This is a genomic window from Microbacterium tumbae, from assembly GCF_054780175.1.
This window is the reverse complement of sequence record NZ_BAAGWV010000005.1, coordinates 113353-168360: the sequence shown is the minus strand read 5'-3', so window position 1 is coordinate 168360 and position 55008 is coordinate 113353. Positions and strand designations below refer to the sequence as shown.

Genomic DNA, 55008 nt, shown 5'->3' with positions numbered 1-55008 from the left:
CCATTCGCTCCACGAGCCGGTGTACACGTAGGCGCGGATGCCGGACTGCTCCAGCGCGAGCGCGGTGTGCATCGCCGCGACGCCGGAGCCGCAGTACACCGCGACGGGCGTCTGCGCGTCGACGCCCGCCGTGGCGAAGATCCGCCGCAGGGCGTCGGGATGCCGCAGCCTCCCGTCGCCGGCGACCGTGGCCATCGCCGGCAGGTTCACCGCGCCGGGGATGTGGCCGCCGATCGGGTCCAGCGAGGTCTGGACGCCGCTGTACTGCTCCGGCGTCCTGACGTCGAGCAGCACGCCGGTCTCCAGGAAGCGCTCGACCTCGTCGATCGTCAGGCGCTCGCCGCGGGGCTCCCCGAGCACGACGTCGCCGGGCTCGGGGAGGACGTCCCCGGACTCCAGCGGCAGCCCCTCCGCCACCCACGAGCGGATGCCGCCATCCAGCACCCTCGCGTCGATGCCCGACCCCCGCAGCAGCCACCACAGCCGTGCGGCAGCGACACTGCGGTTGTCGTCGTACGCGACGATGACGTCTCCGTCGTGCACGCCCCAACCGCGCGCCGCGCGCTGCAGGTCCTCCGGGCGGGGAAGCGGATGCCTGCCCTCCTCCGGCTGACCGCGTCTGGCGAGCTCGCGGTCGAGATCGACGTAGACCGCGCCGGGCAGATGCGCGCGCACATACTCCGGCCGCCCCTCCGGACGGTCGAGGCGCCAGCGCACGTCGAGCACCCGAACCGCGGGTCCTTCCCCGTGTTCGGCGCGATGCTGCAGATGCATCAGCTGCGCCGGGCTGACGAGATCGCTCATGGCCCCAGCATCCGGGCCGCGCCGATCGGCGTCACCCGTGCGCGAAACGCCCGTTCACCTGGCGACACACGGCGTCATACGCGCCTCACCGCGTCAGTCGAGCTTGCGGATGGCATCCTCGGCCGCGACCCAGGCGAGCATGGCGCACTTCACCCGCGCCACGTACCGCGAGACCCCGCCGAGGGCGGCGGCGTCCCCCAGCAGCTCGGGGTCGGGCTCGATGGTGCCGCGCGAGCGCATGGCCTCGCGGAACGCGTCGATGCGATGCACGACGTCGGCCTGCGGCATCCCCTCGACAAGTTCGGCGAAGAGCGAGGCGGACGCCTGCGAGATCGCGCATCCGTGCCCTTCCCACGCGACGGCCTCGATCGTGCCGTCGACGGCCCTGTGCACCTGGAGGGTGATCTCGTCGCCGCACGTCGGGTTCACCTGATGCGACTGCGAGGGCACCTCATCGCGCAGCCCATAGCCGTGCGGGGTGCGGGAGTGGTCGAGGATCAGCTCCTGATACAGGTTCTGCAGGTCGGACGAGCTCATGAGAGTCTCCTGAAGAAGTCGATGGCCGCGGAGACGCCGTCGATCACGGCGTCCACCTCCTCGGCGGTGTTGTAGAGATAGGTGCTCGCGCGCGTCGAGGACGTGACGCCGAGACGGCGGTGCAGCGGCTGGGCGCAGTGGTGGCCGACGCGCACGGCGATGCCGCGGTCGTCGAGGAACTGCCCGAGGTCGTGGGAGTGGATGCCTGCGACGTCGATGCTCGCCAGTCCGACGCGCGGCAGGTCGATGCCGCCCCCGAGCACACGGACGCCGTCGATCGCGCCGAGCCCTTCGACCAGGCGCTGCCCGAGCTCGGCCTCGTGCGCGGCGATCCGGTCCATCCCGACGGCGTCGAGGTAGCGGACGGCGGCGGCGAGGGCGATCGCCTGGGACACCCGCTGGGTGCCGGCCTCGAAGCGCTGCGGCGGCGGGAGGTACTCCGCCTCGCTCGTGGTCACGGTGGTGATCATCGACCCGCCGGTGAGGAACGGCGGCATGGCCTCGAGGAGCGCACGGCGTCCGTAGAGGGCGCCGACGCCCGTGGGTCCGAGCATCTTGTGCCCGGAGAACACGGCGAAGTCCACGTCGAGGGCGCGCACGTCCAGGGGCAGGTGCGGTGCGGACTGGCAGGCGTCGAGGAGGAAGAGCGCACCGACTTCGTGAGCGGCGGCGATCAGCCGCTCGACCGGGCCTATGACGCCCAGGACGTTGGAGACGTGGGTGGCCGCGACGAGGCGCGTGCGAGCGGTGACGTACGCCGGGAGCTCATCCAGGCGAAGAGCGCCGTCGTCGTCGAGGGGGATCACCCGCAGCGTCGCGCCGGTGCGCGCGGCGAGCTCCTGCCAGGGGATGAGGTTCGCGTGATGCTCCATCTCGGTGGTGACGATCTCGTCGCCCGGCCCGATCCGCAGCCGTGCCGCCTCCGCTCCCCCGCGTCCGGCCGAGGCGTTCGAGATCGCGTACGCGACGAGGTTGACCGCCTCGGTGGCGTTGGAGGTCCAGACGATCTCGCCCTCATCCGCTCCGACGAAGCCGGCGACCGTGGACCGGGCGTCCTCGAACGCCTCCGTGGCCTCGGCCGCGAGCGTGTGGGCGCCGCGGTGCACGGCCGCGTTGAGGTTCAGGAGATAGTCGCGCTCCGCGTCCAGGACCGCGAGCGGGCGCTGCGAGGTCGCACCGGAGTCGAGGTAGACGAGCGGGTGGCCGTTCACCTCGGTGCCGAGGATCGGGAAATCGGCGCGGAGAGCGAGGATCTCGGCGTCCGTGAGCGGTGCCGCGGCGGTCGTGGGGGAACTCATCCTTCTAGCTTCTCACCTGGAGAGCGGAGCGGGGCTGCCGCGCGCGGTCCACCGCGGGCGCGGACCGCTACCCCTGCTGCCGTTCGTTCTTGATGAGCGCACCCGCGGTGAGGAAGAGCAGGGCGCCGACGACGCCGGAGACGCCCCAGACGAGCTCATCCACGGGAAGCGGGTACACCGGGTTCCAGAACACCGCGACGGCGATGAACACGACGGTCCACCACCACTGCCTCGCCTGGATGCCGAACCAGGCCACGATCAGCGCGAGGATCGCGACGATGTAGCGGATGACCGTCGCGGCGGGGTCGGCGATGAACAGCGGCGAGAGGAACAGGGCGATCGCGGCGAGGATGCCGGGGGCCAGAGCGTTTCGCTGAAGCTGCGGGTCGGTCTGGCGCGAGGCGTTCATGCCTCCAGTGTTCCATGACCGGGCGGCGGCCACCGCGTCCTGGCCCCGCCCTCCCCGTTCGTCGAGCGACGCCTCCTCCTCTTCGTCGAACGCTGTATCCTTCCCCGCTCATCGAGCGACTCCCCTCCCGTTCATCGAGCGACGCGCCCCTTCCCCTTCGCCGAACGCTCTTCCCTCCCCGTTCGTCGAGCGACTTCCCTCCCCGCTCATCGAGCGACACGCCCCTTCCCCTTCGCCGAACGCTCTTCCCGCCCCGCTCATCGAGCGACGCCCTCCCGCCCCATTCGTCGAGCGACGCTCCCCTTCCCCGTTCGTTGAGCGAGCGGAGCGAGTCGAAACGCACTATCGTCTTTTTCTTCCCTCTTCAATGTCGGTAGCCCTCTATTAAATAGAACCTATGAACGAACTCCTGCCGTGGCTCCGCGAGATCGAGACCTCTCTCGATTCCACGGCGCGCGACGCCTTCGCCCGCGAGACGATCCCGCAGCTGGCGGATGCCGACGTCGCCGAGCTCCTGGCGATCGCCGGTCGGATCGAACGGCGCCTGGAGGGCCTCCAGGTCGAGGCCGCGGACGCGGTCGTCACCCGCTCCGACCGGTACCGGGACGAGCGGATGACGACGGCCTACGGATGCTCGGCACCGATCGACCTGCTCCGCATGCTGCTGGGCACGGATGCGCGATCCGCAGCGCGGCTCGTGAAGGCATCCGCGCTCGTGCACCGCGTGCAGGACATCACGAGCGGCGGCTATCTGCCGGCGCGGTTCCCCGCCCTGCGATCCGCCGTCGCCGACGGTGCGCTCGGAGTCGCCGGTCTGCTCGCCGCGACCGACCCGCTCACGCGGTCCGCCCGCCGGATCCTCGATGACGATCTCCTCCGCGCGGATGCCGAGCTCGCCGCCCTCTCCCGCGGCGTCGAGCCGACCCGCCCCTCCGACGAGCCCCCACGGCCGGGCGCGCTGCCGGAGGACCTGGCCCTGTACGCGAAGGTCATGGTGGCGTACCTCGATCCCGACGGGCCGACGCCTCCCGACGAGGACCAGGCGCTTCGGGGCCGATACCTCCGCGTCGGCGCGCTCAAGGACGGCGTCCACACCGTGCGCGGTGCGCTGCTCCCCGAGGTCGCCGCACAGCTCGCGCTCCTGCAGGACAGCATCCTCAGCCCTAAGACGGACGACCCGCAGGCCGCGCCTGCGACCGGCGTCCGGTTCGAGCCGACCGCCGAGGTCGGTGACGATCTTCCCGAAGACCCCGCGTTCGTGGATACGCGCACGCGCGCGCAGAAGCAGCACGACGCCCTCGCAGCCATCCTCGCGGTCGCCGCGGGCAGCGACCGGTTCCCGCATCTCGGCGGCGCGGCGCCCACGCTGGTCGTCTCCGCGACGGCAGAGGATCTCGCCCGGGGAACGGGATGGGCGACCCTCCCCCGCACCGGAGAGCTCGTCCCGCTGGCCGTTGCGCACCAGACCGCGTGCGCAGGGGGTGTGCAGCGCGTGCTCTTCGACGACCATGGCCGCATCGCCGCGATCGGCACCAGCGCCCGCATCTTCAACGCCCTGCAGCGCAGAGCCATCATGATCCGAGACGGGGGATGCATCATCCCCGGCTGCACGACCCCTGCCACCTGGTGCGAGATCCATCACGTCCGGGAGCATGCAGACGGCGGCCCCACGCACACCGACAACGGCGTCCTCCTGTGCTGGTGGCATCACCGCACGCTGCACCTGAGCGAATGGACCATCCGCATCGACCGTGGCGTTCCGGAGATCCGCGGGCCGGCCTGGTGGGATCCCCACCAGCACTGGCACCGGCCCCGGAGTCCTCACCTGAGGATGAGATCCCGGGCGCCCGCCTGAGAATGGCGCCTCCCCGCACTTCCAGGATATCTCAGGGATGGGGGCTTGCGGCAAGAGCCCCCACCCGGCGCATACTGGTCGATCGTGCCACCCGGAGACACCGGGTCGCGCACGAGATCGGAGCCGCCGTGCACACCTCCGCCCCTACCGCGTTCGACCTCCCCGCCCGCCTCTCGTCCAAGTCCGACCCCGCCCTCATCCACGAGGACGACGAGCATTTCGCCCGCATCGCGAGCGCGCTGGAGGATGCCGTCGCCTCGGCATCCGCACGCCTCGGATCGCTGCTGCGCTCGTCCGCCGGCGTCGGCGGGGCAGCCGTCGAGCGCGACCTCGAGATCCACCGACTGGACGCCCGCCTCGCCGCTCTGCGGCGCTACGGCATCGATCTGTGCCTCGGGAGGATGGTCCCCGCTGACGAAGACCCGGTCTACATCGGACGCCTCGGCCTCTCGGATGCCGAGGGGGAGCCTCTGCTGATCGACTGGCGGACACCGGCCGCCGAGCCCTTCTTCGCCGCCAGCCACGGCGACCCGATGGGCCTGGCCAGCCGACGCCGCTACCGCTGGAGGAACAGGAGGATCAGCGACTACTGGGACGAGGTCTTCACGATCGACGGCCTCTCCCGCCGAGCAGCGCTGGACGACCAGTCCGCGTTCATCGCCAGTCTCGGCGCCAGCCGATCGCCGCGCATGCGGGACGTCCTGGCGACGATCCAGTCCGACCAGGACGCCATCATCCGCGCCGGCGCCGAGGGCGCTCTCGTCGTCGACGGAGGACCGGGCACGGGCAAGACCGTGGTCGCCCTGCATCGCGCCGCCTACCTCCTCTACGCCGAGCCGCGCATCGCGCGCGGTCGCGGGGGCGTGCTGGTCGTCGGCCCGCACGAGCCCTACCTCGCATACGTCGACGACGTCCTTCCGAGCCTCGGCGAAGACGGCGTCCGGACCTGCACGCTGCACGACCTGGTCCCCGAGCGGGCCGAGGCGATGGAGCCGGACGCGCGTACGGCCGCCCTGAAAGCCGACGCCCGGCTGCTCGACGCGATCGAGCGCGCGGTCCGTCTCTACGAGCAGCCTCCTGCGCACGACCTGCTGATCGAGACGGACGGGGCCGACGTCCCGCTGCATCCCGAAGACTGGGCGGACGCCTTCGACGCGGTCGAGCCGGGGACCGCCCACGACGACGCCCGCCCGGACGTCTGGCGCGCTCTCGTCGAGATCCTGTCCCACCGGTCGCGCCTCCCGCAACGGCTGCTGGGACCCGCGCTCGCGCAGGACGAGCGCCTCACTGCGGTGTTCGACCGTGCTTGGCCGCTGCTCGACCCTGCGGCACTCGTCGCGACGCTGTGGACCGACGCCTCCTTCCTCCGCCGCTGCGCCCCTTGGCTGGACGACGAGGATGTTCGGCACCTGCAGCGAGACGACGGCACGGCGTGGACGGCATCCGACGTCCCCTATCTGGACGCGGCGCGAAGGCGCACCGGCGACCCTCGCGCCGAACGGATCCGTCGCGAGCGCACCGCGCAGCTCGCGGCGGAGCGCGAGTACCGCTCGGACGTCGCCGATTACCTGATCGCGAGCTCGGACGACGACCTGGGACTCATGTCGATGCTGCGCGGCGACGACCTGCGCAACTCGCTGGACGACGTCGACGCGCTCCCCGGTCTCGCCGCCGACCCGCTGGCCGGCCCGTTCGCGCACATCATCGTCGACGAGGCGCAGGAGCTGACGGATGCCGAGTGGCGGATGCTGCTGGCCCGATGCCCGTCACGGAGCTTCACGATCGTCGGCGACCGCGCGCAGGCGAGGCGCGGCTTCACCGAGAGCTGGGACGAGCGCCTGGCGCATGCCGGGCTCGGCGACGTGCGGCTGGCGACGCTCACCGTGAACTACCGCACCCCCGAGGAGGTGATGGCGGCGGCGGAGCCGGTCATCCGCGCGGCGATCCCGGACGCGAACGTTCCGACATCGATCCGCTCGAGCGGCGTTCCCGTCCGCAACGGCAGAGCGGACGAGCTCGACGGCGTCCTCGCCGCCTGGCTGTCCGAGAACGAGGACGGCACGGCCGCGGTCATCGGGATCGCTCCGCCGCGCACGCCGGAGCGGGTCCTGTCGCTGACGCCCGAGACGGCGAAGGGACTGGAGTTCGATCTCGTCGTCCTGCTCGATCCCGAGGCCTGGGGCGATGGCGCCGAGGGGGCCGTGGACCGTTACGTCGCCATGACGCGATCCACGCGAGAGCTGGCCGTCCTGGATCGCGGCGACGACGACCGCTCCGAGCCCTGAGCGCGAGCAGCGCTCCGGGCGTCAGACCGCGGCGAGCGCGCGGTGGACCGATGCGACGGCGCTCGAACCCTCGCCGACCGCGGCGGCGACCCGCTTCATCGAGCCGCGCCGCACGTCTCCGGCCGCGAACACCCGCGGCACGGACGTCTCGAACGGCAACGGCTCCCTGCCCATCGTCTGCCAGCGCTCCAGCGACTGCTGCGTGACATCGGTGCCGGTGCGGATGAACCCGGCCTCGTCGCGGTCGAGGTCGGCCAGCCATCCGGTCGCAGGTTCGGCGCCGATGAAGCAGAACAGCCCTCGGGCGTCGACGCGGCCCGCTGTGTCGATGACGACCGATTCAAGCGTCGCTCCGCCGCCGAGAGCCGTCACGTTCGCGCCGAGGTGCACGTGGATGCGCGGGTCCTCGATGAGGCGGTCGACGAGATAGGAGGACATCCGCGCGCGCAGATCGTCGCCGCGCACGACGAGATGCACGTCGCAGCCGTTCGCGGACAGGTAGAGCGCGGCCTGGCCGGCCGAGTTCGCCCCGCCGACCACGACGACGGGCGCATCGACGACCTGCCTGAGCTCCAGCGCCGTCGCCGCGTAGTGGATGCCGTTGCGCTCGAAGTCGTCCCAGCGGTCGAGCCGCAGACTCCGGTAGGTCGCCCCGGACGTGACCATCGCGGAGCGCGCCAGGATCGCGCGGCCGTCCGACAGCGTGACGGCGAGGGCGTCGCCCCTGGACTGCAGGCTCACCGCCTCGCACGGCGCGCACACGCGCACGCCGAACTTGATCGCCTGCAGCGTCGCCTGCCCGGTGAGGCCTCCGCCGCTCACCCCGAAGGGGAATCCGAGGTAGTTCTCGATGCGCGAGGTCGATGCCGCCTGCCCACCGGGGGCGACGGCATCCACGAGGACCGTGCTGAGGCCTTCGGACGCCGCGTAGATCGCCGAGGCGAGACCCGCCGGTCCCCCGCCGACGACGACGAGATCGACGACGTCCTCGTCGCCCGGCTCGTAGCTGAGGCCGAGCTGCTCGGCCAGGATGCCGGGGGTCGCGCGCGTGATCGGCTGTCCCTGCAGGAAGACGATCGGCAGGTCCTCCTTGGCATACTGCGCGTGCCGCGGGTCCGCCGGGTGCTCCGGATCGATCTCGACGGCCAGATGGACGAGATCGAGCCTTTCGGCGAAGCGCCTGAGCGACAGATAGGAGTTGGTTCCCGCCTCGCCGACGATCTTCAGGGTCATCGCCGCGGAGCCGCGGCGCAGCGACTCCCGCCGTGCCCAGAACGCGTGCAGGATCAGGTCGCCCAGCTCGTCGTCCTCGGCGAGCAGGCGGCGGAGATCGGGGCGGGACACCTCTCGGATCCGCCCCGGGCCCGTCGCACGGGCGGACAGGAACGCGCGCTGACCGTTCAGCAGCCCCAGCTCCCCGGCGAAGGAGCGCGGCCCCATCACGGCGAGCACCTCCTCGTCGAGCCAGGCGAGCGAGTCGCGCACCAGCTCCACCTCGCCGGACTCCACGAGGATCATCGGGTAGTCGCGCTGGCCGGTCCGGAAGACGAGGTCTCCCGCGGCGACGTCGCGAGGGACGCCTCGGGACAGCAGCCGCTCCCATTGCGCATCCGTCAGCCGCGGAGCCAGCTCCGGATCGGTGACGTGCCTGTCCGTCTGCTCGGCCATCTCCTGCCTCCGTTCCCTCACCCGCCGCGTTCCCCGGGGATTCACGCGTAGGCTACCGCACGGGAGGCAGCGCCATGACCGACATCGGAATCGACCCGACCGTCCCGCCGTCCGGTACCGGATGCATCGACTGCGACGAGGTCGGCGGATGGTGGGTGCATCTGCGCCGCTGCGCGACGTGCGGCCACATCGGATGCTGCGACTCCTCACCGGCGCAGCACGCCACCGCGCACTTCCGCGCGACGGGCCACCGCGTCATCCGCAGCTTCGAGCCGGGCGAGGACTGGTTCTGGGACTTCGTCGCGGAGACGGGCGTCGAGGGACCGGAGCTGGCGCCCCCGCAGAGCCGTCCGGAGGACCAGCCCTCCCCCGGTCCCGCCGACCGCGTGCCCGCCGACTGGCGACGACAGCTCGCCGCCCTCGGGCGGCGCTGAGCGGCAGGGGCCCTGCCGAAGACGGCTGTTCTCGGCGGGGTGCCGCGTGGTCGGTCCGACGGGCCGCCGGCGAGGAAGAGGCGGCACGCACGAGACGAAGGGCCGGCGACCAGGCGGTCGCCGGCCCTTCGTCCGGAGCTCGACAGGTGTCAGAGCGTGGCGGCGAAGGGATCGAATCCCTCGGGCAGCAGCGGCACGGGTGCGACGGTGCTCTCGACGACGACGGTCTTCCCCGTGGCGGCCGATTCCTGCGCGGAGAGCAGGATGTCGAGCACGTGGAATCCGAGCTCGCCGGATGCCACGTGCGGGCGCCCCGCGGCGATCGCGCGCACCATGTCCAGGGCGCCGAGGCCGCGGCCGACCTCGACGTCCTCGTGCGTGATCTCGATCCATTCCTGCACGGGCTTCGCGCTGTCGGTGATGACGCCGAGCGGCTTGACGTAGGCGATGCGCCCGGCGAACTGGTTCGGGTCGGGGATGACGATGGTGCCCTCGGTGCCGTGGATCTCGACGACGCCGTGACGCTCGAGCGCCGAGTCGAAGCTCAGCAGGCTCTGCGCCTGCGCGCCCTGCTCGAAGGCGGTCACGATCTGGATCGTCGACGGCACCTCGACCGGGAACATCGTGCCTGCCGCCGGACCCGTACGGATCTCGCGCTCTTCGCGGGCCTTCGATCCGACGGCGGAGACCCGGTCGACAGGACCGAGCAGGCTCACGAGCGCCGAGAAGTAGTACGGTCCCATGTCGAGCAGCGGGCCGGCCCCCTGAGCGAAGAGGAACGCCGGATTCGGATGCCACAGATCCGGCCCCTGCGTCTGGAACGCGGTCTGCGCGAACAGCGGGCGGCCGATGATGCCGTCCTCGATCGCGCGCCGTGCCGCCTGGAAGCCGGGGCCGAGCAGGGTGTCCGGCGCCGAGCCGATCCGGAGTCCGGCCGCCTCCGCCTCCCGCAGCAGCGCTGCGGCGCCGTCGCGGTCGAGGCCCAGCGGCTTCTCGGTCCACACGTGCTTCCCCGCGGCGATCGCCGCACGCGAGACCTCGATGTGCACCGCGGGGATGGTCAGGTTCACCACGACGTCGACGCCGGGGTGGGCGAGCACGTCCTCCGCCGAGCCGAAGGCGGGAACACCGTACTTCTCGGCCTGCGCCTGCGCGCGATCGAGGAGCAGATCGCCGACGACGAGGACCTCGACGTCGGGGAACGCCGCCAGATTGGTGAGGTAGGTGTCGCTGATGACGCCGACACCGATGATGCCGATTCCGACAGCGCTCATCGGGCGAAGCCGCCGTCGACGAGGAACGCGTAGCTGGCCGCGACGTCGGCGAACACGTCACCGGGCGCGTTGTCGTACTCGATGACGGCGTACTCCAGGGCCGAGGCCGCGCGCAGCGCCTCGGCGAGAGGGACGTCGCCGGTTCCGGCGTGGCGCTGGTCGAGGCTGCCCGATCCGAAGGACTCCGCGCCCGGTGCGAAGGGGTTCTTCTCGGGGGCGACGCCGTCCTTGACGTGCACGGCCACGAGGCGGTCGCCGAGGCGGGAGGCCAGGGCCGTGACGTCCTGTCCGCCCACCAGCGCCCAGTAGAGGTCGAGCTCGATGGCGACGCGCTCGTCCGTGAGGGCGATGAAGCGCTCGTACGCGGTCTGGCCGTCGAAGTCGGCGACGAACTCCTGCGCGTGGTTGTGATAGCCGACCTGGAGCCCGAATCCTGCGGCTTTCTCCACGAGCGCGTTCAGGCGGTCGGCGATGTCCGTGACGCCCTCGAGCGTGAGCCAGCGCTCCGGTGCGACGAACGGGTCGATGACGGTCTTGAGGCCGACCTCGGCGGCCGCCTCGAAGACGACCTCGGGAGCGGGAGTGGGGATCGAGCCGTCCGGCGTCCAGAGCTCGTCCGAGAGCAGCGGCGCATGCCCGGTGGGCGAGGCGAGCCCCGAGGCGTCCAGCGCGGCGCGGATCTCGGCGGGGCGGCGGACGAAGTCGAACGCCTCCACGTTGCGCAGCCCGATCGCGGCGAGCTTGTCGAGCGAGCCCGCCATGTCGGCGGTGAACTCCGCGGCGAGGGTGTACAGCTGGACCGAGGCTTCTGGCAGGGCCACGATGACCTTCCTTCTCTTGCAGGAACACGGGGCATCCGATGCTGCCCGCAGTCAGAGTAGCAGAAAACCTCCGAGTGGAAGTTCCCTGGATTCCGCGCATGCAGGCGCGCATCCGCCCCCGCGCCGGAGACCCGGCCGATCAGGGTCGAGGTCAGTTCCACAGCAAGAGCTTGGCGGGGTTGAGCACCATCTTCACGTCCACCACCCGGCCGGCGGCGACCTCGAGCGTGACGACGCCGACGATGCGCCCCTCCAGCCACATGGCGAATCCCAGGCCGTCGCTCGTGTCCTGCTCCAGGACCTCCACCTCGGGATGCTTCCGCAGCACGCCGAGGACGAATCTCGACACATGGTCCGAGCCGAGCACCGGCTTGCGCGCGGCGCTGACGACGCCGCCGCCGTCGGAGCGCAGGACGACGTCCGGGTCGAGCACGCGGACCAGACGGGCGAGGTCGCCGGATCGAGCGGCTGCGGCGAACGCCTGGACCACCCGGTCGTGCTCCTGGCGGGAGACCTCCCTGGACGGCGAACCGCGCACCTTGCGCCGCGCCGTGGAGGCGAGCTGCCGGCACGCCGTCGGCGCACGGCCGACCGCCTCGGCGATCTCCGGGAACGGCACGGCGAAGACGTCGTGCAGCACGAAGACGACGCGCTCTGCGGGAGTCAGCGACTCCAGGACCATGAGCAGGGCGCTGCTGACGGTGTCGTCCAGGGCGACCCGATCCAGCGGGTCCGCGCCTCCGGCATCGGCGAACGCCGCAACGGGGAGCGGCTCCGGCAGCCACGGCCCGACGTAGCGCTCCCGACGGACCCGCGCGGAGGTGAGGACATCCAGGCAGACCCGGCTCGCGACCGTCGTCAGCCACCCGCGAACCGATCGCACGGCGTCGCGGTCGGCGGGCGCGAGACGGTACCAGCGCGCATAGGTCTCCTGCACGGCGTCCTCCGCCTCGGCGATGGTCCCGAGCATGCGGAAGGCGAGGGAAAGGAGGTGGCGTCTCTCGTTGACGACCTCGTCGTCCACGGCATCCGCGGTCATGCCCGCCTCCTCATCGCAGTCCGCCTTTCCGACGCTACGACGCCGGATGCTCGAGCCATCTTTCGAACGTCTCCGAACCGAGCTTCGCATCCGAGCCGGCCAGAAGCGATCCGTCGGCGCTCGTGCGCCCCATCGGGCCGGGCAGGCGGACCTCCAGCACGGGCGTGCGCCTGCCGATCCTGCGCAGATACCGACGCACCATGTCGGCCATCCGCTCCGGCATCGGCCCGCCGAGGTCCCGCGCGAGCCCGCGCGGTGCGCCTTCGGCGATGGCGACGAGCTCGACGGCGACCTCGGAGGCCGACACGGGCTGCGAGAGCATCTTCGGGACGACGATGACCCCCAGCACGGCACCGCGATCGACCATCTGCGCGGCGAACTCATGGAACTGCGTCGCACGCAGGATCGACCACCCGTCCGGCTCGGCCATGAGGATCCGCTCCTGCGCCGCCTTGCCCGCGTAGTAGCCGGAATCCGCGTCCGCCGCCCCGACGATGGAGAGGGCGACATGGTGACGGACGCCCGCCTCCTTCTCCGCGGCGAGGAGGTCTCGAGTCGCCGTCTCGAAGAAGTCGACGGAGGCCTTCGCCGAGAGGGTGCCGATCGAGGACACGTCGATGACGGCGTCCACTCCCTCGAGAGCCGCCGTCAGCCCCTTGCCGCCGATCAGGTCCACACCGGTCGAGCGAGCCAGCACGACGACCTCGTGCCCGGCCGATTGCGCCGCGCCGACGACATGCCTTCCGACGGCGCCCGTCCCTCCGGCGACGGCGATGCGGCTCATGCCTCTGCCCCCTTCGCAGCCGGCCGGCGACGCGGCGGCAACAGCAGGAGGATACCGAGGATGAGACTCAGCAGCAGCGTGATGTTGTTCCCGGCGATGTCGAGCGTCTCGCCCGCCGGGTGCGTGAGGTGGAACACGAAGTGCAGCGTGCCGAAGACCGCCCATCCCAGGCCCGCGAGTCGGCCCGCCTGGGCCGTCCGGCTCGCGATCGCCCAGATCGTGATCGCCGTCAGGCCGAGGTGCAGGCTGCCGACGTCACGGATCAGGTGCTCGTCGTAGACGCCGCTGATGTCGATCCAGTGCAGCCCGAATCCGGGGAAGGACGAGAAGAAGGATTCCGGGAACACGCCGGCCCACACGCCGACGTAGAGGCCGAGGGCCGCCGTGATGACGAGCAGGACCCGCCGAGAGATGGTGTTCATACCCCTCAGGACGACGGAGCCGCGACGGTTGTGAGGTCGATGCCGCGGGGCAGAACGATTCCGGCGATGACGGCATCGTATGAGAGTGCGTCCGGTATGGGCCTGGCGACCTGGTGGAAGATCAGACGGATGCATGATCCCGTACGCGGCGCCCTGCGCGTGGGGACCTGCCCGCAACCGGACACCGCCCCGGACTCCTTCTCTTACGCCGCACTCGTGGAGGGAGTGGTCGAAGCTCCCGGCCTGCCTCCGCAGACCGTGCGATTCAACACGACGGTGCCCGCCAGAAGGTGTCCGCGCAGCGGCCAGAGGGTGCTTGTCATGGTGGACCGCGCCAACGCCGCCGCCGCCGTCCTGTGGCAGGACGTCCCGCAAAGGCCGCGCGTGAAGCCCGGACTGGGCTGAGCGGGTGAGGTTCCGCGGCTCTGGGCGGCCACCGCACGCGGAACGCCGTCCCCCGTCGGCTACGAACCAGCCGCCGGCGTCGACACGTCTCCGACGATGAGGCGCCGGCTGACCTGCTCGATGCGCTCGAGCTCGGCGGCGGTGTAGCCGGCCTTGCCGAGGGCGTCGATGCCGCGCGTGATGCAGAGCAGCAGGAGTGCCAGCTCATCCGGGTCGAGCGCATGGTCGATCTGGTCGACGGCCTGGCCCTGCCGGATGCCGTCACCCAGCAGGCTCTCCATGTGCCGGAGGGTCTCAGAGGCCTCCTCCAGGACGGCGGGTGCCTCGGGGACGCGCTCGGTCGTGACCTTGGCGATCATGCATCCGATGTGCTCTTCGTCGGCGACGGTGTCCTCGACCACTTGATGCACGTAGGCGAAGGCCGCCTCGATGCCCGCGTCGGCGTCGTCGAGGATGGCGTCGGAGGTGCTGATCGAAGCTCGGCAGTAGTCGTCGAAGGCGCGTCGATACAGAGTCTCCTTGTCGCCGAAGGCGTTGTAGATGCTCCCCTTGCCCAGTCCCGTGGCCTCGCTGAGGTCGCTGATGGAGGTCGCCGCGTAGCCGCGTCGGCGGAAGACATCCCGCGCCGTCTGAACGGTAGAGTGCTCGTCGAACTTACGGGGGCGTGCCATGGGCTCATCCTAGGACTCTCGTTGACCGCTCGGTACAGAACGCGCGTCACGAGACGCGCAGGACGATCTTCCCCGTGCTGCGGCGCTCCTCGAGGAGGGCCTGCGCCTCGGCCGCATCGTCGAGGGTCCGGTCGGCGTCTACGTCCACGGTGAGCCTTCCCTCGAGCAGCGCCTCGTGCACCGCGGCCGAACGAGCGCGGATCTCCTCGCGGGTGCGCGTGTAGTCACCGAAGGAGGGGCGGACGAGGGTCACGGATCGGCCGCCGAACTCGGCCGGGTCGAAGGGCGGGACGACGCCGCTCGCCTCGCCGTAGAGCACGAGCGTCCCGCGGACGCCGAGGGCTCGCACGCTCTCCTCGTACGTGGCGACCCCCACGCCGTCGAAGACGGCGTCGAGTCCTGCGCCTCCCGTGAGCGCGTGCGCGCGGGCGACCAGATCGCCGTAGGCGACCGCCTCGTCCGCGCCCAGACGACGGGCGGCATCCGCCTTGGCCGGCGAGGATGCGGTCGCGATCACGCGGGCACCGCGATCCTTGGCGAACTGGGTCAGGAGCTGTCCCACTCCCCCCGCTGCGGCGTGCACCGCGATCGTGTCCCCGGCTCGCACGGCGTAGGCGTCCGTGGACAGGTATTGGGCGGTGATCCCCTGCACCTGCACCGCCGCCGCCACCGCCGAGGACAGGCCGTCGGGGATCGGCACCGCGTGCGTGGCCGGCACGGCGACATACTCCGCGTACGAGCCGAGCACGTTCGACCAGACCACGCGCTGTCCCGGCTCGAGATCGGCGACCTCAGACCCGACCTCGATGATCGTGCCGGCGCCCTCGAAGCCTCCGGTGAACGGCGTGGGGATGCCGAAGAGCCCCTCGCGGACCTGGACGTCGAGGTAGTTGACGCCGGCGTACTCGGTCTTGACGAGCACGCCGTCGGGCGCGGCTGCCGGCCGGGCGAGCTCGGCCGGGCGGAGGACCGCGACGGGCCCGTGGGAGGTGATCTGGATGGCGTGCATGTCCTGCTCCATTCCTATGAGTGGGATTCGTGAGGTGCGATCGCGTCAGGGCGCGATCGCGTGAGCGGATACCGCTGCCGCATCGCGCTCTCCGCGGAGACGCGCGCGATGCAGCAGCGTGATCGCCAGGCCCGTGACGGCGACGAGGATCGCGACGGCGACCAGCACGATGTGGTATCCGACCGCGTAGTCGGCACCGTGGCCGGGAGCACCGGCGGCGACGTCCTGCGCCAGCTGAGCATCCGGGATGCGGAGGCCGACCTGCCACGCGAGGGCGGCGGCGAACGCGGCGATCACGATCGCCTCGCTGCCCAGCCGGACGAAGTTGAGAACGCCGGCCGCCGCTCCCGCACGGTCCGGCTGGACGGCAGCCAGAGCCTCTGCGTCGACCAGCCCGATGGTGAGCCCGAAGCCCGCGCCGACGAGGATCATGGACGGGATGTTCCACAGGGCCGGGACGACGCCGACCAGCTGCATCCCGATGTCACCGACGACGAGCACGATCAGCGCCGTGTAGATCACGCCCATCGCCGTCACCCGGGGAAAGCGCTGCATGACCCGGCTGACGAGTATCGGGCACACCAGCACAGGAATGGTGCACGCGAGCATGAAGAGTCCCGCGACCGGCGCGGACAGTCCGTAGACGGCTCCGAAGGCGACGGGCAGATAGGTCACGAGGGTGACCGTGCCGACACCGGCAGCGACAGGAACGAGGCACATCGCCAGGAAGTGCGGGTTGCGCAGCAGCGAGAAGTCCACGATCCTCCGGCCGGGGACACGCTCGTGACGCGGATTCGGCAGCACGCCGCCGAGCACGGCGGCGAGGAGCGCCACCACGCCGAAGGCGACGAACACGCCGCGCCAGTCGAACCACCCCGTCAGCAGTCCGGAGAGCGTCGGCCCCAGTGCGGAACCCAGCCCGATCGTAGTGCCGAAGATCGCGAAATTACGGGTGCGAGCCGTGGCCCCGTAGGCATTGGAGAGGAGAGCGGATGCGCCGGTGAAAACCGCGGCGCCGGCGATGCCGGCGAGCACCCGCCCGATATCGAGTGCGAACAGCGTGGCGGCGGAGGCGCTGACGGCGCCTGCGACGATGCCGAGCACGTTGCCGGCGATGACCGTCGCCTTGTAGCCGATCCGGTCTGAGACCACACCCCACACCAGGGTGAACAGCGCGAACGAGACGTTGAAGCCGTTCACGATCCACTGCAGCTGCACCGGATCCGAGCCCAGCTCGACGGCCACCTGCGGGATGGTCACCGCCGTTCCGGTGATCGCGAGCGGCGTCACGAAGACCGAGAGCACGATCACCGGCATCGCCAGCCGCGATGGCGTGTCCAGAGTCCGGCGGTTCGCGAGCGTGTCTGACATGGGTTCCCTTCGCGGTATGGGCGACGCCACTGCGCATCGTTTTTGGTCGCTTGGTACAATATACTCGAAAAGCGCCGCCGGGATCCGTCACGTCAGACCGGGCGACGTGCATCGAACCAACAGGAGGAGTACGAATGTCGAAGGCTTTCGAGCCCGTGAGGGTCGGGCGCTGGGCGCTGCCGCAGCGTTTCGTGATGGCGCCGATGACCAGGAACCGGACGCCTACGACGGCGCCGACCGCGCTGAACGCCCGCTACTACGGGCAGCGCGCCGGCGCCGGGCTCATCATCACCGAGGGCACGCAGCCGAGCGCGGTCGGGCAGGCTTACCTCGCCACCCCGGGAATCCACTCCGACGACCAACGCGACGGCTGGCGGGCCGTCGCCGATGCCGTACACGCCGGCGGTGGTCGTCTCGTCGTGCAGCTCATGCACGGCGGACGCATCTCCCACCCCGACAACAAGGGCGGACTCGAAACCGTCGCGCCCAGTGCCATCCGCGCGTCGGGCGAGATCGTGACCCCGACGGGTCGTCAGCCCTACCCCACGCCGCGCGCCCTCTCGACCGACGAGGTGACCGACGTCATCGCCGAGTACGTCCGCGCGGCGGAGAACGCCATCGCGGCGGGGATCGACGGAGTCGAGATCCATGCAGCGAACGGCTACCCCCCCCCCCCCAGTTCCTCGCCCCCTCGAGCAACCGCCGCGATGACGCCTACGGAGCGGATCCCCTGAAGCGGGCGCGATTCGCTATCGACCTCACCCGTGCCGTGGCCGCGGCCATCGGCGCCGATCGCACCGGCATCCGCATCAGTCCGGCATTCAACATCCAGGACGTGATCGAAGACGATGAGACGGCGACCCGCTCGACCTACGACGCGCTGCTCGCCGGCATCGACGACCTCGGACTCGCCTACCTTCACGTGCTCGGAGACCCCGCGGCCGAGCTCGTCATCCATCTCCGCGAAGCTTTCTCCGGGAGCTTCATCCTGAACACGGGCTTCGTCGAGGTGACCTCGATCGACGACGTCGAACGCATCCTGAATGCCGGCGAGGCGGACGTCGTCGCCGTGGGACGCCCGTTCCTCTCCAATCCAGACCTCGCCGATCGCTGGCGACGGGGCGCCGCGCTCAACGAGCACGATCCCGAGACCCACTACACCGGCGGCGAGCACGGCTATACCGACTATCCTCGCCGTGCATCCGGGTCCTGATCCGAGGCGGGCAGGCTCGGGGCGGATGCGGCCGTGATCGAGGTTCTCTTCCACAGCGTCCGCTCCAGGCGATAACTGGCACTGCGTGCACTGCCCCCGGGTTCTCTGGACGCTGTGGGGACACTGATCGCCGGAGCACCTCACGAGAGCTCGGGAAAGCAATTCAGCCCCGGTCGAAAAACCAGGGCTGATCAGATATTTTTGGCGGAGACGGAGGGATTTGAACCCTCGGTCCCCTTGCGAGGACTCCACCTTAGCAGGGTGGTGCACTAGGCCTGACTATGCGACGTCTCCATGCGACCGGCCGAAGCGCGGACGCGTCATGCCATCATAACCGGTTCGGATCGCGACCACGAACCGGAGGCGGAGCACCATGCGGTAAGCGCTTTCCTATACGATGGAGCCGATGCGCCGCCGCATCCGAACGCCTGGAGACGAAATGACTTCCCTGCCCGCCCGCACCACCGTCCTCCTCGTCGGGGCGCACGGATACGGGGCGGTGCACCTGCGCAACCTCGAACGCCTCGGCGACCGGGTGGAGCTCATCGGCCTGGCCGATCCGAAGGGCGGACCGGACGAGGGCTACGGCTCCACGGTCACGAGCTGGCCCACGCTCGACGAAGCTCTCGCCTCCGGCATCCGTCCGGACGTCGTCATCGTCGCCACCCCGACGAACACGCACTTCGCGCTGGCCTCCCGCGCCCTCGAAGCCGGCAGCGACGTCTATCTCGAGAAGCCTCCCGTCGCGACGATGGCGCAGTTCACCGAGCTGCTCGCGCTGCAGGAGAGCACGGGGCGGTCGATCCAGGTGGGCTTCCAGAGCTTCGGCTCGCACGCCCTCGACGAGCTCACCGCGCTCGGTGCACCGACCTCCGTCGCCACCTGGGCGGCGTGGCGGCGCGACCTCTCCTACTGGTCCCGCTCGGCCTGGGCGGGCAGGCGCGAGCTCGACGGCCGGCCGGTCGTCGACGGGGTGCTGACCAACGCGCTGTCCCATGCCATCGCGACATCGCTGCGCATCGCTGGAGCTCGCCGCCGCGAGGACATCGCGCGCATCGAGCTGGAGCTGTACCGGGCCAACGACATCGAGGCGGACGACACCTCGAGCGCGCGCATCACCCTGTCGGACGGCCGCATCGTGTCCGCCGCGCTCACCCTCGCCGCCGACGAGCACCCTGAGCCTCTCATCGAGGTGCGCACGCCCTCCGCGGACGTCGTCTTCTCGTACACCGAGGATCTCCTCACGTACCCCGACGGCCGCGTCTCGAACCCGGGGCGCATCGAGCTCTTCGAGCAGTTCCTCGACCATCGCGACACCGGAGAGCCGCTCCTGAGCCCCCTCATCGACACCGGCGCGTACATGGCCGTCCTCGAGGCCGTGCGCACGGCGCCCGCTCCCCGCCCCATCCCGCGCGACGCCCTCACCACGACCGCGGAGCACGTGTCCGTGGACGACGTCGCGGTGTGGGTGAAGCGCGCGGCCCGGTCCGGCGCCCTGTTCAGCGAGATCCGCGCCCCCTTCGCCTCGCCTGCGCACACCGGCGTCGTCGAGGAGCTGCGCGTCTCCGATGCCGTCGTAGCCGTCCGCGACGACGGCTCGTCCGTCGCCACCTCCTCGGGTCCCCGCCCCTTCCTGCATCCGGTCCGCACGATCGGGGGTGTCCTCGTCACGGATGCCCACCCCGCCGACCACGACTGGCACCTCGGCGTCTCGGTCGCCGTGCAGCACGTGAACGGCGTGAACCTCTGGGGCGGGCCGACCTACGTCCGGGGCGAGGGCTATCGCTGGCTCGACGACCACGGCCGCGTCCAGCCGACGTCCTTCGCGCGCACGGGCGACGGCTTCACCTCGACCGCGGACTGGATCGCGCCGTCCGGCGGCGTCCTGCTCACCGAGGAGACCCGATGGGAACTGCACCCCTCGGACGATCCACGCGCGTGGCGGTTCCGCATCTCCACGACCCTGCGTGCTGCCGGGGCTCCCCTCGTGCTCGGCAGCCCCGGGAGCGAAGGCCGTCAGGGCGGAGGGTACGGCGGCTTCGCCTGGCGCTTCCCCGCCTCGGAGGACGTGGACGTGCGCACGGCGGACGCCTCCGGCGAGGAGGCCGTGCACGGCTCCTCGTCCGACTGGATCGCGTTCTCGGCGCGGTTCCCCGGCGGTGAGGCCACCGTCGGGCTCGCCCCGGACGATGCGCGTACGGCTGCGGATCCGTGGTTCGTGCGCGTCGCCGACTACCCCGGCATCGGCTCGTCGCTGGCCTGGGACGCGCCGGTGCGCCTCGACGCGGACGAGGCTCTCACCCTCTCGTTCCGCGGCGTCGTCGCCGACGGGCGGCTGTCGGATGCCGAGGTCGGAGCGCTGCTCGCCTGATCCGACCCGCCGTTTCGCGGATGCCCTGACGATTCACGGACGTCCCGGCAGGATCGGTCCGTGAATCGTCGCGGTATCCGCTGATCGTCGCCCCGACTCGACGGCCTCAGACCCGGACGTCCGCCCAGGCCCGTGTCGCGAGCGACTCCTCGATCGCGTCGAGGACCCGAGTGGCGGACACCGCCTCCTCGATCCCGATCCGGCTGGGGAGGCCGAACTCGATCATCCGGAGGAAGTAGTCGAACTGCTGCGGGACGACCCCTTCGAGGACGCCGTCGAGCTCCGGATCGAGCATCGTGTTCGGAAGGCGGAAGCCGGTGAGCGTGTCCAGCGCGATCCCCTCGGCGGTGACGTCCACCTTCACGGCCCCGTCGGTGCCGTACAGCTCGAACTGGGATGCCAGGCCGCTGGGCGTCGACTCCGGGAGCGCCCAGGAGATCTCGATGGTCCCGACGGAGCCGTTCTCCAGCTCCGCGAGGATGAGCGCGACGTCGACGCCGTCCTTCCCCGCGGCGGGGAGCACCTTCGCGGCAGTGGTCGCGGAGACGCGGACGATCGGGCTGCCCGCGATCCACTGGACCAGATCGATGTCGTGGATGCCCTGATACATGTAGATGGGGGACGCACCGTTGTTCGCGAAGCCGACGCTGCGGGGCACGATGCGCGAGGCGCGGAAGTGGACCGGCTCGCCCACCGCCCCCGAGGCGACGATCTTCGCCGCGGAGCGGAAGCGCGGGTCGTGACGCAGGACGTGGCCGACGAGGACCTTCGTCCCTGTCGCCGCGGCCGCGGCGTCGGCGATCGCCCGGGCGCCGTCGAGAGTGTCGGCGAGCGGCTTCTCGACGAGGAGGTGGAGGCCGGCTTCGAGCGCCTCGACCGTCACGCCGACATGCAGTCTGTCCGGCACGGCGATGATGACGCCGTCGAGCTCCACCGCCTCGCGGGCGGCCGCCAGGGTCGGGAACCACGGCGCCCCGTGCCGCTCGGCGACGCGGCGACCGCTCTCCTCGAACGGGTCGATGACGGCGGCGAGGACGGCGCGCGGATTCTCCGCGACGATCCGGCAGTGGACCTGCCCCATTCGACCGGCTCCGGCGACGGCGATGCGGGTGGCGTGGGCACTCATGCGGGTGCTCCCTTCGTGAGCGTGGGTACGGCGGCGAGATAGCGCCTGGTCAGCGCCATCGGATCGGTGATGGATGTCCCTACGACGACGGCGAATGCTCCGGCCGCGAAGGCGCTGCGGACCTCGTCGGGCGACTTGATGCGCCCCTCTGCGATCACAGGGGCCGACAGGCCGGAGAGCCGCCCGACCAGCTCGATGTCGGGGTCGCCGGCACGATCCTGGGGGATGCTCGTGTAGCCGGACAGCGTCGTTCCCACGAGTTCGGCGCCGAGCTCGCCGGCATGCCGGCCAGCATCGAAGTCGTCGATGTCCGCCATCACGGGCACGCCCAGCGCACGGACCGCGGGAAGGAGCTCGTCCACGCCGGGATGCTCCCCCCGTTCCCGCAGGGTCGCGTCCATGGCGACGATGTCGGCGCCGGCATCGATGAGCGCCTTCGCGCGGTCGGCGGTGGGGGTGATCCACTGCCTCCCCTCGGTGACGACCTTCTCCAGCCCGATGATGGGAACGTCCACGCGCGTGCGGACGGCGGCGACGTGCTCGGCGCTGTTGATGCGCACCGCCGCCGCGCCGGCGAGCACGGCCGCCTCGGCGATGGCGGCGATGATTCCCGGATCGCGCAACGGCGACCCGTCCGGCGCCTGACAGGACACGATGAGGCGTCCACGAAGCGTCTCGAGGTCGAGCATTCTTACTCCTTCACTGCGATGAGACCGGCGAACGCCGGTCGGATGGTCGTGTCCTCGGCGACGACCCGAGCCCCGTCGAGCGCGGCATCCGCCTCGACGAGGAGGTCGTCAACGGGGATCCCGAGCCGGACGAGCGCCGCCCGGATCTCCGCCACGAACAGCGGTGCGCGCGCCAGCCCCCCGGTCAGCCCGATGGGTCCTGCGGAGATGCGCGCCGCTCGGATCGTCCGCGCGAGCTCCTCGGCCGCGGAGCGCACGATGCCCGCTGCCGCGGCATCCCCGCCCTCCGCCGCACGGATGACGTCCGGCGCGAACTCGGCGACGAACTTCGCGGGCGGCGTGGAGCCCATCGCCTCGAGGTAGATCTCCGCAGGCGTCCCCAGCCGTTCGCTGGACACCGCGAGAGCCGTCCACTCCCCGCGTCCTTCCCGGGCGTCGAGCGCCGCCTGCAGACCCCGTTGGCCGATCCAGAAGCCGCTGCCGAAATCCCCGAGGAGATATCCGCGGGCATCGATCCGCCGCGGCGGGACGCCCGTGCCGATGCCCAGTGCTGCGACGCCCGTGCCGCAGATCGCGACCGTCCCCGGCCGCGCCCCGACGGTTCCGAGGAAGGCCGTCACGGCGTCGGCGGCGACGACGACGCTGCGGATGCCGAGCGACTGGCGCAGCTCATCCGCCAGGATGTGAGGCGCGTCCGAGTCCACGACGAACCCGGACAGCCCCACCCCCGCCCTCTCGATGCGGGCGTCAGGGGGGACCAGACCCGCGATGCGCTGCGCGAGCGCCCCCACGCGGGCGTCGTCGGTCAGCGCCGTGACGCCGAGCGAGACCTCCTCGAGGTCGCCGTCATCGATACGGAGGCGGAATCCGGTCTGTCCGACGTCGACCGCGAGCGTGCCGCGGGTCCCGGCCCCTTCCGCCTCGGAAGGGCCGCGCGGGCTCTGCGGGATGGTCGCCATCATGTCCGATCCCCGCTCACCAGATCGACCAGCCGCCGTCGACGCGAAACTCCGCGCCGGTGACGAACGAGGCCTCGTCGCCGGCGAGGAAGTTCACGACGCCGGCGACTTCCGCCGGCGTGCCGACCCGGCCGAGCGGCGTCGAGGCGGAGAGCCGCTCCCTCGTCGCCTCCGGCATCGGGATCGCGTCGACGGGGATCATGCCGGGGGTGACGGAGTTCACGGTGATGCCCCATCGGCCGAGGGCCGTCGCCAGCTCGCGGGTCAGCTGCAGGACGGCGCCCTTCGCGGCCGAGTAGGCGACCTCGCGGATCGGGCCATGCCCGCCGTCGGTCTCCCAGGGCAGGGAGTCGCCGTAGAAGGAGTTGTTCAGGCCGAGGGAGCCGTACACCGAGCCGATGTTGATGATGCGCCCCCTGCCCGCGTCGCGCATCGAGGGGGCGACGGCCTGGGCCAGGAAGAACATGGCCTCCGCGTGGGTGGTGAAGACGGTCCGCCACTCGTCGACGGTGTACTCCAGCAGCGGCGACATCGCCGTCACGCCGGCGTTGTTGACGAGGACGTCGATCGACCGGCCGCCCTCGGCGGCGGCCGCGACGATGGCGGAGCGGCCCTCGCCGGTCGTCACATCCGCGATCACGGGCACGACCTCGCCCGGAAGCTCGGCGAAAGCGCTTCGAAGCTCGTTCAGCGGATCGGCGCGCCGTCCCGCGGCGATGACGCGGTCGCCGTCTCGCAGGAACCGTTCGACGATCCCGCGGCCGATGCCGGTGCCGCCGCCGGTGACGATGACGGTGCGGGGTGCGGATGATGCGTTGATGCTCATAGGATGCTCATTTCACGGCGCCGGCGGCGAGACCGCTGACGAGGTAGCGCTGCGCGAAGATCGCGAGCAGGATCGGGATGCCGACGGACAGGACGGTGATCGCGGAGATGTCTCCCCAGAGCACGCCGGCGCTCGTGATGAAGTTGGTCGCCCCCACCGTCACCGTGCGGGCGTTGGTGGTGGTCATCACCACGGCGAACAGGTAGTCGTTCCAGGTGAAGAGGAACGTGATGACGGCCGCGGCGACCATGGACGGCGCGAGGAGCGGGACGACGACGGTCGTCAGGGTCCGCAGCGTCGATGCGCCGTCGACCTGCGCCGCCTCCTCGATCTCGATGGGCAGCTCGGCGATGGCGCGCGTCAGCAGCACCACCACGATCGGGATGTTGAGGAAGACGTCGACGATGATCATCGCCCAGAGCGTGTCGATGATGCGCCACTGGGTGAACATCGCGAACAGCGGCAGGACGAAGAAGATCGGCGGCAGCAGCCGCAGGCCGGCCACGCCGTACAGCAGGAGGCGACCGCCCAGGTGGAACCGGACCATCGCGTACGCCGCCGGAACGGAGATCAGCAGCACCACGATGACCGACACGACGGCGATCACGGTGCTGTTCAGGAAGAACCGGGGGAAGTCGTAGCCGGCGGCGTACAGCGCGTTCTCGTAGTGCTCGATCGTGGCGTCCGCACCGAACGGCAGCGCGAGCGGATTCCTGTTGATCGCTGCGGTGGTCTTGAAGCTGGCGGCCAGCGCCGTCAGGAACGGCAGGTTCACCAGCAGGGCGACGACGGCGATGCCGATCGTCACGAGCCAAGAACGGGCCGGCGTCGCGCGTGAGGTCTCGATGGCGCTCATTTCACGTCTCCCGGTTGCACGACGATCCGCTTCATCACCACGGGGACCAGCGGGATCATGATCAGCAGGATGAGCACCGCGGCGGCCGTGCCCACTCCGAAGTCGCCCTCGATGATGGCCTGCTTGTAGATGTAGATGGTCATGGTGGTCGTCATCGTCCCCGGGCCGCCGCCGGTGAGGACGTAGATCACGTCGAAGGTCCGCAGCGCGTCGACGCCGCGCAGGAAGCCGGCGGTGAACAGCACCGGCGCCATGAGCGGCAGCGTGATGCTGCGGAAGGTCCGCCACGGCCCCGCGCCGTCCAGCGCCGAGGCCTCGTAGAGCTCGTCGGGGAGTCCCTGCAGGCCCGCGTAGCAGATGAGGAACACGAACGGCGTCCACTGGAACACCTCGAGCGCGACGAGCAGGTTCGTCACCGTGTCCGGGGAGAAGAGGTTGAGGTCCAGGCCGATGGTGCTCAGCAGGCGAGACGTCAGGCCGATGTCGCTGTTCAGCGTCAGCCGGAACATGAGGCCCATGAGGGCCGGAGCCACCATGATCGGCAGGAGCAGGAGCGTGAACAGCAGCTTCTTGCCCGGAAAGCGCCTGTTCATCGCGACCGCGAGCGCGAGCCCGGTGATCAGGACGAACAGCGTCGTCACGACCGTGAACCACAGGGTGAACCACAGGCTCTGCCAGAAGTCGCCGTCGCTCAGGATGCTTCCGAAGTTCTCGAATCCGACGAACTGGCCGTTCGGGTTGAGGATGGACCGGTCGGTCAGACTGATCCACAGCCCGTAGAACGTCGGGATCACCGTGAAGACGGCGAGGAAGACGAGAAGCGGTGCGCTGAGCGCCCAGCGCACGATCCCGTGCGGGACGCCGCGACCGCGGGCACCGGCCGGACGACCGGTGCCCGCGGCGTGCCGCCGCTCTGCCTTGGCGATCGGGGGCATGAGACTCATTCGTCGAGCAGCTCCTGAAGCGCCTCGTCGGCCTCCGCGAGCGCCTCGTCCGAGGAGGCGACACCGACCCAGGCGGGGTTCAGCGCCTCGACGAGGTCCGTCATCGCCTCGAACGTGCCGGCGAAGATGGGCGGCGTGTAGCCGTACTGGGCGACCTGGTCAGCGATCAGGTCGAAGGCCGGGTTGATGTCGACATTGTCCGCGAGGACCTCGGGCATCGAGGGGATGCCGCCTGCCTGCGCGTACTCCGCCATGGCCTCCGGCGTCGCGAGGTAGCTGAGCCAGGTGTTCGCGGCGTCCTTGTTCCGGGAGTAGGCGTTCAGTCCGACGGCGAGCGAGTGCACGTGCGTGCTGTGGGGATCGCCGGGGATGGGAGCGACGGCGATCTTGTCCGCGATCTCGGGAGAGCGCTCGGGGTCCGTGAGCTCGGCGTACGCCGACGACCACTGCAGGGCGAAGGCCGCGCTGCCGCTCTGGAGCGCCGCGTTGGTCTCGGCGTACTCGGCCTGCGCCGCGTCGGGAGAGGTGTACTGGCTGTCGTAGATGTCCGAGTACACCGCGTTGACCTTCTCCGCCTCCGGAGAGTCGAGGGTGGCCGTGTCCCCGTCCGCCCATCCGCCCCCGGCGCCCCACAGGAGGTCGTTCCACAGGGTGATGTTGAACGGCGATGTCTTCAGCTGGAGCGCCGTGCCGTAGCGGGTCGGCGAGTCGGGGTTCGCCGTCTGCGAGAAGAACGCCGCGGCGGCGTGGTAGTCGTCGATGTCCCACTCCTCCGGCGACTTGGGATCACGAGCCTCGCCGATGACATCCTGCGCGATGGTGCGGTACTCGTCCTGCCAGGCGGGATCGCTCAGCAGCTGATCGATGAGGTCCGTGCGGTAGTACAGGAAGTGGTTGCTGACGTCGAGCGGGAGCGCATACAGCTCGTCGTCGATCGTCAGGCCGTCGATGGAGGTCTCGAAGTAGTCGCCCTCGTCGATGTCGACGCCGGCGAGCGGGTCGAGCCCGACGGAGAAGTATCCGACGTTGTACGTGGCGACGAAGTAGATGTCGAGCTCCGACGACTGCGCGCCGATCTCCGTGGTCTCGCGGGCGAACGTGTCGTCACGGCTGAGCAGCACCATCTCGACCTCGATGCCGTCCTCCTCTCCCTGACCGGCGTTGTAGGCGTCGACGACCTTCTGCATCGCGTCGCCCTCCGGACCGGGCCAGAGGACCATCTTCACCGTGGTGACGCCGTCGGCGTCCGGACCGGACGACGGGCCGCAACCGGACAGGACCAGAGCAGAGACGACGGCGATGGCCCCTACTCCCCACACGGACTTCCTCATTGGATACATCTGCCTCTCCTGCTGTCGTAACCCTGCATGTGGTCTACTTGATTGCATCTCGTGGAGATTGTGGTCTATACCACGTGAGATTTCGGCCAGGCTATCCTCCGATTGCATCGGAGTCAAGAGGGAAACAAAGATCCGGAGGAATCATCTGCGGTCTATACCACACCGCCTGATAGAGTTTCCACGGCACGACAACGAAGGGGGCGGGCGACATGGCGAGGGTCAAGGGCGACGAACTGCGCAGAGAGCTGCGGTCCCTGATCGACGACACCGCCCCCGGCGATCGCCTTCCGCCGGAACGGGACCTCATCCGGGATTTCGGGGTCGCGCGGGAGACTCTGAGACGCGCTCTGGACGACTTCATCGGCGAAGGACGCCTGGAGCGACGTCCAGGGGTCGGCACGTTCGTGACACGACCGAAGATCACCAAGCAGTTCCGCATGCAGTCGTTCACCGAGGACATGCAGGCCCGCGGGATGACGAGCTCCTCGCAGATCATCAGCGTGTCAGAGGGCATCGCCGGCGCGCGCACCGGGGCCGTCCTCCAGATCTCACCCGGTGCGCCGGTGCTCAGCATCCGCAGGCTCCGGCTCGCCGACGGCGAGCCCATGGCGCTCGAGTCGCTGCGCCTGCCCGCAGACCTCGTCCCGGGCCTGCAGGTCGAGGAGCTGCAGGGGAACTCCCTCTATGCCGTCCTGCGCGCGAACTACGGGATCGAGCTCCACAGCGGCACGCAGACCATCGAGGCGACGGTGACGGACGAGGAGCAGGCGCGTCTCCTCCGCGTCGCGCCGCTGAGTCCTGCGCTGCTCGTCGATCGCGTGACGTGGACGGCGGACGAACGCCGGGTCGAGTCCGTCCGGTCGATCTATCGCGGAGACCGCTACCGGTTCGAGGTCGACCTGACCGACGGGCCGGCCCTCAGCGCGAGCGCCTAGGCGCGACGCCCGAGGTCGACCACCGGGCGGCGCGGCGATCGAGGCGCCGTCGGGCCGTGCCGGGCAGCGCCTCGATCCGCCCGGTCCGGCGTCTCGCGGACATCATGCCGATTCACGGACGTCCCCGCAGGATCGGTCCGCGAATCGTCACGGCATCCGCTGAGCGTCGGCGCCAGCGGCTTCCGTCCGCCTCTACGGCAGCGCGCGGAGCGCGGCGATCGATGCGGCGATCTCCGTCTCGAGGTCCTCGCCCCAGTTGCACTCCAGGGAGACCGGGCCGTCGAACCCGCCTGCCCGCAGGGTCGCCACGAACTCGCGCCACTGCCCGCCGCCGGCGCCGAGCCACAGCCGTCCCGCATCCGCGATGTGCGCATGGCCGATGCGGTCGATGTGCTCGGTCACCGACGAGAGCGGCTCGCCCTCCTGCTCGATGTGATACAGGTCGGCGACCACGGGCACTCCCTCGATCCCGTGGTCGTCGAGGAAGGCGACCGCCTCGCCGAGGGTGTGGATGAGATTCGTCTCGCCCTTGTTCAGCGGCTCGAGGATCACGCGCAGGCCATGCGCGGCAGCCGCATCCCGGGCCGCGACGACGGACTCGGCGAAGCGCGCCTCCGCCGCCGCCCGCTCGACGCCCTCGGGGATGCGGCGAGCGCCGCCGGACCCGAACACGATCTTCGCACCCGGCTCGGCGACCTCCGCGAGCAGCGCGAAGACGCTCCGGAAGTAGTCCTCGACGGCGCCGAAGTCGAACGACGGGTCGGACACCCGGATGCTGCCGGGCAGCAGGATCGCGAACGAGGGGTACCGCTCCCCCGCGAACTCCGGATTCAGGCTCAGCGAGCCGTCCTCGCCGATGAGCACCACGTTGCCGACGATCGCGGGCTCGACGTAGTCGACGCCGAGCTCCTTCGCGATGAGGCCGTTGGCGCGGGATCCGATCAATCCGACAGTGGTCACTTGAGACTCCCTGAGACGAGGTCGAGGCGCCAGTAGCGCTGCAGGACGAGCACGAAGGCCACGACCGGGATGATGGCGATCGCGGCTCCCGCGATCGCCAGGGTATAGAGGATGGGCTCGCTGCCGCCGCGGTTCAGCATCATGTACATCGCCACCGTGATCGGGAACAGGTCCGACTTGGTGAGCATGATGTACGGCAGCAGGAAGTTGTTCCAGGCGCCGATGAACTGCAGCAGGAAGATCGTGACGAGACCCGGCAGGAGCATCGGCAGTCCGACGGCGCGGAACGTGCGCCACTCGCTGGATCCGTCCACACGTGCCGCCTCCAGCAGCTCGACGGGCACGGACGCGCGGGCGAAGACGTAGGCGAGGTAGATCCCGAAGGGGGTGATCATCGTCGGGATGAGCACGGCCCAGTAGGTGTTGGCCAGGCCGATCTGGGCGAACAGCAGGTACTGCGGGATCGCCAGCGTGATGGTCGGCAGCAGCACGCCGCCGAGGAGGCCGCCCATGATCGCCCTCTTGCCGCGGAAGTCGTACATCGCCAGGGCGTACCCCGCGCCCGCGGAGAACAGCGTCGAGGCGAGCGCGCCGACGATGCTGTACAGGAAGCTGTTGCCCAGCCACTTCGCGAAGCCGCCGTTCTCATAGGTGAACAGCTCGACGAGGTTGTCCCACAGCGCCGTCCCGAAGCTGAACGAGGGCGTGGTGAACAGCTCGGCGGACGACTTCGTCGCCGAGAAGAACACCCACACCACCGGCAGCAGGAAGTACACCGCGGCGAGGATCAGCACCGTCGTGGGCAGGATCGCGCCGATCGGCACCCCGCGCCGGCGGTCGCCGGCCGGACGGTCGTACGCGGGAGGGCGGGTCGCGCTCTCGCGCGTCTTGAGCAGGCTCATCGGGTGACCTTCCTCGTCGCGAGCGTCCGTCCGCCGAGCACGAGCAGGGACAGCACCACCGTGCCGAGCGCCAGCAGGATGGATGCCGCGGCGGCCGAGTTGAGGTCGTCGTGCGCGAACGCGTCGCGGTACACGCGCATCAACGGGAAGAACGTCGAGTCGATCGAGTTCGTCAGTGTGGACAGCATCGCCGGCTCGCTGTAGATCTGCAGCGCGCCGATCACGGAGAACAGCCCTGTCACGATCGTCGCGGGAACGACGTGCGGCAGCTTGATGTACCAGGCGATGCGCCCCTCCCCGCAGCCGTCGATCCGTGCGGCGTCGATCTGCGAGCGGTCCAGCGACTGCAGCGCCGTGTAGATGATCACGGTGTTGAAGCCGATGCCGCCCCAGAGCACGACGTTGACGATGCCGATGTACACCCAGTCGCCGCGGAGCAGGTTCGGCAGCTCGACGCCGAGGCCGTGCGCCAGCTGGTAGACGGGGCTGATGTCCGGCACGTACAGGAAGCCCCACATGAGCGCCGCGATCACGCTCGGCACCCCGTACGGCAGGAAGATCGCGGTGCGGCTGAACGATCTCGCCTTCGCGCGCGGCAGATCCAGCAGCAGCGCGAGCAGGATCGAGGTGCCCATGAGCAGCGGGACCATGATGATCGCGTAGATCCCGAGCCGCCCGAGGCTCGCCCAGAAGGTCGGATCGGCGACGACGGAGGCGTAGTTGGCGAAGCCGACGAAGGTCTCCTCGCGCGGTGCGAACGCACCGCCGCCCGAGGCCTCGCGGCCCCGAAGGCTCAGCCAGCCCGAGTAGACGATCGGAACGATGAAGACCACCGTGAACATCACCAGCGCCGGCGCCATGAGCGCGTAGGCGAACAGCGTGTGGCGCTGAAGGTGCGGTCGGCGCGCCCGCCGGGGCGGGAGGACGACGGTTCGCGTCTCCTGCCCGCCCGCGGGGGCGCTCCCCTGAAGGAGTGCGGTCATGGTCAGCCCAGATCGTCCTCGACGGTCGACTGCACGGTCGACAGCACGCTCGACCAGTCGCCGGACTCGATCGCCGTGCCCAGCGCATCGGTCAGGGCCGTGAAGGCGACCTGCGTGTTCGGCCCCCACTGCACGGAGAGCAGACCGGACGCGGACTCCGCGGCCGTCGGCCAGTAGGTGTCGTCCTCGGGGATGAGGTCGGGGGCGGGCCGGTCGATCTCCTGGCCGTGCGTCGCCGCGGTGAACTTGTTGATGCCGACCAGCCCCTCGGCCGCCTCATCCGTCACGTTGAGCCAGGTGAGGAACTCCACCGCCTCGTCGTAGTGCTCGGTGTCGGCCAGCACGATGTCGGCCGATCCGCCGCGGGCGAAGGTGCGCAGCTCGCCGGCATCCCACTGCGGGATCTGCGCCGCGCCCCAGAGGCCGACGGTGTCCGGGTACTGGTTCAGCAGCGGACCCGGCGCCCAGGCCCCGGCGATCTGGCCGAGCACCTTGCCGGAGGCCACGGCCTCGTTGTACTCCGGGCTGTTGCCGACGTAGGTGCTGACCAGGTCGTCCTCGATCAGCCCGTGCCAGTACTCGAGCACCTCGGCCGTGGCGTCGTCGTCGATGTCCACCTTCCAGGTCTCGTCGGAGTAGTCCCACCACTGCGCGCCGTTCTGGAGCGAGAGGCCCATGAACATGTCGGCGTCCAGCGCGCTGAAGTTGGCCAGATAGTGGTCGCCGGGCAGGGAGCGCACCTTCTCTGCCAGGGCGCGGAAGTCGTCCCAGGTCGCGGCGGGCTCGAGACCCAGCTCGCTGAAGAGGTCGGTGCGGTACACCCACAGCGCGGGACCGAGGTCCTGCGGGATGCCGAAGACCGTCCCGTCGAAGGTGACGGTGTCGAGCACCGTCTCGGAGTACGCCTCCTCGAGGTCGCCGCGGATGGACTCGACGTCGGCGACGACGCCCGCCGACACATAGGTCGGCATCTGCGTGTACTCGGCCTGCGCGATGTCGGGGCCTTCCCCTGCGCGCACGGCAGACAGCACCTTCACCGGGAAATCCACGCCGCCGGCCGGCGCCGAGATGTTGACCTGGATGTCCGGGTTCTGCGCGTTCCATTCCTCGACGCGCTTGTCGACGTTGGAGCCCCACGCCCAGAATTCGAGCGTGACGGGTCCGTCCCCGGATCCTTCGGAGCCGGAGTCGTCCGCTCCGGCGCAGCCGGCGAGCGCGAGTCCTGCGATCGCGATCCCCGCGACCGCGGTGAGTGTCCTGCGATGTGCCATGTCATCCTCCTTGATACGTGGTACTGCGGTGAGTCCGTGACGCCGTCGTGCCGATATAGGGGAACGACGGACGGCTGCGGTCAGAAGAGCTCGGCGTAGCCCAGCCCGACGAGGTTGCGGTGCGAGGTCTCCAGCGCCTCCCACACCGTGCGTCCGTAGAGGTCGTCCTGCTCGACGAGCAGGAACTCCGCGCCGGATGCGATGCTCTGCGTGATGATCCCCGGCCAGTCGAGGTTGCCCTCGCCGACCTCGGCGAACTGCACGGCTCCGGTCCATGCCGCGCCCCACGCGGCCTGGTCGCCGCGCTCGAAGGCGTCGATGGCCGCGTCGTCCGGCCAGCCGATCCGATAGTCCTTCAGATGCACCATGCGCACCCGCCCGGCGTACTCGGCGATGACGCGCGCCGGATCGAGTCCGCCCCGGGCGATCCAGTGCGCATCCAGCTCGATCCCGACGTGCGGGGAGTTCTCCGCGATGATCTCGAGCAGATACCGCCCGTCGATCTTCGCGAACTCGATGTGGTGGTTGTGGTAGTACAGCGCGATGCCCTCATCGGCGAGCCGGACGGCGGCGGCATCCGCCCGCCGGCAGAAGTCGAGCACCGCGTCCAGGGAGCGCAGCGCGGGGATGGGGAGCATCCCGATGCGCACGAGCCCGGCGCCGAGCGTCCTCGCATCGGCGACGATCTTGTCGAAGTCGTCCTCGAGGGAGTCGTTGATGCCGCCGGCGGTCAGCGCCGCGGAGAGGGCGCAGTACTCGACGCCGAGCTCTCCCCGCGCGCGCTCGAGCTCGGTCACCGTCTCGGGGGTCAGCGGGATCTGCGACAGCTCGCTGACGCGGTATCCGATCTGCGTCGTGCGCCGGAAGGCCTCGAACGCGCCGAGCTCTGCGACGGCGTTCTTCAGCATCATCGCCTGTACGCCGATGCGTGCCATGGTCAGTGTCCTTTCACCAGTCGTGGATGGTTCCGTCGTGGAGGCGGTTGTACGGCAGGTAGGCCTGCTCGTACGGGTACTTCCCCGCCTCGTCCGTGTCGAGCTCGACGCCGAGACCGGGCTCGTCGCCGGGGTGCAGCAGGCCGTCCCGCCAGGTAAAGGACTGCCGGAAGACCTGATCGGTCTTCGCGCCGTGCTGCATGTACTCCTGGATGCCGAAGTTGTGGATCGCCAGTCCCAGGTGCATCTGCGCCGCCATCCCGACCGGCGAGATGTCGGTCGGCCCGTGGAAGCCCGACTTGATCTGGTACTGCGCCGCGTACTCGATCGTCTTCTTCAGCGCCGTGATGCCGCCCATGTGCGTCACGGCGCCGCGCACGTAGTCGATGAGCTGGTCGCGGATGAGATCCTTGAAGTCCCACACCGTGTTGAAGACCTCTCCGATCGCCAGCGGCGTGGTGGTGTGCTGGCGGACCAGGCGCAGCGCCTCCTGGTTCTCGGCGGGCGTGCAGTCCTCCAGCCAGAACAGGTCGTAGGGCTCCAGCGCCTTTCCGAGCTTCGCCGCCTGGATCGGCGTCATCCGGTGATGGCCGTCGTGCAGCAGCGGGATCTCGGGGCCGAACTCCGCCCGCACCGCCTCGAACACGCCGGGGAGATGGCGCAGGTAGGAGCGGGTGTCCCAGTCCTCCTCCACGGGGAGCGCACCGCGACGGGCGGGCTCATGGTCGTAGCGCGCCTCGCCGCCGAACGTGTCGGCGGCCTGCGAGGCGATGCCGTAGATCGCCTTCAGCCCCGGCACCCCGGTCTGGACCCTGATCGCCCGATAGCCCTGCTCCAGGTGCGAGCGGATGCTGTCGAAGAGCTCGGGCAGCTCCTTGCCGGAGGCGTGGCCGTAGGCGAGGAGTCCCGTGCGCGAGGCGCCGCCGAGCAGCTGGTAGAGCGGAAGACCGGCGGCCTTCGCCTTGATGTCCCACAGCGCCATGTCGACCGCGGCGATCGCCGCCATCGTGACGGGGCCGCGGCGCCAGTACGCCGAGCGGTACAGGAACTGCCAGGCGTCTTCGATCCGGTGCGCGTCGCGCCCGATCAGCAGGGGCACGACGTGCTCGGTGAGATAGGCGACGACGGCGAGCTCGCGCCCGTTCAGCGTCGCATCCCCGAGCCCGGTCACCCCGTCGTCGGTCGTGAGCTTGAGCGTCACGAAGTTCCGGTCCGGACTGGTGACGATCACCTCTGCCCTGTCGATGATCATGCGTGCACTCCCTTCGATTCCGTGACGGCGGCCGCGAGCTCGGCGCGGACCGCCTGCAGCTGCGGGTGCCGAGCCACCACGGCATCCGCATCGAGTCCATCCCGCGCGGCCCATGCGGCGAGCGCGCGCAGCTCGCCCGCTCCCGCTCCCCATCCGTGCTCGAGCCGCGCCTGGATGACCGGCACGACCCGGACGCCGAGCTTGATGTCCGAGTCCGTCGCGATCTGACGCAGCGCATGACGGATGCGCGCATTCTCGAATCGCGCGATGATGACGGCGCGCTGCTCGGCGAGCTCCTCCCCGGAGAAGGGGAGGACGGCGGCGGCGTCGTCCCACAGCTCGTCGAGCGCCGTCCGGCAGACCTCATCGGTCATCGCCTCGGCGACGGTGGCGTGCCCGCGCAGCTGCCCGAGGTTCGCGAGCAGCGAGTGCCCCGCGTTGAGCAGCCACAGCTTGCGGCGCTCATAGGGGGCGATGTCCGTGACGAACTGCGCGCCGGCGATCTCCCATGCCGGACGTCCGGCCGGGAAGTCCCCGGCCAGGATCCACGAGGTCGCCGGCTCCGTGACGACCGCGCAGGGGTCGTCCGTGACGGTGATCGGGAGCGCGTCGGAGACCGCAGGGGTGATCCGGTCGACCACGGAGGAGACGAACGAGACGTTCTCGGCTATCCACGCGGCCAGCGCTGGATCCGCCGCCTCGCGGACGAGCGCGCCGAGCAGTGCGCCGTTGCCGTCCAGGTTGTCGCAGCTGACGATCGCGAACGATCCCGCATCGGCTTCCCTGCGCGCGCGCAGGCCGGCGACGATCCTCTCGACGGCCGCGCTTCCCCGGTGGTGACCCGCCTCCGTGATCGTGACGGTGAGGACGGCGGCGGACTCCAGCACGGCGCGCCAGGCGCCGGCGTCAGCGCCGTCGTGCGCCGCGGAGATCGCGGAGATCGGCTCGACGGCGTCCTCCTCCGGCCCTCGGACCACGAGATCGTACCGGCATCCCTGCGCCGTGAGGGCCAGCGCGGCATCGGGCCGTCGCCCGGTGAAGGCGGTGATCCCCCACCGCTCGCCGCCCCGGGCAGCGCGATTCGCGGCCTCGGTGTACCAGGCCTGGTGCGCGCGATGGAAGGCGCCGAGGCCCAGATGGGCCTGGGTCAGCGGCGCGCGCTCGGCCGCGGTCATGCCGTCGGGACCTCGATCGCCGGGAGCGCGAGCACCACGTCGTCGTAGTCGCCGGAGACGACGTCGTCGATGCGGACCTTCTTCCCGAGCACGGCGGAGATGTAGACGGCGCGCACCGTGGCCAGGGCGAGCACGGCGGCGTCCACCGTGAGCAGCGGATCCCGACGGTCCTCGATCGCCGCGAGCAGGTCGTCGTACTGGCGGATGTGCCCGTCGACGAACTGCGTGGCGTCGACGGCCGCAGCCGTGCCGGCCTCGTAGCGATCCGCCTGATTGCCGGAGCCCTGCAGGCCCATGTCGGCGCCGTCGCCCTCCTTGATGTGGAGGTACTCCAGCGCGTCCCGGTGGATGATCGCCGACCCCTCGGACCCGAGCACGGTCAGACGGACGCCGAGTCCCGGGTATCCGGCCGTGGTGGCGTGCAGCACGGCGAGGGCGCCGCTGTCGAACGTCACCGTGGCGACCGCGGTGTCCTCCACCTCGACGCCCTCGTGGGCGAGCAGGGCGATCTCCGCGGAGACCGTCACGGGCCGGCCGAGGAACCACAGCAGCAGGTCGACGGTGTGCACGCCCTGGTTCATGAGGGCGCCGCCGCCGTCGAGCGCCCAGGTGCCGCGCCAGTCGCCGGAGTCGTAGTAGCTCTGCGAACGCCACCACGGCACGCTGGCGACCCCGGACGTGACACGCCCGAAGCTGCCGTCGGCGATGGCGGCGTGCACGATCTGACTGGACGGGTCGAAGCGGTGCTGGCTGATGACGCTGCAGACCTGCCCGTTCGCCGCCGCCTTGCCCGCAGCCTCCGCCAGGCGGCGTGCGCGGACGAGATCGACGTCGAGCGGCTTCTCGATGAGCACATGGGCTCCGGCCTCGAGCGCGACGACGGCCTGCTCGACGTGCAGTCCGCTCGGGGTCGCGACGATCACGAGCTCCGGGCGGGAGGCGGCGACGAGGTCCTGCACGGTCGCGTGGATCGTCGGGCGCGTCCCGGTGCGCTCCTCGACGACGTCGGCGAGCGCACCGGCGCGCTCGGAGCTGACGTCGACGAGCGCGTCGAGGCGCAGGCGGTCGGCGAGGCGCAGCACGGCGTCGACGTGCGTGCGGCCGATGACGCCGCAGCCGATGATGGCGGTGGACAGGATGCTGCTCATGCGAGGGTCACTCCAGCGTTGTCGGTGAGGGTGCGGAAGGCCCGGGCTGCGCGCCCGTAGCCGTGGGGGCCGGTGAAGCCTCCGAGAGAGGTCTGGTCCGTGAGGTGCGGCTCGAGCGACGCGAAGCCGGCGAATCCGCGATCCCGCAGGCCGGCGACGGTCAGGGCGAGCTCGCCGTCGCCGTCTCCGGCGGGGACGACGTCGCCGGTGTCGAAGCGGGCGTCCTTCACCTGCAGGTACTCGACGTGCTCGGCCAGGAGCGCGAAGCCCTCGGTGAACGGCTTGGCGCCGACCTGGACGAAGTTGGCGTTGTCCCACGCGAGGCGCAGGGCCGGGGACCCGACGGCGGTCACGAGGTCGAGGACGCGCTCGGGGATGTCCCCGTAGATGTGCTTCTCGTTCTCGTGCAGGAGCACGACCCCCGCCGTCTCGGCGCGCGCGGCGAAGAGGGACAGCCGGCGGACGACCTCGTCGCGCATGCGTTCCACGGGAACGCCCTCCTGCTGCCAGAAGGAGAAGATGCGGATGTAGCGCGCGCCGAGCACCTCGGCGGCGCGGATGGCCCTGTCCAGGCGGGCCAGCTCCTCCTCCACGGGAGCGTCGATCTCGCTCTTGCCGATCGGGGAGGCGATCGCCGAGACCCCGAGGCCGGCGTCCCGGATGATGCGGTCGAGCTCGGCCAGCCTCTGCTCGTCGAGGTCGACGATGTTGACCTCCCAGGCGGAGCGCACCTCGATGTGGCGGGCTCCGAGGGCGAGGAGCACCGCACACTGCAGGCGCGGATCGGGATCGACTTCGTCTCCGAACCCGGACAGGTTCCAGGTGACGGGGGCGGGTGAGGCAGGCGACATCGCGTTCCTTTGCTGAGCCGGTTCGTTCCGGTGGTGACCACGGTAGCGAGGCGGCAACACTTTGACAAGCGTTTGCCAAAACTTTGCCACGAGGTCCGGAGAGTGGATATGCTCGCCGCATGACCGACACCGACGTCACCCCGCCGGACGCCTCCCGTCTCGCGGGGAAGGCCGCGACCATCACGGATGTCGCGCGCCTCGCCGGCGTCGCAGCGTCAACGGTCTCCCGCGCGCTCAGCACCCCTGGGCGCGTGAACGCGGCGACCAGGCAGCGGATCGAGGAGGCCGCGGCCACCCTGTCCTATGTCCCGAGCTCCCAGGCGCGATCGCTCGCCTCCGGACGCACCGGAACGGTCGCGCTCCTCGTGCCCGACATCGCCAACCCCTTCTACTTCGACCTCATCCGCGGCGCGCAGCGGCAGCTGCGGGCGGCCGGCTACACGCAGCTGCTCGTCGACACCGAGGAGTCCAGGGAGATCGAGGCCGACACGCTGGAGCTCATGCGCAAGTCGGCCGACGGCGTGATCCTCGCCGCCTCCCGCCTCGACGAGGATCAGCTCGTGGAGGCGGCCGCGCGCCAGCCGCTGGTGACCGTCAACCGCGATCTCCCCGACGTGCCGAGCGTGCTCATCGACACGCCGACCGGCGTGCGTCAGGCGCTGACCCATCTGCACTCGCTGGGGCATCGTCGCATCGCCTACGTCGCAGGGCCTGCGGGCTCCTGGTCCAGCGCACGCCGCTGGGACGCGCTGCAGGATGCCGCCGCCGAGCTGTCCGTCGAGCTGACGTTCCTCGGTCCGTGGGCGCCGAACGCCGCCGCGGGGGCGACGGCCGCGGACAGCGTCGCCTCGAGCGCCGTCACGGCCTGCGTCGTGTTCAACGACCTGCTCGCCATCGGGATGCTGGGCAGGCTCGCGCAGCGCGGGGTGCGGGTGCCCGACGACCTGTCGATCGTCGGCACCGACGACATCTTCGGCTCGGACTTCTGCCATCCTCCGCTCACGACGGTCGCGGCTCCCATCGAGGAGGCCGGCCGCGTCGCGGTCACCATGCTCCTGTCCCGGCTCGCCGCACGCGGAACCCCGCGGCTGCGGACGATCCTGCCCACCTACCTGCGCACCAGGGACTCCTCGGGGCCCGCCCCCGCCTGAGATCTCGCGCCACGCCGCCCGACGAAGGGAAAACCGTGCAACTGAACCTCTCCCCCGACCGCCTGCTGCCCGCGGACCCGGCGACGCGCCGTATCGCGCGGAGCCTCTACGAGGCTGTCGCCGACGCGCCGATCCTGTCCCCGCACGGACACGTCGAGGCGGCGATGCTCACCGACGACGCGGCCTTCCCCGATCCCGCCGAGCTGCTCATCGTCCCCGACCACTACGTGCTCCGGCTGCTGCATGCGCACGGCGTGCCGCTGGACGAGCTCGGACGCGGAGCGGATCCAGGCGACGCTCGGGAGATCTGGCGGCGCTTCGCCGCGCACTGGCACCTCTTCGCCGGCACGCCGGTGCGGGTCTGGTTCGAGGACACGCTGCATGCCGTGTTCGGGCTGGACGAGCATCCTTCCGCCGCGAACGCCGACGCGCAGTTCGACGCGATCACCGCATGGATCGCCGATCCCTCGTCCCGCCCGAGGGCGCTGTTCGAGCGCTTCGGGATCGAGGTGCTCGCCACGACGGACGACCCCGCCGACTCCCTGGACGCGCACCGCGCGCTGCGCGACGACCCCTCGTTCCCGGGCCGCGTGCTGCCGACCTTCCGCCCTGACCGCTACTTCGATCCCGCTTCGCCCGCCTGGCCCGCGGCGCTCGACGCCCTTCATGCCGCGAGCGGCATGGACACGGGGACGGCCGCAGGACTCATCGGCGCGCTGGAGGATCGCCGCTCCTTCTTCCGCTCGCTGGGCGGGACGGCGACGGACACCGGCGTCGTGGACGCCTGGGCGACCCGGCTCTCCGCCGACGCTCTGGAGCGCATCCATCGAGCGGGGCTCGCCGGCACGGCGACGGCGGAGGACGCCGCCGCCTACCGCCGCCACATGCTGTGGGAGATGGCGCGGATGGCCAGCGAGGACGGACTGGTCATGCAGCTGCACCCCGGCGTGCTGCGCGGGCACCACCGTCCGACCACCGAGCGCTTCGGAGCGGACACGGGGCACGACCTGCCCCTGCTGACGCACTACACGGAGCCGCTGCGCGAGGTGCTCGGGGACTTCGGCACGAACCCGACCTTCCGCATCGTGCTCTTCACGGTGGACGAGACCTCCTTCGCCCGTGAGATCGCCCCACTGGCGGGCTTCTACCCCTCGGTCTTCGCCGGCGCGCCCTGGTGGTTCCTGGACAGCCCCGACGGCATCCGCCGCTTCCGGGAAGGCGTCACGGACTCGGCCGGCTTCTACAAGACCAGCGGGTTCATCGACGACACCCGCGCCTTCCTGTCCATCCCCGCCCGCCACGACGTGTCACGGCGGATGGATGCCGGCTGGCTCGCCACGCTCGTGACGACGGGGCGGCTGGGCGAGGAGGAGGCGCACACGATCGCCGGCGACCTCGTCGACGCCATCCCGCGGAGCGTCTTCCGCCTCTGAGCGGGTTCCCCCTCGCCGTCGCTATCGCTGTCTCGCGCCCGCCCCGCCCCTGTCACCAACCCGCCCCGTGCTCCCGTCAGAATGTCCGGGTTATGGCGGGTGAGAGACACCTTCACCCGCAACAACCCGGACATCCACGAGGACGCATCGGACCCGCGGGAGACGAACGCCGGGCGAGGACGACCTCAGCGCGCCGCGTGCCTCGCGATCTTGGCGAACATGTCCTCCAGCAGGAACCGCACATCGATGCTCTCCACGACGAGCAGCTCGCGCGAGGGGTCGCCCTCCGCGTAGCGCCCGTCGGCCGTGAACCGCACCCGCGGCCGGCGGCGCATCGCGGCGCAGAACGGCTCGAGCATGAGGGCGATCGCCGGCGAGTCCCCGAGCGAGCGCGACTCGATCGCCCAGCGGTGGTGAGCCGTGTTGAAGTCCACGACCTGCTGGGCGAGGTAGCGGCCGAGCTCGCCGTGCGGCTCGACGCGAGCCTCCAGCTCGGCGTAGGAGACGTTCACCTGCCGATAGACGTCCGCGGGCACCTGCCAGAGGCGGATGCCGGAGTCGAGCACGACGTTCGCCGAGGCGATGTCGTTCTTGAGGTTGAACTCCGGCCAGGATCCGACCGAGACGATGTCGCCGTAGGGCGGGCCGCCGATCCAGATCACCGTGGTGTCGGTCGCGGCGATGTCCGGGGCCTGCAACAGCGCGGTCGCCATGTCGGTGAGCGGTCCGAGGAAGGCGATGAACAGCGGACCGGCGTCCTTCCGCCTGGCCTCCTCGATGATGAGACGCGCACCGGGGCTGTCCACCGGGGTCCTCTCGTCCGGCAGTGCGCGCGGCGCGCCGTCCGCGGTCGGCACGCCGCGCCCGAGATCGAGGAGGCCCAGGAGCAGATCGAGCTCCGCGCGGGACTCCGCGAGCGATTCGGTTGTCCGGTGGGTGCCGAAGTGCGCGGGGATGATCCCGCGGATGTCCAGCGTCGGCGAGAGGAGGGCGTGCACCAGCGCGAACTGGTCGTCCGCCTCGTTCTTCACGTCCGAGTCGATGATGACCCTGCGCGTGCGTCGATCGTCGTTGATCATGTCCGTCCTTCTCGGGATGGTGGTCAGTTCGCGCGTTCGGCGAGCAGGCGCGCGGTCGCCGTCGCCATGTGCACGGCCATGGCGGACGCCGCGGCGTCTCCGTCTCCGGCTGAGACGCCGCGGAGCACCGCCTCATGCTCCGCGAGCGCCCGCTCCGCGTGCTCGCGCGAGTGGACGGCGCGGTCGGCGTAGACCTGCAGGAGAGAGCGGATGACGTGCAGATGGTCGGTGAGCGTGGCGTTGCCCGCCGCCTCCGCGAGAGCGTGGTGGAAGTCGAGGTCGGCCTTCGCGAAGGCGGCGAGGTCGGCGGTGATCGTCTCGCGCATCCGTGCGATGTTCTTCTCCAAGCGAGCCAGGACCCCGGCATCCGCCCTCGCCGCCGCGAGCCGCGCGACGAAGATCTCGAGCCCCTCGCGCAGCTCCAGCAGCTGCGCGGTGTTGCGCTCGCCGATCAGCAGACCCCAGCGCAGCGTCTGCGGGAGCAGTTCGCTGGCCGCTCCCCGCAGGTAGGTCCCGGAGCCGGGACGCACGTCCACGATCCCGAGGATCTCGAGCGCGGCGAGCGCCTCACGGACCGCGGAACGTCCGACGCCGAGCGTCGCGGCGAGCTGCCGCTCCGGGGGCAGGCGTGTGCCGGGGGCGAGGGAACCGCCGGTGAACAGGTCGAGGAGCCGGCGCGCGACCTCGGACACCGGAGTCCCGGACGGCAGCGCGCCGAGGGCGGCGGCGATGTCGTCGACGGGGTCACCGGGGAACGCGGGCATGGGAGTAACCTACCCGGTCGCCGCACGCGCGCGGAGCGCGGCCATGGATCCGATGCGCGCCGCGAGGCCTCAGGCGAAGCCCTCGATGGCGTGCGGCACGTAATGCTCCTCGAGCCGGGCGAGCTCGGCGTCGCCGAGCTCGATCTCGACGGCAGCGACGGCGTCGTCGAGATGCTGCAGCTTCGTGGCGCCGACGATCGGCGAGCTGACCACGCTCTGCTGCGCGACCCAGGCCAGAGCGATCTGTGCCCTCGGGACTCCCCGCTCGGCGGCGATCGACGCGACGGCGTCGACGATCTCCCTGTCGCTCGCCTCGGTCTGCTTGTACAGCTTCGCGAGCAGCAGGTCGGAATCGCCCCGCGCGGACGACTCGTCCCAGTCACGGGTGAGCTTGCCCCTGGCGAGCGGGCTCCACGGCAGCGCGCCGACGCCCTCGTCCAGGCAGAACGGGTACATCTCGCGCTCGTCCTCGCGGTTGAGCAGGTTGTACTGCGCCTGCATCGAGATGAACGGGGTCCATCCGTTGGCCCTGGCGGTGAACTGCAGCTTCGCGAACTGCCAGGCGTACATCGACGAAGCTCCGATGTAGCGGGCCTTGCCGGCCTTGACGACGTCGTGCAGCGCCTCGAGGGTCTCCTCGATCGGCACGGTCGGGTCGAAGCGATGGATCTGATAGAGATCGACGTAGTCGGTGCCGAGGCGGCGCAGGCTCGCATCGATCTGCTCCATGATGTGCCCGCGCGACAGGCCGCCGCCGTTGGGCCCAGGGCGCATGACGCCGTGCACCTTCGTCGCGATGACAACCTCCTCGCGCTTCGCGAAGTCGGCGAGCGCCCTGCCCACGATCTCCTCGCTGCGTCCGAGCGAGTAGACGTTGGCCGTGTCGAAGGTGGTGATCCCGAGCTCGACCGCGCGCCGGATGAACTCCCGGCTCTCCTCCTCGGGGAGGGTCCAGCCGTGCGATCCGCGATCCGGATCGCCGTAGCTCATGCAGCCCAGCGTCACCGCCGAGACCTGCAGACCGCTCTTGCCGAGGTTGACGTACTTCATGATGCAGGCTCCTTCGCAGAACGGATGCTGATCGATGCGCGTGGAATCATCCTGTCATCTTCCTCCGGTCCCGGACGGGCGTACGCCCTGAAACGGGTTCCGCAGTTGCAACTGGTCAACCGGTTTGCCAAAATGGGCGGTGCCATGCAAATCGCCGTCGATCCAGGAGTCGCCGTGGACAACACCCAGACCGCGAGCCCGCTCGCACGCTCCGCGATCCGGCTCCGCTTCGCCGCAGCAGCGGGAACGAGCCGATGACCCGGCTGTGGAACGACCCCGCGGACTTCGCGGACGAGATGATCGAGGGCTTCGTCGCCGCCAACGCGCGGTCGGTGCGTCGCGTCTCCGGCGGCGTGGTGCGCTCGACGGTCGTGCCCGAGGGCCAGGTCGCCGTCGTCATCGGCGGCGGGTCCGGCCACTACCCCGCGTTCGGCGGACTCGTCGGCCAGGGGCTTGCGCATGGCGCGGCGATGGGGAACCTGTTCGCCTCCCCCTCCGCCCAGCAGATCCATGCCGTCGCCACCGCGGCCCACCGCGGGGCCGGGGTGTTCTTCGCCTACGGCAACTACGCCGGCGACGTCCTGAACTTCGACGCCGCGCAGGAGAGGCTGCGCGGCGAGGGCATCGAGGCCGCGACCGTGACCGTCACCGACGACATCTTCAGCGCCTCGCCCGAGGAGCGGCGCAAGCGCCGCGGCATCGCGGGCGATCTCACCGTGTTCCGCGCCGCCGCGGCCGCCGCGGAGGCCGGTTACGATCTGGCCGGAGTCGCCGAGATCGCCGCGCGTGCGAACGAGCGCACCCGTTCGATCGGGGTCGCCTTCACCGGCTGCACCCTTCCCGGAGCTCCTGCCCCTCTCTTCACCGTCCCGGAAGGACGCATGGCGATCGGCCTCGGCATCCACGGCGAGCCGGGCATCGAGGAGACCGACATCCCCACGGCCGACGAGCTCGCCGCCCTCCTCGTCTCGAAGCTTCTCGCCGAGGTCCCGCAGGGCCTCGAGGTCGTGGGATCCCGTGTCGTCCCGATCCTGAACGGGCTCGGCTCACTGAAGCACGAGGAGATGTTCGTCGTCTACCGCCGGATCGCCCAGCTCCTCGACGAAGCCGGACTGGTCGTCGTGGATCCGCACGTCGGCGAGTACTGCACCTCCTTCGACATGGCCGGCACCTCGCTCACGCTCTTCTGGCTGGACGAGGAGCTCGAGCGCCTCTGGGACACGCCGGTCGACTCCCCCGCCTACCGCCGGGGCTCGGTCGTCGCCGCCGCACAGGCGGATGCGGCGGACATCGCCGCATCCGAAGAGGAGATCACGCCCGGTGACAGCGCATCGCAGGAGGTCGCCGCGATCGTGCGCGCAGCTCTGCAGGTGATCGCGGACACCATCGACGAGAACGTCGAGGAGCTCGGCAGGATCGACGCCGTCGCCGGCGACGGAGACCACGGCATCGGCATGCAGCGCGGCTCTCATGCCGCTCTCGCCGCGGGGATCGCCGCGGTGGAGGCGGGCGCCGGAGCGCAGACCGCCCTCGCCCGTGCCGCGGACGCCTGGGCCGACCGGGCCGGCGGCACGTCAGGGGCCCTCTGGGGCGTCATCCTGAACGCCGTCGCCGCGCGACTGGGCGATGCCGGCCGGCCGGACGCCTGCGCCGTGTCCTCCGGCGTCGCCGACGGGGCGAGGGGCGTGCAGACCTACGGCAAGGCCGAGGTCGGCGACAAGACCCTCGTCGACGCCCTCATCCCCTTCACGAGCGAACTGACCACCGCCACGGACAACGGCGCCCGGCTCGCGGACGCCTGGCGGGCCGCCGCGGCCGCCGCGACCCGCGCCGCCGACGCCACCGCCGACCTGCTGCCGCGCATGGGGCGGGCGCGCACGCACGGCGAGCACGCCATCGGAACCCCGGACCCCGGCGCGATCTCCCTCGCGCTCATCGCCACCCGCATCGGCGAGCTGCTCGCCGATCGCGACCGAAAGGACATCCCATGACCGAACCGCTGCGCCTCGTGATCGGCTCCGACGACGCCGGCTTCGACTACAAGGAGATCATCAAGAGGGATCTCGAGAACAACCCCGGCGTCGCCTCCGTCGTCGACGTGGGAGTGGACGCCGACGGCCACACCCCCTATCCGAAGGTCGCGATCGAGGCCGCGGAGCGCGTCGCCAGGGGCGAGGCCGATCGGGCGATCCTCCTCTGCGGCACGGGCCTCGGCGTCGCCATCAGCGCGAACAAGGTGCCCGGCATCCGCGCCGTGACCGCGCACGACTCCTTCTCCGTCGAACGCTCGATCCTCTCCAACGACGCACAGGTGCTCTGCATGGGACAGCGCGTCATCGGCATCGAGGTCGCCCGCCGCAACGTGCGCGAGTGGCTCACGTACCGCTTCGACACCACCAGCGCTTCGGCCGAGAAGGTCGCGGTCCTCGAGCAGTACGAGTCCACCGGAAGCTGCTGATGGCGAAGACCACCGTCGGAGTGAGCCTGAAGATGTACTTCGGGCACGAACGCGCGCGCACCTGGTTCGCCCAGGTCGCCGAGCGCGTCCGTGCGCACGAGGGCATCGCCGACGGCACGGTCGAGCTGTTCCTCACCCCCACCTATCTGCAGATCCTCCCTGCCGTCGAGGCCTTCGCCGGCACCCTCGTCCGCATCGGCGGGCAGGATATCGCCGCCGAGAAGTCCGGCGCGTTCACCGGCGAGGTCTCGGCCGCCGAGCTCGCCGAGGTCGGCGCCTCGATCGCGGAGATCGGCCACGCCGAACGGCGGCGGCTGCACGGGGAGACCGATGAGATCGTCGCCGCGAAGACGAGACAGTCCCTGGCCGCCGGTCTCACCCCGCTCCTCTGCATCGGCGAGACGGAACGGCAGGATCCGCAGGATGCCGCGGCCGTCGCGACCGCACAGCTGACGGCCTCCCTCGCAGGCGCGCCGGCGGGATCGGTCATCGTCGCCTACGAGCCGGTCTGGGCGATCGGAGCCCCGGAGCCCGCCGGCCACGATCACATCCGCGTCGTCGCCTCGGCCCTGCGCTCCGCGCTCGAGGCCGATCCCGCCCGCGACGGCTCGAGCGTCATCTACGGGGGCGCCGCCGGTCCAGGACTCCTCACCGCTCTCGGCGACGCCGTCGACGGCCTCTTCCTCGGCCGCTTCGCCCACGACCCGGACGCCCTCCTCACCGTCCTCGACGAGGCGGCCGCTCGGGCGGGTGACCGCGCATGATCGGCTTGGGAACCTACGCGTACTTCTGGCAGCACTCCGATCGCATGCCCGAGCCGCTCAGCCTGATCGGCGTGCTCGAGGACACCCGCGCACAGGACGTCGACCTCTTCCAGATCTGCGACTACGCGCCCCTCGACGCGATGACGGATGCCGAGCTGCGCGACGCCGCAGCGGCCGCGCGGGACCTCGGCATCGCGATCGAGCTCGGCACCAAGGGCATCGTGCCCGAGCACCTCAGCGGATACCTGCGGCTGGCGGAGATCTTCGAGGCGAAGCTGGTGCGCAGCATGCTCTACGGCCCGGACTCCCGCCCGAGCGCCGCCGAGGCGGAGACGTGGCTGCGCAGCGGCATCCGCGCCTACGAGACCGCGGGGGTCACCCTCGCCCTCGAGACCTACGAGCAGGTCCCCACCGCCGATCTCATCGGGATCATCGAACACGTCGGCAGCGAACGGCTCGGCATCTGCCTCGACCCGGCGAACGTCGTCGCGCAGCTGGAGAGTCCGCGAATCTGCGTCGAGCAGACCGCCGCGCTGACGAGGAACGTGCACGTCAAGGACTTCGCCTTCGCCCGCCAGCCCGGCTGGGTCGGCTTCACCTACTCCGGCGCCCCCATGGGCTCGGGCCTGCACGACTACGCGCACCTGCGGACGATGGTCCGTCCTCGCGAGCGGGGGATCAACGAGATCGTCGAGCACTGGCTTCCCTGGCAGGGGGATGCCGAGACCACCATCCGAACCGAGCGGGAATGGACCCGCATCACCCTGGAACACCTGAGGAGCACACAATGAGCCACACCATCGCGGTCATCGGCGCGGGCGGCAAGATGGGCATGCGCGTGTCCAACAATCTCGTGAAGACGGATCACGCCGTCCGGTACGTGGAGAACTCGCCGGCCGGCCGGCAGCGCACGACGGATGCCGGGCGCGAGCTCACCGAGGCATCCGTCGCGGCCGCCGACGCGGACATCGTCGTGCTCGCGGTGCCGGATCTCGCACTCGGCCCGGTCACGGCGGAGCTCGTCCCCCAGCTCAAGTCGGGGGCGATCGTCCTGACGCTGGATCCCGCCGCCGCCTACGCGGGACTGCTCACCACCCGCGAGGACGTCGTCCAGGCCGTCGCGCACCCCTGCCACCCGTCGATCTTCCTGCAGCGCGAGACGCCGGAGCAGTGGGCGGACACCTTCGGCGGGATCGCCGCCCCTCAGGACGCCATCGCCGCGATCGAGAGCGACGACGAGGCGAAGAAGGCGATCGTCGAGGAGACCGTGCGGGCGATCTACGCGCCGGTCGTCGACGTGCACTGGGTCACGATCAAGCAGCTCGCCCAGCTCGAGCCGACGCTCGTCGAGACCGTCGCCTGCATGATCGGCGACCTCCTCAACGAGGCGCTGCAGGAGACGGTGAACACGATGGGCGTCCCGGAGGCGGCGGCGCGCAGCATCCTCTACGGTCACACGCAGGTGGCGCTGGCCAACGGCCTGCGCGGCGACAACCCGTTCTCGGACGCCTGCCTCATCGCGATGCAGTACGGTCGCGACAGCATCATCAAGGAGGACTGGAAGAAGATCTTCCGCGACGACGAGCTCGACCGCAACCTCGCCGCCATGCTGCACCTCGACCGCATCGAGCGCTGATCATGGGGCAGCTCGAGGGAAAGACCGCGCTCGTCACGGGTGCGGCGCTGGGCATCGGCCTCGCCGTCGCCCAGCGCTTCGTCCGCGAAGGCGCGAGGGTGGTCCTCGCCGACCGCGATGGCGAAGGTGCGGCCGCCGCGGCCGCCGAACTGGGTGCCAACGCGCGGGCCGTGACCATGGACATCTCCGACGAGGACGCCGTCGCCGCCGGCTTCGCCGCGGTCGCGGCGGACGGGTGGGCGCCCGACGTCGTCGTCGCCAACGCCGGAGTGCAGCTGTTCGGGCAGGATGCCAAAGCGGCCGATCTCGACCTCGAGGTCTGGCGGCGGACGGTGGACATCAACCTCACCGGCACGTTCCTCACCGTCAAGCACGCGGTCCGCTCGATGCTCGCCACGGGCGGCGGGTCGATCATCCTCACCGGCAGCCCCACGGGCGTCAACGGCGAGGGCAAGGACTTCACCGCCTACAGCGCGACGAAGGCCGGCATCCACGGCCTCGGACGCACCGTCGCCGCCGCGTACGCGGATCGAGGGATCCGCGTGAACACCGTCCAGCCTGCCTACACCGAGACCCCGCTGGTCGCCGCGATCAGCGAGGATCCGGAGTCACGGGCCGCGATCGTCAGCCGCATCCCGATCGGCCGCGCGGGCACGCCGGACGACGTCGCCGGCATCATGGTGTACCTCGCCGGTGACGACGGAGCCTTCGCCACCGGTGCGATCTTCCAGGTCGACGGCGGCATGACCTCGCTGTAGCGCTGCTGGGCGCGCACACGGCGTCCCGTACGATGACGTGGAAACGCATACCGGACGGAGCGCAGTGCAGGGGTCGAAGACGACGCGGAGGGCGAACCCGAACATCAACGCCGTCGCCCGCGCAGCGGGCGTGTCCGTCGGCACGGTGTCCAACGCCCTGAACAATCCCGACCGGCTGGCCGAGGACACGCTGCAGCGCGTGCAGGATGCGATCGAGCGGCTCGGCTACATCCGCAGCTCCGCGGGGCGCACGCTGATCCGGAACCGCTCGGACAGTCTCGGACTGGTCACCCCCGATCTCGTCAACGAGCTCTTCGTACGGATCGCGCGCGGCGCGCAGGCGACGGCGTCGGCCCGCGGCCAGCGGCTCGTGATGGCCAACAGCCTCTTCAACGCGCACGCGCTCGCCGTCGGCGTCGAGCAGCACGACCTGCAGGACTCCTATCTGGAGTACTTCGCCGAGGCCAGGGCCGACGGCGTCCTGGTCGCCTCCATGCGCGACCCCACGGCCGGCATCGAGCGGATCCGCAACCATGTGCGTCCGGTCGTCGTGATCAACTACGACGTGCCGGGCGCAGACTGGTGCACCGTGCTCATGGACAACGCGCAGGCCGGCGGATCGGCCGTCGAGCACATCGCCGATCTCGGGATCCGGCACGCCTACTTCCTCGCGATCGCGGACATCGTGCAGCCCGTCACCGAGCGCCGCCGCGGCGCGCGTGCCGCAGCGGCGGCGAGGGGCGTCCGCCTGACCGAGATCCTCTCGAACGGACTCGACACCGCGGCGGGGGAGGCAGCCGCGGCGAGGATCCTCACGGACGAGCGCGAGGAGCGCATCGCCGTCCTCGGGGTGTCCGACGATCTCGCCGCCGGGGTGCTGAAGCATCTCAGGGGGCATTCGGAGCTGCGCGTCCCCGAGGACATCGCGGTGATCGGCCTGGACGGCGACCATCGTGACAACGGCATGGATTGGGTCACCCTGACCTCGATCGAGCTGCCTGGTCAGGAGATGGGCGCGGAGGCGATCCGGCTGCTGAACGCCGAGGCGCAGCCCGGCCATGTGCACGAGCGCGTCGTCGTCCCCGTGCCGATCGTGCCGCGGCAGAGCACGCTCGGCCGCTGACCGGTTCCGTTGTGCAGGAGCACGCGGCGTTCTGCAGGATCATTTCGGGCGAGACGCCGGCTTTCCCGCTGAGACGCGCCCTCACCGCCCGGATGGCCCTGCAGAACGGACGGACCGTCCTGCAGAACGGACGCGGGACGCCGTCGCTCAGCGCGCCTCGCGCAGCCCCACGCGGACGAGGTGCTCGTTGACGAAGCGCCCATCGGGATCCAGCCGCTCGAACACGGCGCGAGCGTCGGCGAGGCGCGGCACCACGGCTTCTACGTCCGTGCGCTCGAACAGGTGACGTTTGCCCCAGTGCGGACGGGCTCCGAAGGGCGCGAGGGCCGGCTCGATGACGCGCAGCGCCGCCGTGACCTCGTCGGGATGGTTCTCCCACGTGAAGTGGATGATGAAGGCATCGCGCCGATAGGCGCCGCTCAGCCACAGATCGTCGGCGGCGGCCGTGCGCAGCTCGCTCCAGATGAGGTGCTCGAGGAAGGGGGCGACGGCCTCCCGCACGGCACGGAGGGCGTCGGCGGCGTCCGCGCGGTCCACGAAGTACTCTGACTGGATCTCATCGCCCCGCGATGGCTCGGCGTCGGCGCGGAAGTGCGGCCAGCGCTGGTACCACGGGCCGTCGGTCCCGATCTCGGTGACATTGTCGCCGAGCCCGAGCGGCGAGAGGCCGACCTCCGACAGCCGACCGCCGAGCAGGCCGGCCGGCTCGGGGGCGACGGGATCGGCGACTCGGCGCTTGACCCAGACCCAGCCGAGGTCCTCGCCCCAGCGCGTGAAGACCGAGACGCTGTCGCCCGCGGCCGTGACAGCCTCGACGTCGTCCAGGAGCGCGTCCCAGCCGATGCCCTCGTAGAGGTCCTGCCTGACCAGATAGGTGGGCTGGATGTCGAGTGTCAGCTCGGTGAGGATGCCGAAGGCGCCGACGCCGACGGCGACGGCCGGGAAGTCCGTCTCGCCCCGGCTGATCTCGCGGATCTCGCCGGCGGCATCCATGAACCGCAGCGAGCGGATGGCCGTCGTCAGGATCCCGTGCCGGTCTCCCGAGCCGTGCGTGCCCGTGGAGGTCGCCCCTCCGACGCTGATGTGCGGGAGGGAGCCGGTGTTGTGCAGCGCCCAGCCCCCGTCGTGCAGCTGCCGGGCGAGCACCCCATAGCGGGTGCCGGCGGTGATGCGCACAGTGCGGTTCTCGGCGTCGATCACCGCGGGGGCGTCGAAGGCGGACATCTCGATGAGGGTGCCCGCGGTGTCGGGGAGATCCGTGAAGGAGTGCCGGGTGCCGAGCGCGTGCACGGGGCCGGTGCCGTTCAGCGCCGCGCGCAGCTGCGCTTCGGAGGCGACCGTCACACGACGCGGCGCTCGATACCGATGTGTTCCGGCCCAGTTGCCCTCGTCAGCCCGATTGCCCGTCATCGCGGTCCTTTCCGCTCGATCCGTCCTCGGTCGAGACTATCGTTCAATTGGTCAACCGGTTACGCTCGAGAAGTGGTTTCGACGAGAGATCCGTGGTGGCGGACGGACGCGATGCGATGGAGCGCGCACGGGTGGGAGGTCGAGCTCCGCGGCGACGAGATCGCCGAGATCGGACACCGCGGGCGGATGCTGGTGCGCGCGGTGCGCGCCGCCGTGCGCGACCGAGGCTGGCTGACCGTTCCCGTGCAGGTCCGGTCCGTCTCGAGCGCGGACTCCCTGCTCGTGCTGGAGCTGCGTCATGAGGGCCTCGGCGCGGAGATCGCCTCGCGGCTGACGGTCCGGGCGGAGCCCGCAGCGCTCACGATCTCCTGGGACGCCGGGAACGGCCCGGCCTTCGACACCTGCCGCGCGGGCCTCGTCGTCCTGCATCCGGCGTCCTCCGCCGGCGTCGGCGCGACGGTCGTGCACGACGACGGATCCTCGGAGCGCACGGCCTTCCCGGTGGACATCAGCGCGCACCAGCCGATCATGGACATCCGCGAGCTGCGCATCGACGACGGCCCCGGATTGGCGTTCGAGGGCGACGTCTTCGAGATGGAGGATCAGCGCAACTGGTCCGACGCCTCCTTCAAGACGTACAGCCGTCCCCTCGGGCTGCCCTATCCCTATCGCCTGGAAGCCGGAGAGCGCATCCGGCAGTCGATCACGATCCGCGTCGACCGTCTCGGCGCTCCTTCGACGCCGGAGGCGACGCCGTCCGCGATCGAGCTGGCAGAGGCAGGGCCGTTCCCCGCGATCGGCGTGGAGGCCTCGACGGCGCCCGACCCCGTCGCCGCATCGGATGCCGGCGCCTTCCGCGTCGTGGAGCTGAACCTGACCACGCCGAACTGGGCGGCGGCGCTGGAACGTGCAGCGGTGGACGGCCTGCCGCTGGACGTGCGGATCGTCACGGACGGGGACGACGAGGCGCTCGGCGCCGCGGCGCACGCGCTCGCCGGGCTGGACGTCCTCAGGCTGACGGCCTTCGACGCCGGACGGCATGTGAGCGACGAGCCGACGCTCCTCGCGCTGCGCTCCGCCTTGCGGCGGACAGGCCCCGAGGTTCCGGTGCTCGGCGGCGCGCGCTCGCACTTCACCGAGCTGAACCGCGAGCAGCAGCGCATCCCACGCCACGTGGACGGGATCGCGGTGAACACCACTCCCCTCTTCCACGCCGTCGACACGGAGCAGCTCGTGGAGGCGCTCGCGATGCAGCGCCTCATCGCGGAGCAGTCCGTGCGCATCGCGGACGGACTGCCGGTGCACATCGGGCCGGTCTCGCTGCGACCGCGCTTCAACAATGTCGCGACGACCCCGGAGCCGACGCCTGCGCGCGCGGATCTCGCCGAAGGCTACGGCGCCGAGTTCACGGGCGCGTCCGACGCCCGCCAGTCGGCCCCGGAGCTGGCGGCATGGCTCGTGGCGAGCGCGGCCGCTCTCGCCGTCTCCGGCGTCGCCTCGCTCAGCTGGTTCGAGACGCGAGGACCGCGCGGGATCGAGGGGACGCCTGCGGCGGATGCCCTGGCAGCGCTGGTCGCGCTCGAGGGCGGCGCGCTGCTCACCGGCGGCAGCCCGGACGGGCTCGTCTGGGCGATCGGATCGCGCCGCGACGGGAGCGATGTCGTGCTCGTCGCGAATCTGGACCTGGTCGCCCGACGGATCGTCGTCCGGCCTCCGGGCGGCGATCCGATCGAGCAGGAGCTCCGTCCCGGCGCGTGGGCGAGGCTCTGAGGCATCGCCCCCTCGTCCGTCCCTTCGTGGGGCGAGCATCCCCCTCCCCCCACGCTCGTCGCGCGAACGCATCCCACCCGTTCGTCGAGCGAGCGCAGCCCACCCGTTCGTCGAACGAACGCCCCCCGCTCATCGAGCGAGCGCACCCCACCCGTTCGTTGAGCGAGCGCAGCGAGTCGAAACGCCCCACCCCAAGACCCGCTTCGACTCGGTCGCTCCGCGTCCTCGCTCAACGAACGGGAAAGAAGACGGCCCCGCCGGCCCCGTTCAACGAACGCCCACGCTCGTCCAGCGAACGCGCCCCACCCGTTCGTCGAACGAACACCACCCCCCACGCTCGTCGAGCGAGCGCACCCCACCCGTTCGTTGAGCGAGCGCAGCGAGTCGAAACGCCCCACCCCAAGACCCGTTTCGACTCGGTCGCTCCGCGTCCTCGCTCAACGAACGGGAAAGAAGTCCTCGCTCAACGAACGGGGAAGAAGCCCTCGCTCAACGAACAGGACGAACGGGAGACACGGATCAGCGCCAGTCGTGCTCCGGAGCGAAACCGAGCCGCTCCTGGATCTTGCGGACCGAGAACAGCGACTCGTACTCGCCGAGATCCTCGGCGACGGGCACCCCGGGGAACCACCGCTCCGCGGCTTCCCTGGACGTCGACACGATCCCCGAGAGCGGATGCGCCACGTGATACACCTCGAAGCCGGGTCGCGCCTGCTCCAGCGCGAGCTGGACGGCGAGCGCCCCGTCACGGGCGTCGACCCATGATCCGAGCAGATCGCGCCGGTAGCCGGGCTCCCCGGCGCGCTCGAAGGTGGCGTACTCCCCCTCTGCGACGACGTTCGTGAACCGCAGCGCGGTGATCGACGCGCCATCCGCCCATCCCACCAGCTGAGCGGCCATCGCCTCCTCGACGACCTTGCCGAGCGCGTAGGTGTTGAACGCCTGCGTATGCGACTCGTCCAGGGGAAGCCGGGGCGGAGGCACCTCATAGGGGAAGCCGGTGGCGGTCATGCTCGACGCGGTGACGATCGTGCGGATGCCGGCGCGATGAGCGGCGTGCAGCACATGGAAGGACGCCAGCACGTTGTTCTCGAAGGTCGTGACGTCCGGCACCAGCCCGTTGACGGGGACGGCGGCGAGATGCACGAGCGCGTCGAAGCCGGAGTGCCGTGCCGTCACGCCGAGGAGGGCGTCGAGGACCTGTCCGTAGTCGGCCAGGTCGACGCGGGTGAATCCCGGCCCTGCCGGACCGGCGAGATCGAACCCGACGACCTCGTGCCCGGCATCCCGCAGCCGTGCGACCGTGGCCCTTCCGAGCTTGCCCTCGCTGCCCGTGACTCCGATGATCATCTGTGGACTCCTTCGACGACGGATTGAAACGATAAAACTATCGTCTCAATCTACCGTCGCGAGCTGGCGCGCACCACCAGCTCAGGGGTGAACAGGCGATGTCGCTGCTTGATGGCGCGCCCCTCGATCTCCTGGAACAGCAGGTCGACCGCCGCAGTGCCGAAATCGGCGTGCCTTCCGCCGATCGAGGTCAGGGGGATGAGCGAGGCGCCGCCGAACTCGATGTCGTCGTAGCCCACGATCGCGACGTCGCGCGGAATGGAGATGCCGCTGTCGACGAGCGTCTGCATGATGCCGAGCGCCAGCAGATCGTTGACGGCGAAGATCCCGTCCGGGCGCTGCTCCGGCGGGCGGGACAGGAGCAGCTCGGCGACGGTGCGGCCGCCGCGGATCGTACGGTCATCCTCCTGGATGACCTCGAGCGACACCGTGCGCCCTGC

At 70.7% G+C, this 55008-nt stretch carries 54 protein-coding genes and 1 tRNA gene (2 of these 55 cut by a window edge); 19 read left to right on the top strand and 36 right to left on the bottom strand.

The genetic code is table 11. From position 1 onward, the window contains the following. The 4 genes from ACYVGQ_RS18390 to ACYVGQ_RS18375 form a co-directional block, all read right to left on the bottom strand. Positions 1-804: the 5' portion of a sulfurtransferase gene (locus tag ACYVGQ_RS18390; RefSeq protein WP_460786137.1), read on the bottom strand. 66 nt of this gene lie to the left of the window's left edge; only the first 804 of its 870 coding nucleotides appear in the window; it begins with the start codon at positions 802-804; its stop codon lies beyond the left edge, outside the window. 93 nt (positions 805-897) lie between these two features. Continuing rightward, the gene (gene sufU / locus ACYVGQ_RS18385; RefSeq protein ID WP_460786136.1) at positions 898-1341 is read right to left on the bottom strand and encodes a Fe-S cluster assembly sulfur transfer protein SufU; all 444 of its coding nucleotides are present in this window, start codon (positions 1339-1341) and stop codon (positions 898-900) included. Further along, positions 1338-2639, bottom strand: a complete 1302-nt coding sequence (locus tag ACYVGQ_RS18380) for a cysteine desulfurase (protein ID WP_460786135.1) — start codon at positions 2637-2639, stop codon at positions 1338-1340. The genes sufU and ACYVGQ_RS18380 overlap by 4 nt, the downstream gene beginning before the upstream one ends. Positions 2640-2706: 67 nt before the next feature. After that, complete coding sequence (locus ACYVGQ_RS18375; RefSeq protein ID WP_460786134.1) at positions 2707-3048, bottom strand: DUF6804 family protein; 342 nt, start codon at positions 3046-3048, stop codon at positions 2707-2709. Positions 3049-3445: 397 nt separating this feature from the next. Between ACYVGQ_RS18375 and ACYVGQ_RS18370 the strand changes: the two genes are divergently transcribed. Both ACYVGQ_RS18370 and helR read left to right on the top strand, forming a co-directional pair. Beyond that, on the top strand, positions 3446-4903 hold the full coding sequence (locus tag ACYVGQ_RS18370; protein ID WP_460786133.1) for an HNH endonuclease signature motif containing protein: 1458 nt from the start codon (positions 3446-3448) through the stop codon (positions 4901-4903). 128 nt (positions 4904-5031) lie between these two features. After that, positions 5032-7188 carry an RNA polymerase recycling motor ATPase HelR gene (gene helR, locus ACYVGQ_RS18365; RefSeq protein WP_460786132.1) on the top strand — a complete coding sequence of 719 codons (2157 nt, stop codon included), beginning with the start codon at positions 5032-5034 and terminating at the stop codon, positions 7186-7188. Between the two features lie 21 nt (positions 7189-7209). On the opposite strand, the gene ACYVGQ_RS18360 is transcribed toward helR, so the two are convergent. Continuing rightward, on the bottom strand, positions 7210-8856 hold the full coding sequence (locus ACYVGQ_RS18360) for an FAD-dependent oxidoreductase (RefSeq protein ID WP_460786131.1): 1647 nt from the start codon (positions 8854-8856) through the stop codon (positions 7210-7212). A 74-nt stretch (positions 8857-8930) separates the two neighbouring features. Here ACYVGQ_RS18360 and ACYVGQ_RS18355 point away from each other — a divergent pair, with 74 nt between their 5' ends. Then, positions 8931-9290 carry a UBP-type zinc finger domain-containing protein gene (locus tag ACYVGQ_RS18355; RefSeq protein WP_460786130.1) on the top strand — a complete coding sequence of 120 codons (360 nt, stop codon included), beginning with the start codon at positions 8931-8933 and terminating at the stop codon, positions 9288-9290. 149 nt (positions 9291-9439) lie between these two features. On the opposite strand, the gene ACYVGQ_RS18350 is transcribed toward ACYVGQ_RS18355, so the two are convergent. The 5 genes from ACYVGQ_RS18350 to ACYVGQ_RS18330 all read right to left on the bottom strand — a co-directional run bounded on the left by ACYVGQ_RS18350 (position 9440) and on the right by ACYVGQ_RS18330 (position 13630). Continuing rightward, the gene (locus ACYVGQ_RS18350; protein ID WP_460786129.1) at positions 9440-10564 is read right to left on the bottom strand and encodes a Gfo/Idh/MocA family protein; all 1125 of its coding nucleotides are present in this window, start codon (positions 10562-10564) and stop codon (positions 9440-9442) included. Continuing rightward, complete coding sequence (locus ACYVGQ_RS18345; protein WP_460786128.1) at positions 10561-11385, bottom strand: sugar phosphate isomerase/epimerase family protein; 825 nt, start codon at positions 11383-11385, stop codon at positions 10561-10563. Before ACYVGQ_RS18345 ends, ACYVGQ_RS18350 begins: the two co-directional genes overlap by 4 nt. Positions 11386-11536: 151 nt before the next feature. Next, positions 11537-12424, bottom strand: coding sequence for an RNA polymerase sigma factor SigJ (sigJ, locus tag ACYVGQ_RS18340; protein ID WP_460786127.1), 888 nt, complete (start codon positions 12422-12424; stop codon positions 11537-11539). A gap of 34 nt (positions 12425-12458) precedes the next feature. Continuing rightward, on the bottom strand, positions 12459-13208 hold the full coding sequence (locus ACYVGQ_RS18335) for an SDR family oxidoreductase (protein WP_460786126.1): 750 nt from the start codon (positions 13206-13208) through the stop codon (positions 12459-12461). Continuing rightward, a complete protein-coding gene (locus ACYVGQ_RS18330; RefSeq protein ID WP_460786125.1) occupies positions 13205-13630 on the bottom strand; it encodes a hypothetical protein in 426 nt (141 codons plus the stop codon). The genes ACYVGQ_RS18335 and ACYVGQ_RS18330 overlap by 4 nt, the downstream gene beginning before the upstream one ends. Positions 13631-13696: 66 nt before the next feature. On the opposite strand from ACYVGQ_RS18330, the gene ACYVGQ_RS18325 reads away from it, so the two are divergent. Further along, positions 13697-14035: a hypothetical protein gene (locus ACYVGQ_RS18325; RefSeq protein WP_460786124.1), complete on the top strand. Its 339-nt coding sequence runs from the start codon at positions 13697-13699 to the stop codon at positions 14033-14035. A 59-nt stretch (positions 14036-14094) separates the two neighbouring features. Here ACYVGQ_RS18325 and ACYVGQ_RS18320 read toward each other — a convergent pair whose 3' ends face one another. The 3 genes from ACYVGQ_RS18320 to ACYVGQ_RS18310 are packed head-to-tail and all read right to left on the bottom strand — an operon-like array spanning position 14095 to position 17086. Next, positions 14095-14706, bottom strand: coding sequence for a TetR/AcrR family transcriptional regulator (locus ACYVGQ_RS18320; protein WP_460786123.1), 612 nt, complete (start codon positions 14704-14706; stop codon positions 14095-14097). Positions 14707-14752: 46 nt separating this feature from the next. Beyond that, entirely contained in the window at positions 14753-15715 is a 963-nt protein-coding gene (locus ACYVGQ_RS18315) for a quinone oxidoreductase family protein (RefSeq protein ID WP_460786122.1), read from the bottom strand. Positions 15716-15760: 45 nt separating this feature from the next. After that, positions 15761-17086, bottom strand: coding sequence for an MFS transporter (locus ACYVGQ_RS18310; protein WP_460786121.1), 1326 nt, complete (start codon positions 17084-17086; stop codon positions 15761-15763). Positions 17087-17220: 134 nt separating this feature from the next. Here ACYVGQ_RS18310 and ACYVGQ_RS18305 point away from each other — a divergent pair, with 134 nt between their 5' ends. Together ACYVGQ_RS18305 and ACYVGQ_RS18300 are read left to right on the top strand one after the other, a co-directional pair. Next, the gene (locus tag ACYVGQ_RS18305) at positions 17221-17820 is read left to right on the top strand and encodes an oxidoreductase (RefSeq protein ID WP_460786120.1); all 600 of its coding nucleotides are present in this window, start codon (positions 17221-17223) and stop codon (positions 17818-17820) included. Next, positions 17817-18299 carry an oxidoreductase gene (locus ACYVGQ_RS18300; protein WP_460786150.1) on the top strand — a complete coding sequence of 161 codons (483 nt, stop codon included), beginning with the start codon at positions 17817-17819 and terminating at the stop codon, positions 18297-18299. The genes ACYVGQ_RS18305 and ACYVGQ_RS18300 overlap by 4 nt, the downstream gene beginning before the upstream one ends. A gap of 202 nt (positions 18300-18501) precedes the next feature. Here ACYVGQ_RS18300 and ACYVGQ_RS18295 read toward each other — a convergent pair. Further along, positions 18502-18593 (bottom strand) — tRNA-Ser (locus ACYVGQ_RS18295). 145 nt (positions 18594-18738) lie between these two features. Between ACYVGQ_RS18295 and ACYVGQ_RS18290 the strand changes: the two genes are divergently transcribed. Continuing rightward, on the top strand, positions 18739-20670 hold the full coding sequence (locus tag ACYVGQ_RS18290) for a DUF6807 family protein (RefSeq protein WP_460786119.1): 1932 nt from the start codon (positions 18739-18741) through the stop codon (positions 20668-20670). Between the two features lie 106 nt (positions 20671-20776). Here the strand turns inward: ACYVGQ_RS18290 and ACYVGQ_RS18285 are convergent, their stop codons facing one another. From ACYVGQ_RS18285 to ACYVGQ_RS18255, 7 genes are read right to left on the bottom strand one after another with little or no spacing between them, the layout of a single operon-like run. Continuing rightward, positions 20777-21796, bottom strand: coding sequence for a Gfo/Idh/MocA family protein (locus tag ACYVGQ_RS18285; RefSeq protein WP_460786118.1), 1020 nt, complete (start codon positions 21794-21796; stop codon positions 20777-20779). Then, complete coding sequence (locus ACYVGQ_RS18280) at positions 21793-22485, bottom strand: N-acetylmannosamine-6-phosphate 2-epimerase (protein ID WP_460786117.1); 693 nt, start codon at positions 22483-22485, stop codon at positions 21793-21795. Before ACYVGQ_RS18280 ends, ACYVGQ_RS18285 begins: the two co-directional genes overlap by 4 nt. A gap of 2 nt (positions 22486-22487) precedes the next feature. Then, the gene (locus ACYVGQ_RS18275) at positions 22488-23447 is read right to left on the bottom strand and encodes a BadF/BadG/BcrA/BcrD ATPase family protein (protein ID WP_460786116.1); all 960 of its coding nucleotides are present in this window, start codon (positions 23445-23447) and stop codon (positions 22488-22490) included. 13 nt (positions 23448-23460) lie between these two features. Further along, complete coding sequence (locus ACYVGQ_RS18270) at positions 23461-24270, bottom strand: SDR family NAD(P)-dependent oxidoreductase (RefSeq protein ID WP_460786115.1); 810 nt, start codon at positions 24268-24270, stop codon at positions 23461-23463. A 7-nt stretch (positions 24271-24277) separates the two neighbouring features. Beyond that, positions 24278-25126 carry a carbohydrate ABC transporter permease gene (locus ACYVGQ_RS18265; protein ID WP_460786114.1) on the bottom strand — a complete coding sequence of 283 codons (849 nt, stop codon included), beginning with the start codon at positions 25124-25126 and terminating at the stop codon, positions 24278-24280. Further along, positions 25123-26070, bottom strand: coding sequence for a carbohydrate ABC transporter permease (locus ACYVGQ_RS18260; protein WP_460786113.1), 948 nt, complete (start codon positions 26068-26070; stop codon positions 25123-25125). The genes ACYVGQ_RS18265 and ACYVGQ_RS18260 overlap by 4 nt, the downstream gene beginning before the upstream one ends. Beyond that, positions 26067-27401, bottom strand: coding sequence for an ABC transporter substrate-binding protein (locus ACYVGQ_RS18255; protein WP_460786112.1), 1335 nt, complete (start codon positions 27399-27401; stop codon positions 26067-26069). The genes ACYVGQ_RS18260 and ACYVGQ_RS18255 overlap by 4 nt, the downstream gene beginning before the upstream one ends. 218 nt (positions 27402-27619) lie before the next feature. Between ACYVGQ_RS18255 and ACYVGQ_RS18250 the strand changes: the two genes are divergently transcribed. After that, complete coding sequence (locus tag ACYVGQ_RS18250; protein WP_460786111.1) at positions 27620-28345, top strand: GntR family transcriptional regulator; 726 nt, start codon at positions 27620-27622, stop codon at positions 28343-28345. A gap of 192 nt (positions 28346-28537) precedes the next feature. Here ACYVGQ_RS18250 and ACYVGQ_RS18245 read toward each other — a convergent pair whose 3' ends face one another. The 9 genes from ACYVGQ_RS18245 to ACYVGQ_RS18205 form a co-directional block, all read right to left on the bottom strand. After that, complete coding sequence (locus ACYVGQ_RS18245; RefSeq protein WP_460786110.1) at positions 28538-29305, bottom strand: sugar phosphate isomerase/epimerase family protein; 768 nt, start codon at positions 29303-29305, stop codon at positions 28538-28540. Beyond that, a complete protein-coding gene (locus tag ACYVGQ_RS18240) occupies positions 29302-30207 on the bottom strand; it encodes a carbohydrate ABC transporter permease (RefSeq protein ID WP_460786109.1) in 906 nt (301 codons plus the stop codon). Before ACYVGQ_RS18240 ends, ACYVGQ_RS18245 begins: the two co-directional genes overlap by 4 nt. Next, positions 30204-31190, bottom strand: a complete 987-nt coding sequence (locus ACYVGQ_RS18235; RefSeq protein WP_460786108.1) for a carbohydrate ABC transporter permease — start codon at positions 31188-31190, stop codon at positions 30204-30206. Before ACYVGQ_RS18235 ends, ACYVGQ_RS18240 begins: the two co-directional genes overlap by 4 nt. Before the next feature lie 2 nt (positions 31191-31192). After that, positions 31193-32461, bottom strand: a complete 1269-nt coding sequence (locus ACYVGQ_RS18230; RefSeq protein ID WP_460786107.1) for an ABC transporter substrate-binding protein — start codon at positions 32459-32461, stop codon at positions 31193-31195. A gap of 80 nt (positions 32462-32541) precedes the next feature. After that, a complete protein-coding gene (locus tag ACYVGQ_RS18225; RefSeq protein WP_460786106.1) occupies positions 32542-33396 on the bottom strand; it encodes a sugar phosphate isomerase/epimerase family protein in 855 nt (284 codons plus the stop codon). Positions 33397-33409: 13 nt separating this feature from the next. Beyond that, entirely contained in the window at positions 33410-34648 is a 1239-nt protein-coding gene (manD, locus tag ACYVGQ_RS18220; protein ID WP_460786105.1) for a D-mannonate dehydratase ManD, read from the bottom strand. Further along, positions 34645-35823: a mannitol dehydrogenase family protein gene (locus ACYVGQ_RS18215; RefSeq protein ID WP_460786104.1), complete on the bottom strand. Its 1179-nt coding sequence runs from the start codon at positions 35821-35823 to the stop codon at positions 34645-34647. The genes manD and ACYVGQ_RS18215 overlap by 4 nt, the downstream gene beginning before the upstream one ends. Further along, the gene (locus tag ACYVGQ_RS18210; RefSeq protein ID WP_460786103.1) at positions 35820-36971 is read right to left on the bottom strand and encodes a Gfo/Idh/MocA family protein; all 1152 of its coding nucleotides are present in this window, start codon (positions 36969-36971) and stop codon (positions 35820-35822) included. Before ACYVGQ_RS18210 ends, ACYVGQ_RS18215 begins: the two co-directional genes overlap by 4 nt. Then, positions 36968-37822: a sugar phosphate isomerase/epimerase family protein gene (locus ACYVGQ_RS18205; protein ID WP_460786102.1), complete on the bottom strand. Its 855-nt coding sequence runs from the start codon at positions 37820-37822 to the stop codon at positions 36968-36970. Before ACYVGQ_RS18205 ends, ACYVGQ_RS18210 begins: the two co-directional genes overlap by 4 nt. Before the next feature lie 119 nt (positions 37823-37941). On the opposite strand from ACYVGQ_RS18205, the gene ACYVGQ_RS18200 reads away from it, so the two are divergent. Further along, positions 37942-38973 (top strand): LacI family DNA-binding transcriptional regulator, encoded by a 1032-nt coding sequence (locus ACYVGQ_RS18200; protein WP_460786101.1) that lies wholly within the window; start codon positions 37942-37944, stop codon positions 38971-38973. A 41-nt stretch (positions 38974-39014) separates the two neighbouring features. Next, positions 39015-40406: a glucuronate isomerase gene (uxaC, locus tag ACYVGQ_RS18195; RefSeq protein WP_460786149.1), complete on the top strand. Its 1392-nt coding sequence runs from the start codon at positions 39015-39017 to the stop codon at positions 40404-40406. 185 nt (positions 40407-40591) lie between these two features. On the opposite strand, the gene ACYVGQ_RS18190 is transcribed toward uxaC, so the two are convergent. The 3 genes from ACYVGQ_RS18190 to ACYVGQ_RS18180 form a co-directional block, all read right to left on the bottom strand. After that, entirely contained in the window at positions 40592-41485 is an 894-nt protein-coding gene (locus tag ACYVGQ_RS18190) for a nucleoside hydrolase (RefSeq protein ID WP_460786100.1), read from the bottom strand. A gap of 23 nt (positions 41486-41508) precedes the next feature. Then, the gene (locus ACYVGQ_RS18185; RefSeq protein ID WP_460786099.1) at positions 41509-42249 is read right to left on the bottom strand and encodes a FadR/GntR family transcriptional regulator; all 741 of its coding nucleotides are present in this window, start codon (positions 42247-42249) and stop codon (positions 41509-41511) included. Between the two features lie 69 nt (positions 42250-42318). Beyond that, positions 42319-43299, bottom strand: coding sequence for an aldo/keto reductase (locus ACYVGQ_RS18180; RefSeq protein WP_460786098.1), 981 nt, complete (start codon positions 43297-43299; stop codon positions 42319-42321). Positions 43300-43323: 24 nt separating this feature from the next. Here ACYVGQ_RS18180 and ACYVGQ_RS18175 point away from each other — a divergent pair, with 24 nt between their 5' ends. Genes ACYVGQ_RS18175 through ACYVGQ_RS18140 form a run of 8 tightly spaced genes read left to right on the top strand, consistent with a single transcriptional unit; the run spans position 43324 to position 50038 of the window. Then, positions 43324-43557, top strand: a complete 234-nt coding sequence (locus ACYVGQ_RS18175; RefSeq protein WP_460786097.1) for a hypothetical protein — start codon at positions 43324-43326, stop codon at positions 43555-43557. Beyond that, a complete protein-coding gene (locus ACYVGQ_RS18170) occupies positions 43554-45290 on the top strand; it encodes a dihydroxyacetone kinase family protein (RefSeq protein WP_460786096.1) in 1737 nt (578 codons plus the stop codon). The genes ACYVGQ_RS18175 and ACYVGQ_RS18170 overlap by 4 nt, the downstream gene beginning before the upstream one ends. Then, positions 45287-45757, top strand: coding sequence for a ribose-5-phosphate isomerase (locus ACYVGQ_RS18165; protein ID WP_460786095.1), 471 nt, complete (start codon positions 45287-45289; stop codon positions 45755-45757). Before ACYVGQ_RS18170 ends, ACYVGQ_RS18165 begins: the two co-directional genes overlap by 4 nt. After that, positions 45757-46521, top strand: coding sequence for a triose-phosphate isomerase family protein (locus ACYVGQ_RS18160; protein WP_460786094.1), 765 nt, complete (start codon positions 45757-45759; stop codon positions 46519-46521). Before ACYVGQ_RS18165 ends, ACYVGQ_RS18160 begins: the two co-directional genes overlap by 1 nt. Further along, positions 46518-47312, top strand: a complete 795-nt coding sequence (locus ACYVGQ_RS18155) for a TIM barrel protein (RefSeq protein WP_460786093.1) — start codon at positions 46518-46520, stop codon at positions 47310-47312. The genes ACYVGQ_RS18160 and ACYVGQ_RS18155 overlap by 4 nt, the downstream gene beginning before the upstream one ends. After that, positions 47309-48157: a phosphogluconate dehydrogenase C-terminal domain-containing protein gene (locus ACYVGQ_RS18150; RefSeq protein WP_460786092.1), complete on the top strand. Its 849-nt coding sequence runs from the start codon at positions 47309-47311 to the stop codon at positions 48155-48157. The genes ACYVGQ_RS18155 and ACYVGQ_RS18150 overlap by 4 nt, the downstream gene beginning before the upstream one ends. Before the next feature lie 2 nt (positions 48158-48159). After that, positions 48160-48915, top strand: a complete 756-nt coding sequence (locus tag ACYVGQ_RS18145) for an SDR family NAD(P)-dependent oxidoreductase (RefSeq protein ID WP_460786091.1) — start codon at positions 48160-48162, stop codon at positions 48913-48915. Between the two features lie 37 nt (positions 48916-48952). Further along, positions 48953-50038, top strand: coding sequence for a LacI family DNA-binding transcriptional regulator (locus tag ACYVGQ_RS18140; RefSeq protein ID WP_460786090.1), 1086 nt, complete (start codon positions 48953-48955; stop codon positions 50036-50038). A gap of 147 nt (positions 50039-50185) precedes the next feature. Here ACYVGQ_RS18140 and ACYVGQ_RS18135 read toward each other — a convergent pair whose 3' ends face one another. Beyond that, positions 50186-51448, bottom strand: a complete 1263-nt coding sequence (locus ACYVGQ_RS18135) for an FAD-binding protein (protein WP_460786089.1) — start codon at positions 51446-51448, stop codon at positions 50186-50188. Positions 51449-51520: 72 nt separating this feature from the next. On the opposite strand from ACYVGQ_RS18135, the gene ACYVGQ_RS18130 reads away from it, so the two are divergent. Further along, positions 51521-53218: a hypothetical protein gene (locus tag ACYVGQ_RS18130; RefSeq protein ID WP_460786088.1), complete on the top strand. Its 1698-nt coding sequence runs from the start codon at positions 51521-51523 to the stop codon at positions 53216-53218. Between the two features lie 519 nt (positions 53219-53737). Here ACYVGQ_RS18130 and ACYVGQ_RS18125 read toward each other — a convergent pair. Beyond that, positions 53738-54568, bottom strand: coding sequence for an NAD-dependent epimerase/dehydratase family protein (locus ACYVGQ_RS18125; protein ID WP_460786087.1), 831 nt, complete (start codon positions 54566-54568; stop codon positions 53738-53740). Between the two features lie 50 nt (positions 54569-54618). Next, on the bottom strand, positions 54619-55008 hold the 3' end of the coding sequence (locus tag ACYVGQ_RS18120; protein WP_460786086.1) for a LacI family DNA-binding transcriptional regulator. It continues 618 nt past the right edge of the window; only the last 390 of its 1008 coding nucleotides appear in the window; its start codon lies off the right edge, out of view — the gene reads right to left on this strand; it ends in the stop codon at positions 54619-54621.

Bases quoted from the DNA above. Each gene is read 5' to 3' on its own strand.
- sufU (WP_460786136.1), bottom strand. From the start codon at position 1,341: ATGAGCTCGTCCGACCTGCAGAACCTGTATCAGGAGCTGATCCTCGAC.
- ACYVGQ_RS18380 (WP_460786135.1), bottom strand. From the start codon at position 2,639: ATGAGTTCCCCCACGACCGCCGCGGCACCGCTCACGGACGCCGAGATC.
- ACYVGQ_RS18375 (WP_460786134.1), bottom strand. From the start codon at position 3,048: ATGAACGCCTCGCGCCAGACCGACCCGCAGCTTCAGCGAAACGCTCTG.
- ACYVGQ_RS18370 (WP_460786133.1), top strand. From the start codon at position 3,446: ATGAACGAACTCCTGCCGTGGCTCCGCGAGATCGAGACCTCTCTCGAT.
- ACYVGQ_RS18360 (WP_460786131.1), bottom strand. From the start codon at position 8,856: ATGGCCGAGCAGACGGACAGGCACGTCACCGATCCGGAGCTGGCTCCG.
- ACYVGQ_RS18355 (WP_460786130.1), top strand. From the start codon at position 8,931: ATGACCGACATCGGAATCGACCCGACCGTCCCGCCGTCCGGTACCGGA.
- ACYVGQ_RS18350 (WP_460786129.1), bottom strand. From the start codon at position 10,564: ATGAGCGCTGTCGGAATCGGCATCATCGGTGTCGGCGTCATCAGCGAC.
- sigJ (WP_460786127.1), bottom strand. From the start codon at position 12,424: ATGACCGCGGATGCCGTGGACGACGAGGTCGTCAACGAGAGACGCCAC.
- ACYVGQ_RS18335 (WP_460786126.1), bottom strand. From the start codon at position 13,208: ATGAGCCGCATCGCCGTCGCCGGAGGGACGGGCGCCGTCGGAAGGCAT.
- ACYVGQ_RS18330 (WP_460786125.1), bottom strand. From the start codon at position 13,630: ATGAACACCATCTCTCGGCGGGTCCTGCTCGTCATCACGGCGGCCCTC.
- ACYVGQ_RS18325 (WP_460786124.1), top strand. From the start codon at position 13,697: ATGACGGCATCGTATGAGAGTGCGTCCGGTATGGGCCTGGCGACCTGG.
- ACYVGQ_RS18320 (WP_460786123.1), bottom strand. From the start codon at position 14,706: ATGGCACGCCCCCGTAAGTTCGACGAGCACTCTACCGTTCAGACGGCG.
- ACYVGQ_RS18315 (WP_460786122.1), bottom strand. From the start codon at position 15,715: ATGCACGCCATCCAGATCACCTCCCACGGGCCCGTCGCGGTCCTCCGC.
- ACYVGQ_RS18310 (WP_460786121.1), bottom strand. From the start codon at position 17,086: ATGTCAGACACGCTCGCGAACCGCCGGACTCTGGACACGCCATCGCGG.
- ACYVGQ_RS18305 (WP_460786120.1), top strand. From the start codon at position 17,221: ATGTCGAAGGCTTTCGAGCCCGTGAGGGTCGGGCGCTGGGCGCTGCCG.
- ACYVGQ_RS18290 (WP_460786119.1), top strand. From the start codon at position 18,739: ATGACTTCCCTGCCCGCCCGCACCACCGTCCTCCTCGTCGGGGCGCAC.
- ACYVGQ_RS18285 (WP_460786118.1), bottom strand. From the start codon at position 21,796: ATGAGTGCCCACGCCACCCGCATCGCCGTCGCCGGAGCCGGTCGAATG.
- ACYVGQ_RS18280 (WP_460786117.1), bottom strand. From the start codon at position 22,485: ATGCTCGACCTCGAGACGCTTCGTGGACGCCTCATCGTGTCCTGTCAG.
- ACYVGQ_RS18275 (WP_460786116.1), bottom strand. From the start codon at position 23,447: ATGATGGCGACCATCCCGCAGAGCCCGCGCGGCCCTTCCGAGGCGGAA.
- ACYVGQ_RS18270 (WP_460786115.1), bottom strand. From the start codon at position 24,270: ATGAGCATCAACGCATCATCCGCACCCCGCACCGTCATCGTCACCGGC.
- ACYVGQ_RS18265 (WP_460786114.1), bottom strand. From the start codon at position 25,126: ATGAGCGCCATCGAGACCTCACGCGCGACGCCGGCCCGTTCTTGGCTC.
- ACYVGQ_RS18260 (WP_460786113.1), bottom strand. From the start codon at position 26,070: ATGAGTCTCATGCCCCCGATCGCCAAGGCAGAGCGGCGGCACGCCGCG.
- ACYVGQ_RS18255 (WP_460786112.1), bottom strand. From the start codon at position 27,401: ATGAGGAAGTCCGTGTGGGGAGTAGGGGCCATCGCCGTCGTCTCTGCT.
- ACYVGQ_RS18250 (WP_460786111.1), top strand. From the start codon at position 27,620: ATGGCGAGGGTCAAGGGCGACGAACTGCGCAGAGAGCTGCGGTCCCTG.
- ACYVGQ_RS18240 (WP_460786109.1), bottom strand. From the start codon at position 30,207: ATGAGCCTGCTCAAGACGCGCGAGAGCGCGACCCGCCCTCCCGCGTAC.
- ACYVGQ_RS18235 (WP_460786108.1), bottom strand. From the start codon at position 31,190: ATGACCGCACTCCTTCAGGGGAGCGCCCCCGCGGGCGGGCAGGAGACG.
- ACYVGQ_RS18230 (WP_460786107.1), bottom strand. From the start codon at position 32,461: ATGGCACATCGCAGGACACTCACCGCGGTCGCGGGGATCGCGATCGCA.
- ACYVGQ_RS18225 (WP_460786106.1), bottom strand. From the start codon at position 33,396: ATGGCACGCATCGGCGTACAGGCGATGATGCTGAAGAACGCCGTCGCA.
- manD (WP_460786105.1), bottom strand. From the start codon at position 34,648: ATGATCATCGACAGGGCAGAGGTGATCGTCACCAGTCCGGACCGGAAC.
- ACYVGQ_RS18215 (WP_460786104.1), bottom strand. From the start codon at position 35,823: ATGACCGCGGCCGAGCGCGCGCCGCTGACCCAGGCCCATCTGGGCCTC.
- ACYVGQ_RS18210 (WP_460786103.1), bottom strand. From the start codon at position 36,971: ATGAGCAGCATCCTGTCCACCGCCATCATCGGCTGCGGCGTCATCGGC.
- ACYVGQ_RS18205 (WP_460786102.1), bottom strand. From the start codon at position 37,822: ATGTCGCCTGCCTCACCCGCCCCCGTCACCTGGAACCTGTCCGGGTTC.
- ACYVGQ_RS18200 (WP_460786101.1), top strand. From the start codon at position 37,942: ATGACCGACACCGACGTCACCCCGCCGGACGCCTCCCGTCTCGCGGGG.
- ACYVGQ_RS18190 (WP_460786100.1), bottom strand. From the start codon at position 41,485: ATGATCAACGACGATCGACGCACGCGCAGGGTCATCATCGACTCGGAC.
- ACYVGQ_RS18185 (WP_460786099.1), bottom strand. From the start codon at position 42,249: ATGCCCGCGTTCCCCGGTGACCCCGTCGACGACATCGCCGCCGCCCTC.
- ACYVGQ_RS18180 (WP_460786098.1), bottom strand. From the start codon at position 43,299: ATGAAGTACGTCAACCTCGGCAAGAGCGGTCTGCAGGTCTCGGCGGTG.
- ACYVGQ_RS18175 (WP_460786097.1), top strand. From the start codon at position 43,324: ATGCTGATCGATGCGCGTGGAATCATCCTGTCATCTTCCTCCGGTCCC.
- ACYVGQ_RS18170 (WP_460786096.1), top strand. From the start codon at position 43,554: ATGACCCGGCTGTGGAACGACCCCGCGGACTTCGCGGACGAGATGATC.
- ACYVGQ_RS18165 (WP_460786095.1), top strand. From the start codon at position 45,287: ATGACCGAACCGCTGCGCCTCGTGATCGGCTCCGACGACGCCGGCTTC.
- ACYVGQ_RS18160 (WP_460786094.1), top strand. From the start codon at position 45,757: ATGGCGAAGACCACCGTCGGAGTGAGCCTGAAGATGTACTTCGGGCAC.
- ACYVGQ_RS18155 (WP_460786093.1), top strand. From the start codon at position 46,518: ATGATCGGCTTGGGAACCTACGCGTACTTCTGGCAGCACTCCGATCGC.
- ACYVGQ_RS18150 (WP_460786092.1), top strand. From the start codon at position 47,309: ATGAGCCACACCATCGCGGTCATCGGCGCGGGCGGCAAGATGGGCATG.
- ACYVGQ_RS18145 (WP_460786091.1), top strand. From the start codon at position 48,160: ATGGGGCAGCTCGAGGGAAAGACCGCGCTCGTCACGGGTGCGGCGCTG.
- ACYVGQ_RS18135 (WP_460786089.1), bottom strand. From the start codon at position 51,448: ATGACGGGCAATCGGGCTGACGAGGGCAACTGGGCCGGAACACATCGG.
- ACYVGQ_RS18125 (WP_460786087.1), bottom strand. From the start codon at position 54,568: ATGATCATCGGAGTCACGGGCAGCGAGGGCAAGCTCGGAAGGGCCACG.